The sequence below is a fragment of the Streptomyces sp. NPDC052682 genome, assembly GCF_040678435.1.
Classification (GTDB): Bacteria; Actinomycetota; Actinomycetes; order Streptomycetales; family Streptomycetaceae; genus Streptomyces.
This window is the reverse complement of record NZ_JBFATS010000012.1, coordinates 117,682-173,495: the sequence shown is the minus strand read 5'-3', so window position 1 is coordinate 173,495 and position 55,814 is coordinate 117,682. Positions and strand designations below refer to the sequence as shown.

At 72.9% G+C, this 55,814-nt stretch carries 53 protein-coding genes and 2 pseudogenes (1 of these 55 running past the window's edge); 32 read left to right on the top strand and 23 right to left on the bottom strand.

The window, feature by feature from the left end; translation table 11 throughout:
• The 5 genes from AB0K80_RS20795 to AB0K80_RS20775 form a co-directional block, all read left to right on the top strand.
• Positions 1–81 carry the end of an L-rhamnose mutarotase gene (locus tag AB0K80_RS20795; RefSeq protein ID WP_365671685.1) on the top strand. Its footprint begins 240 nt before the window's first position, so the window shows 81 of its 321 coding nt (coding positions 241–321); the start codon falls outside the window, past its left edge; the stop codon is at positions 79–81.
• Between the two features lie 59 nt (positions 82–140).
• On the top strand, positions 141–1,565 hold the full coding sequence (locus AB0K80_RS20790; RefSeq protein ID WP_365671683.1) for a BNR repeat-containing protein: 1,425 nt from the start codon (positions 141–143) through the stop codon (positions 1,563–1,565).
• Between the two features lie 92 nt (positions 1,566–1,657).
• Positions 1,658–2,683, top strand: a complete 1,026-nt coding sequence (locus AB0K80_RS20785) for a LacI family DNA-binding transcriptional regulator (protein WP_365671681.1) — start codon at positions 1,658–1,660, stop codon at positions 2,681–2,683.
• Positions 2,684–2,783: 100 nt separating this feature from the next.
• Positions 2,784–4,085 carry an alpha/beta fold hydrolase gene (locus AB0K80_RS20780; protein WP_365671680.1) on the top strand — a complete coding sequence of 434 codons (1,302 nt, stop codon included), beginning with the start codon at positions 2,784–2,786 and terminating at the stop codon, positions 4,083–4,085.
• Positions 4,086–4,210: 125 nt separating this feature from the next.
• The gene (locus tag AB0K80_RS20775; protein WP_365671678.1) at positions 4,211–4,939 is read left to right on the top strand and encodes a DUF2470 domain-containing protein; all 729 of its coding nucleotides are present in this window, start codon (positions 4,211–4,213) and stop codon (positions 4,937–4,939) included.
• Here AB0K80_RS20775 and AB0K80_RS20770 read toward each other — a convergent pair.
• The 3 genes from AB0K80_RS20770 to AB0K80_RS20760 form a co-directional block, all read right to left on the bottom strand.
• Positions 4,907–6,145, bottom strand: coding sequence for a lactonase family protein (locus AB0K80_RS20770; protein ID WP_365671677.1), 1,239 nt, complete (start codon positions 6,143–6,145; stop codon positions 4,907–4,909). The genes AB0K80_RS20775 and AB0K80_RS20770 overlap by 33 nt on opposite strands.
• A 157-nt stretch (positions 6,146–6,302) precedes the next feature.
• A complete protein-coding gene (locus tag AB0K80_RS20765; RefSeq protein WP_365671675.1) occupies positions 6,303–7,355 on the bottom strand; it encodes a hypothetical protein in 1,053 nt (350 codons plus the stop codon).
• 45 nt (positions 7,356–7,400) lie between these two features.
• On the bottom strand, positions 7,401–8,654 hold the full coding sequence (locus AB0K80_RS20760; protein WP_365671673.1) for an aromatic acid exporter family protein: 1,254 nt from the start codon (positions 8,652–8,654) through the stop codon (positions 7,401–7,403).
• 390 nt (positions 8,655–9,044) lie between these two features.
• On the opposite strand from AB0K80_RS20760, the gene AB0K80_RS20755 reads away from it, so the two are divergent.
• Positions 9,045–10,442: an erythromycin esterase family protein gene (locus AB0K80_RS20755; protein ID WP_365671671.1), complete on the top strand. Its 1,398-nt coding sequence runs from the start codon at positions 9,045–9,047 to the stop codon at positions 10,440–10,442.
• A 26-nt stretch (positions 10,443–10,468) separates the two neighbouring features.
• Here AB0K80_RS20755 and AB0K80_RS20750 read toward each other — a convergent pair whose 3' ends face one another.
• Positions 10,469–10,963, bottom strand: coding sequence for an FBP domain-containing protein (locus AB0K80_RS20750; RefSeq protein WP_365671669.1), 495 nt, complete (start codon positions 10,961–10,963; stop codon positions 10,469–10,471).
• Positions 10,964–11,043: 80 nt separating this feature from the next.
• On the opposite strand from AB0K80_RS20750, the gene AB0K80_RS20745 reads away from it, so the two are divergent.
• Positions 11,044–11,985: a DUF3626 domain-containing protein gene (locus AB0K80_RS20745; RefSeq protein WP_365671667.1), complete on the top strand. Its 942-nt coding sequence runs from the start codon at positions 11,044–11,046 to the stop codon at positions 11,983–11,985.
• Here AB0K80_RS20745 and AB0K80_RS20740 read toward each other — a convergent pair.
• Positions 11,919–12,563: a LuxR C-terminal-related transcriptional regulator gene (locus AB0K80_RS20740; protein WP_365671665.1), complete on the bottom strand. Its 645-nt coding sequence runs from the start codon at positions 12,561–12,563 to the stop codon at positions 11,919–11,921. The two genes, AB0K80_RS20745 and AB0K80_RS20740, sit on opposite strands and share 67 nt — an antisense overlap.
• A 164-nt stretch (positions 12,564–12,727) precedes the next feature.
• On the opposite strand from AB0K80_RS20740, the gene AB0K80_RS20735 reads away from it, so the two are divergent.
• From AB0K80_RS20735 to AB0K80_RS20720, 4 genes are all read left to right on the top strand, one after another.
• Positions 12,728–13,690 (top strand): serine hydrolase domain-containing protein, encoded by a 963-nt coding sequence (locus tag AB0K80_RS20735; RefSeq protein WP_365671663.1) that lies wholly within the window; start codon positions 12,728–12,730, stop codon positions 13,688–13,690.
• Positions 13,691–13,796: 106 nt separating this feature from the next.
• On the top strand, positions 13,797–16,964 hold the full coding sequence (locus AB0K80_RS20730; RefSeq protein ID WP_365671661.1) for a cytochrome P450: 3,168 nt from the start codon (positions 13,797–13,799) through the stop codon (positions 16,962–16,964).
• A 24-nt stretch (positions 16,965–16,988) separates the two neighbouring features.
• On the top strand, positions 16,989–17,954 hold the full coding sequence (locus AB0K80_RS20725) for an aminoglycoside phosphotransferase family protein (RefSeq protein ID WP_365671659.1): 966 nt from the start codon (positions 16,989–16,991) through the stop codon (positions 17,952–17,954).
• A gap of 74 nt (positions 17,955–18,028) precedes the next feature.
• The gene (locus tag AB0K80_RS20720; protein ID WP_365671657.1) at positions 18,029–18,301 is read left to right on the top strand and encodes a hypothetical protein; all 273 of its coding nucleotides are present in this window, start codon (positions 18,029–18,031) and stop codon (positions 18,299–18,301) included.
• Positions 18,302–18,364: 63 nt separating this feature from the next.
• Here the strand turns inward: AB0K80_RS20720 and AB0K80_RS20715 are convergent, their stop codons facing one another.
• From AB0K80_RS20715 to AB0K80_RS20700, 4 genes are all read right to left on the bottom strand, one after another.
• Positions 18,365–19,396 carry an SDR family oxidoreductase gene (locus tag AB0K80_RS20715; RefSeq protein WP_365671655.1) on the bottom strand — a complete coding sequence of 344 codons (1,032 nt, stop codon included), beginning with the start codon at positions 19,394–19,396 and terminating at the stop codon, positions 18,365–18,367.
• Between the two features lie 194 nt (positions 19,397–19,590).
• Entirely contained in the window at positions 19,591–20,781 is a 1,191-nt protein-coding gene (locus AB0K80_RS20710; RefSeq protein ID WP_365671653.1) for an aromatic acid exporter family protein, read from the bottom strand.
• A gap of 79 nt (positions 20,782–20,860) precedes the next feature.
• Positions 20,861–21,517, bottom strand: coding sequence for an HAD family hydrolase (locus tag AB0K80_RS20705; protein ID WP_365671651.1), 657 nt, complete (start codon positions 21,515–21,517; stop codon positions 20,861–20,863).
• A 43-nt stretch (positions 21,518–21,560) separates the two neighbouring features.
• On the bottom strand, positions 21,561–22,589 hold the full coding sequence (locus AB0K80_RS20700; protein WP_365671649.1) for a PHP domain-containing protein: 1,029 nt from the start codon (positions 22,587–22,589) through the stop codon (positions 21,561–21,563).
• 151 nt (positions 22,590–22,740) lie between these two features.
• Here AB0K80_RS20700 and AB0K80_RS20695 point away from each other — a divergent pair, with 151 nt between their 5' ends.
• The 3 genes from AB0K80_RS20695 to AB0K80_RS20685 are packed head-to-tail and all read left to right on the top strand — an operon-like array spanning position 22,741 to position 24,857.
• The gene (locus tag AB0K80_RS20695) at positions 22,741–23,550 is read left to right on the top strand and encodes an SDR family oxidoreductase (RefSeq protein WP_365671647.1); all 810 of its coding nucleotides are present in this window, start codon (positions 22,741–22,743) and stop codon (positions 23,548–23,550) included.
• 9 nt (positions 23,551–23,559) lie between these two features.
• Positions 23,560–24,576: a DNA topoisomerase IB gene (locus AB0K80_RS20690; RefSeq protein ID WP_365671645.1), complete on the top strand. Its 1,017-nt coding sequence runs from the start codon at positions 23,560–23,562 to the stop codon at positions 24,574–24,576.
• 44 nt (positions 24,577–24,620) lie between these two features.
• Entirely contained in the window at positions 24,621–24,857 is a 237-nt protein-coding gene (locus AB0K80_RS20685) for a hypothetical protein (RefSeq protein WP_365671643.1), read from the top strand.
• A gap of 210 nt (positions 24,858–25,067) precedes the next feature.
• On the opposite strand, the gene AB0K80_RS20680 is transcribed toward AB0K80_RS20685, so the two are convergent.
• The 4 genes and pseudogenes from AB0K80_RS20680 to AB0K80_RS20665 form a co-directional block, all read right to left on the bottom strand.
• Positions 25,068–26,435, bottom strand: a complete 1,368-nt coding sequence (locus AB0K80_RS20680) for a ricin-type beta-trefoil lectin domain protein (protein WP_365671860.1) — start codon at positions 26,433–26,435, stop codon at positions 25,068–25,070.
• A 117-nt stretch (positions 26,436–26,552) separates the two neighbouring features.
• Positions 26,553–27,253 (bottom strand): annotated as a pseudogene (locus AB0K80_RS20675) (cellulase family glycosylhydrolase); the annotation flags it as partial.
• 89 nt (positions 27,254–27,342) lie between these two features.
• Positions 27,343–28,213: pseudogene (locus tag AB0K80_RS20670) on the bottom strand (SGNH/GDSL hydrolase family protein); the annotation flags it as partial.
• A gap of 105 nt (positions 28,214–28,318) precedes the next feature.
• Positions 28,319–28,588, bottom strand: a complete 270-nt coding sequence (locus AB0K80_RS20665; RefSeq protein WP_365671640.1) for an HPr family phosphocarrier protein — start codon at positions 28,586–28,588, stop codon at positions 28,319–28,321.
• Between the two features lie 581 nt (positions 28,589–29,169).
• Here AB0K80_RS20665 and AB0K80_RS20660 point away from each other — a divergent pair.
• The 4 genes from AB0K80_RS20660 to AB0K80_RS20645 all read left to right on the top strand — a co-directional run bounded on the left by AB0K80_RS20660 (position 29,170) and on the right by AB0K80_RS20645 (position 33,717).
• Positions 29,170–31,065, top strand: a complete 1,896-nt coding sequence (locus AB0K80_RS20660) for a beta-glucoside-specific PTS transporter subunit IIABC (protein WP_365671639.1) — start codon at positions 29,170–29,172, stop codon at positions 31,063–31,065.
• Between the two features lie 10 nt (positions 31,066–31,075).
• Positions 31,076–32,518, top strand: coding sequence for a glycoside hydrolase family 1 protein (locus AB0K80_RS20655; RefSeq protein WP_365671637.1), 1,443 nt, complete (start codon positions 31,076–31,078; stop codon positions 32,516–32,518).
• 79 nt (positions 32,519–32,597) lie between these two features.
• Positions 32,598–33,461 carry a PRD domain-containing protein gene (locus tag AB0K80_RS20650; protein WP_365671635.1) on the top strand — a complete coding sequence of 288 codons (864 nt, stop codon included), beginning with the start codon at positions 32,598–32,600 and terminating at the stop codon, positions 33,459–33,461.
• On the top strand, positions 33,448–33,717 hold the full coding sequence (locus AB0K80_RS20645; protein WP_365671633.1) for a PTS transporter subunit EIIB: 270 nt from the start codon (positions 33,448–33,450) through the stop codon (positions 33,715–33,717). Before AB0K80_RS20650 ends, AB0K80_RS20645 begins: the two co-directional genes overlap by 14 nt.
• 114 nt (positions 33,718–33,831) lie before the next feature.
• Here the strand turns inward: AB0K80_RS20645 and AB0K80_RS20640 are convergent, their stop codons facing one another.
• From AB0K80_RS20640 to AB0K80_RS20625, 4 genes are all read right to left on the bottom strand, one after another.
• Positions 33,832–34,386 (bottom strand): VanZ family protein, encoded by a 555-nt coding sequence (locus tag AB0K80_RS20640; RefSeq protein ID WP_365671631.1) that lies wholly within the window; start codon positions 34,384–34,386, stop codon positions 33,832–33,834.
• 72 nt (positions 34,387–34,458) lie between these two features.
• Positions 34,459–35,145: a DUF4230 domain-containing protein gene (locus AB0K80_RS20635; RefSeq protein WP_365671629.1), complete on the bottom strand. Its 687-nt coding sequence runs from the start codon at positions 35,143–35,145 to the stop codon at positions 34,459–34,461.
• A 196-nt stretch (positions 35,146–35,341) separates the two neighbouring features.
• Positions 35,342–35,722, bottom strand: a complete 381-nt coding sequence (locus AB0K80_RS20630) for an anti-sigma factor antagonist (protein ID WP_365671627.1) — start codon at positions 35,720–35,722, stop codon at positions 35,342–35,344.
• A gap of 162 nt (positions 35,723–35,884) precedes the next feature.
• A complete protein-coding gene (locus AB0K80_RS20625; RefSeq protein WP_365671625.1) occupies positions 35,885–36,322 on the bottom strand; it encodes a MarR family transcriptional regulator in 438 nt (145 codons plus the stop codon).
• A 103-nt stretch (positions 36,323–36,425) separates the two neighbouring features.
• On the opposite strand from AB0K80_RS20625, the gene AB0K80_RS20620 reads away from it, so the two are divergent.
• Entirely contained in the window at positions 36,426–37,880 is a 1,455-nt protein-coding gene (locus tag AB0K80_RS20620; protein WP_365671623.1) for an aldehyde dehydrogenase family protein, read from the top strand.
• 21 nt (positions 37,881–37,901) lie between these two features.
• Complete coding sequence (locus AB0K80_RS20615) at positions 37,902–39,008, top strand: NAD(P)-dependent alcohol dehydrogenase (RefSeq protein ID WP_365671620.1); 1,107 nt, start codon at positions 37,902–37,904, stop codon at positions 39,006–39,008.
• Between the two features lie 256 nt (positions 39,009–39,264).
• Here the strand turns inward: AB0K80_RS20615 and AB0K80_RS20610 are convergent, their stop codons facing one another.
• Positions 39,265–40,215 carry an NADP-dependent oxidoreductase gene (locus tag AB0K80_RS20610; RefSeq protein WP_365671617.1) on the bottom strand — a complete coding sequence of 317 codons (951 nt, stop codon included), beginning with the start codon at positions 40,213–40,215 and terminating at the stop codon, positions 39,265–39,267.
• 288 nt (positions 40,216–40,503) lie between these two features.
• Here AB0K80_RS20610 and AB0K80_RS20605 point away from each other — a divergent pair, with 288 nt between their 5' ends.
• The 5 genes from AB0K80_RS20605 to AB0K80_RS20585 are packed head-to-tail and all read left to right on the top strand — an operon-like array spanning position 40,504 to position 44,929.
• Positions 40,504–42,303 carry an ATP-binding protein gene (locus tag AB0K80_RS20605; RefSeq protein ID WP_365671615.1) on the top strand — a complete coding sequence of 600 codons (1,800 nt, stop codon included), beginning with the start codon at positions 40,504–40,506 and terminating at the stop codon, positions 42,301–42,303.
• 5 nt (positions 42,304–42,308) lie between these two features.
• Entirely contained in the window at positions 42,309–42,719 is a 411-nt protein-coding gene (locus AB0K80_RS20600; protein WP_365671613.1) for a roadblock/LC7 domain-containing protein, read from the top strand.
• Positions 42,716–43,087: a DUF742 domain-containing protein gene (locus AB0K80_RS20595; RefSeq protein WP_365671611.1), complete on the top strand. Its 372-nt coding sequence runs from the start codon at positions 42,716–42,718 to the stop codon at positions 43,085–43,087. The genes AB0K80_RS20600 and AB0K80_RS20595 overlap by 4 nt, the downstream gene beginning before the upstream one ends.
• Positions 43,068–43,673, top strand: a complete 606-nt coding sequence (locus tag AB0K80_RS20590) for an ATP/GTP-binding protein (RefSeq protein ID WP_365671609.1) — start codon at positions 43,068–43,070, stop codon at positions 43,671–43,673. The genes AB0K80_RS20595 and AB0K80_RS20590 overlap by 20 nt, the downstream gene beginning before the upstream one ends.
• The gene (locus tag AB0K80_RS20585; RefSeq protein ID WP_365671607.1) at positions 43,670–44,929 is read left to right on the top strand and encodes a cytochrome P450; all 1,260 of its coding nucleotides are present in this window, start codon (positions 43,670–43,672) and stop codon (positions 44,927–44,929) included. The genes AB0K80_RS20590 and AB0K80_RS20585 overlap by 4 nt, the downstream gene beginning before the upstream one ends.
• A 46-nt stretch (positions 44,930–44,975) precedes the next feature.
• On the opposite strand, the gene AB0K80_RS20580 is transcribed toward AB0K80_RS20585, so the two are convergent.
• A complete protein-coding gene (locus tag AB0K80_RS20580; RefSeq protein WP_365671605.1) occupies positions 44,976–46,007 on the bottom strand; it encodes a 7-epi-alpha-eudesmol synthase in 1,032 nt (343 codons plus the stop codon).
• A 282-nt stretch (positions 46,008–46,289) separates the two neighbouring features.
• Between AB0K80_RS20580 and AB0K80_RS20575 the strand changes: the two genes are divergently transcribed.
• The gene (locus tag AB0K80_RS20575; protein WP_365671603.1) at positions 46,290–46,754 is read left to right on the top strand and encodes a pyridoxamine 5'-phosphate oxidase family protein; all 465 of its coding nucleotides are present in this window, start codon (positions 46,290–46,292) and stop codon (positions 46,752–46,754) included.
• Between the two features lie 79 nt (positions 46,755–46,833).
• Positions 46,834–47,229 carry a VOC family protein gene (locus AB0K80_RS20570; RefSeq protein ID WP_365671601.1) on the top strand — a complete coding sequence of 132 codons (396 nt, stop codon included), beginning with the start codon at positions 46,834–46,836 and terminating at the stop codon, positions 47,227–47,229.
• 590 nt (positions 47,230–47,819) lie between these two features.
• On the opposite strand, the gene AB0K80_RS20565 is transcribed toward AB0K80_RS20570, so the two are convergent.
• A complete protein-coding gene (locus AB0K80_RS20565; RefSeq protein ID WP_365671598.1) occupies positions 47,820–48,116 on the bottom strand; it encodes a DUF4235 domain-containing protein in 297 nt (98 codons plus the stop codon).
• A gap of 56 nt (positions 48,117–48,172) precedes the next feature.
• Positions 48,173–49,198 (bottom strand): glutathione S-transferase C-terminal domain-containing protein, encoded by a 1,026-nt coding sequence (locus AB0K80_RS20560; RefSeq protein WP_365671596.1) that lies wholly within the window; start codon positions 49,196–49,198, stop codon positions 48,173–48,175.
• Positions 49,199–49,372: 174 nt separating this feature from the next.
• Here AB0K80_RS20560 and AB0K80_RS20555 point away from each other — a divergent pair, with 174 nt between their 5' ends.
• Positions 49,373–50,332 (top strand): cation diffusion facilitator family transporter, encoded by a 960-nt coding sequence (locus AB0K80_RS20555; protein WP_365671594.1) that lies wholly within the window; start codon positions 49,373–49,375, stop codon positions 50,330–50,332.
• 60 nt (positions 50,333–50,392) lie between these two features.
• On the opposite strand, the gene AB0K80_RS20550 is transcribed toward AB0K80_RS20555, so the two are convergent.
• A complete protein-coding gene (locus AB0K80_RS20550; protein WP_365671592.1) occupies positions 50,393–50,836 on the bottom strand; it encodes a nitroreductase family deazaflavin-dependent oxidoreductase in 444 nt (147 codons plus the stop codon).
• A gap of 97 nt (positions 50,837–50,933) precedes the next feature.
• Positions 50,934–51,566 carry a LysE family transporter gene (locus tag AB0K80_RS20545; RefSeq protein ID WP_365671591.1) on the bottom strand — a complete coding sequence of 211 codons (633 nt, stop codon included), beginning with the start codon at positions 51,564–51,566 and terminating at the stop codon, positions 50,934–50,936.
• A gap of 341 nt (positions 51,567–51,907) precedes the next feature.
• On the opposite strand from AB0K80_RS20545, the gene AB0K80_RS20540 reads away from it, so the two are divergent.
• The 4 genes from AB0K80_RS20540 (at position 51,908) to AB0K80_RS20525 (ending at position 55,646) form a co-directional block, all read left to right on the top strand.
• Positions 51,908–53,113 (top strand): cytochrome P450, encoded by a 1,206-nt coding sequence (locus AB0K80_RS20540; protein WP_365671589.1) that lies wholly within the window; start codon positions 51,908–51,910, stop codon positions 53,111–53,113.
• A 15-nt stretch (positions 53,114–53,128) separates the two neighbouring features.
• The gene (locus AB0K80_RS20535) at positions 53,129–53,326 is read left to right on the top strand and encodes a ferredoxin (protein WP_365671587.1); all 198 of its coding nucleotides are present in this window, start codon (positions 53,129–53,131) and stop codon (positions 53,324–53,326) included.
• Positions 53,327–53,571: 245 nt separating this feature from the next.
• Positions 53,572–54,375 carry an alpha/beta hydrolase gene (locus AB0K80_RS20530; protein ID WP_365671585.1) on the top strand — a complete coding sequence of 268 codons (804 nt, stop codon included), beginning with the start codon at positions 53,572–53,574 and terminating at the stop codon, positions 54,373–54,375.
• Positions 54,375–55,646 (top strand): SpoIIE family protein phosphatase, encoded by a 1,272-nt coding sequence (locus AB0K80_RS20525; RefSeq protein ID WP_365671858.1) that lies wholly within the window; start codon positions 54,375–54,377, stop codon positions 55,644–55,646. The genes AB0K80_RS20530 and AB0K80_RS20525 overlap by 1 nt, the downstream gene beginning before the upstream one ends.
• The last annotated feature ends 168 nt before the right edge of the window (positions 55,647–55,814 follow it).

The following is a 55,814-nucleotide window of genomic DNA, read 5'->3' as shown; positions in this document are numbered from 1 at the left end:
GCGCCGTTCTTCGAGTCGCTGGACGGCGCCCGGCCCGACGAGGCCATGCAGCCCCTCACCGAGGTCTTCCACCTCGACTAGCTCGCCCGTGTTGTGTCTCACCCGTGTTCTGTCCCGCCCGACAAAGGAGTCCCCCCGAGATGAGACGACGTACGCTGCTGACCGGAGCCGTCCTCAGCGCCGTGGCCGGACCGGCCCTCGGCAGCGGCACGGCCCGGGCCGCCGACCCCGGCCCCTCCGTCACCCGCATCGGCACCACCACGCTCGACAGCCAGGCGCTCTTCTTCGTGTCGTACGACGGCCTGGTCAACAACAACGCGTTCCAGAAGAACGGCCTGCTGACCTACAAGGGCTACCAGTACGCGGTCTGGTACACCGCCGACCGCAACGCCGTCGTCGGCCGCCGCGTCCTCGGCGCCGGCACCTGGTCCACGGTCAAGGTCGGCCACACCCTGCGCTACGACGACTCCCACAACGTCATCTCCATGGGCGTCTCCAAGACCGACGGCCGGCTCCACCTGAACATGGACTCCCACAGCGACGGCTTCACCTACGTCAAGTCGGTTGCCGGGCTGATGGACAACCCGGGCGGTCTGAGCTGGGACGCGAGCCGCTTCGGCGCCCCCCAGTCGACGCTCGACGGGCTCACCCTCACCTCCCAGTTCACCTACCCGCAGTTCATCTCCACACCCGACGGCAAGCTCCAGCTCAGCTACCGCGCCGGGATCTCCGGCAACGGCCGCAACGCGCTCGCGGAGTACGACGGCACGAAGTGGACCGCGCTGGGGGAGTGGACCAGCTCCACCGGCACGTACACCAGCGAGCACGGCTCGTCCACGGCCCGCAACATGTACCTGCACGGCATCGACTACGACCGCAACGGCCGGCTGCACGCCTTCTTCACCTGGCGTGAGCAGAACGGCGCCGTGATGTGCTCGTCCGGCGGCATCACCAACCACGACACCGGTTACGTCTACTCCGACGACCGGGGCCGCACCTGGCGCAACAACGCCGGCACGGTCGTCGGCGTCACCGGCGGCTCCGACAAGGTCTCCGTCACCGACGGCGGCCTGGTGGTGGACCCCCTCAACCCGGACCACTCCCTGATGAACCAGGAGAGCCAGTTCACCGACTCCGCCGGCCGCCCGCACGCGATCATCTCCTACGTCCCCGGCCGCTTCGGCCAGTGCACCACGAACTACGTCGCCGACCGCACCGCGAACGGCCGCGCCTTCCACGTGCGCAGGACCGCCGCCGGCACCTGGCAGAAGACCGAGATCCCGGTCCCGCTCAACTCCAGCCAGCGCACCAAACTGGTCCTCGACAGGTACGACAACGCCTACGCGATCTTCCCGTTCGGCCGGATCGCCGGCGCCTCGGCGGCCTCGGCGTACACCGACTGGAAGCTGCTGTTCGACGGCAGCGGCCTCAACGCCTTCGGCGAGGTCGTCATCGACGAGACCCGGGTCGCGCAGGACGGGGTGCTGTCGTTCCTGTACCAGGAGAAGTCCAGCGGGACGACCCCCTCCGCGCTGCACGTCGTCGACTTCCGGCTGCCCTCCTGACCGACCGTCGCACCGAAGCCGTACAGGGGCGGCATGACGGTAATGTGAAGGCCTTCCGGCCGCCCCGCGTTCCCTCTGGAGGTCCCTGCCCGATGGCCCAGTCGGTCGGTATCAAGGACGTCGCGCGCGTCGCCGGAGTCTCCGTCGGCACGGTCTCGAACGTGATCAACCGTCCCGAGACGGTCGCCGCCGAGACCCGTGCCCGGGTGCTGTCCGCCATAGACCGGCTCGGCTACGTCCGCAGCGAGTCCGCGCGCCAGCTGCGCGCGGGCCGCAGCCGGATCATGGGCCTGCTCGTCCTCGACATGGGCAACCCCTTCTTCGTGGACGTTGCGCGCGGCGCCGAGCGCGCCGCCCGCGAGGCCGGACTCGGCGTCATGGTCTGCAACAGCGCCCAGGACCCCAGCGAGGAGGCCGAGTACCTGGCGCTCTTCGCCGAACAGCGGGTGCGGGGCGTGCTGCTGACCCCCTCGGACGCCTCAGGCCGCAACATCGCCTCCTTCCGCCGCCACGGCATCCCCTTCGTCCTGGTCGACCGGGTCGCCGAGGGCACCACCGAGTGCTCGGTCTCCGTCGACGACGTCGCGGGCGGCGCCCTGGCCGTACGCCACCTCGTCGACGCCGGGCACCGTTCGATCGCGTACGTCAGCGGACCGCCCGGCCTCAGCCAGGTCCGGGACCGCCGCACCGGCGCTCTCCAGGCGCTCGCCGAGGCGGGCCTCGGCCCGCAGTGCCTGCGCGAGCTGCCCACCGAGCGGCTCGACGTCGCCGCCGGCCGGGACGCCGGCGCCCGCCTGCTGGGCCTCGCCGAGCGCCCCACCGCCGTGTTCTGCGCCAACGACCTGCTCGCGCTCGGGCTGCTCCAGGCCATGTACGCGGCCGGTGTGGACGTCCCCGACGACCTCGCGATCGTCGGCTACGACGACATCGAGTTCGCCGCAGCCGCGGCCGTCCCGCTCACCTCGGTCCGGCAGCCCGCCGTCACCATCGGGGCCATGGCCGCCGAGCTGCTGCTGGAGGAGACGGAGGCCGAGGGCGCGGCACGCCCCCACGAGCACCGGCGGGTCGTGCTCCAGCCCGAGCTGGTGGTGCGCCGCTCCAGCATGTCCGCCCGCTGAGCCGCCGTTTTGCACCTCGTCATGATCCGGCGGGCGGCCGGCGGACGCTGCTGTGCTGAACTGGGACACGGTCCGAAAACCGTCCGTCCCGGGAGTCCCGTTGAGCATCAGCTGTCGCCAGCCCGGTGTCGTCCTCACCGACCGCGTCTTCACCGTCCCCCTCGACCACGACGCCCCGGACGGCGAGAGCATCGAGCTGTACGCCCGCGAGGTCGTCGCGAGCGACAAGGCCGACCGGGACCTGCCGTGGCTGCTCTACCTCCAGGGCGGCCCCGGCTTCGGCGCCAACCGGTTCATCGGCCGGCAGGCCTGGCTCGGGCGTGCCCTAGAGGAGTACCGCGTCCTCCTCCTGGACCAGCGTGGCACCGGCCGCTCCACCCCCGCCAACCGGCAGACGCTCCCGCTGCGCGGCGGCCCCGCCGAACAGGCCGCCTACCTCACGCACTTCCGGGCCGACGCCATCGTCCGCGACTGCGAGGCCATCCGCCCCGAGGTCACCGGCGGCGCCCCGTGGACCGTCCTCGGCCAGAGCTTCGGCGGTTTCTGCACGGTGACGTACCTGTCCACCGCGCCCGAGGGACTGGCCACCGCCCTGATCACCGGCGGACTGCCGTCCCCGGACGCCCACGCCGACGACGTCTACCGGGCCGCCTTCCCCCGCGTCGAGCGCAAGGTCGCCGCCCACTACGACCGCTACCCGCAGGACGTCCAGCGGGCCCGCCGCATCGCGGACCACCTGCTCACCCACGACGTGGTCCTGCCCAACGGGTACCGGCTCACCGTGGAGGCCTTCCAGTCCCTCGGCATCCTCCTCGGCAGCGGCGACGGCAGCCACCGCCTGCACTACCTCCTGGAGGACGCCTTCGTCCGCACGCCCGGCGGTACGGCGCTGTCGGACGCCTTCCAGGAGCAGGTCCAGTCGCACCTGTCCTACGCCGGCCACCCGCTGTACGCGCTCGTCCACGAGGCGTGCTACGCCCAGGACGCCCGGCCCACCGCCTGGTCCGCCGAGCGGGTCCGCGCCGAGTTCCCGCGGTTCGACGCCGCCCAGGCCCTCGCGGGCGACGAACCGCTGCTGTTCACCGGGGAGTCGATCCACCCCTGGATGTTCGACTGCGACCCGGCCCTGCGCCCCCTGCGCGAGACCGCCGCCCTGCTCGCCGCCCACACCGGCTGGACGCCCCTGTACGACCCCGCGCGCCTGGCCGCCAACGAGGTGCCGGTCGCGGCGGCCGTCTACCACGACGACATGTACGTCGACACGGCCCACGCCCTGCGCACGGCGCGGGCGATCCGCGGGCTGCGGACCTGGGTGACCGACGAGTTCGAGCACGACGGGGTACGGGCCGGCGGTCCGCGCGTACTGGACCGGCTGCTGGCCCTGGCCCGGCACGAGGTGTGAGGCCGCGCCCGGTGGTGCAGGAGGCCGTCTGGTCCGTGTGCGCCTGCCGTGAACGTCCCCGGGCCGGTTGGCGCGGCACCGGATCTCCGATAGGTTAGGTGAGGCTTACCTAAGGAGGCTTGAGGATGGGTGACGACAGCCACAGCTGGACGGCCGAACCCGGAGCGGCGGAACGGGCCCGCTCGGTGCTCGCCGTCGCGTGGTCCTGCGCGGTGACCGCACAGAGCGCGCGGGAGGAGCTCGTCGGCGCGCACACCGTGACCGACGACGGCCGGGTACTGCTGGACGTGCCGGAGGACAGCGCCCTGCTCGCGACCGCGATCTGCGCGCCGCGCGGCGAGCCGTCCGCCGTGCTGGAGTTCGCCGACGTCGCCCCCGTCCCGGTCCGCCAGCGGGTCCGCGCCCGGCTGTGGCTCGCCGGCTGGCTCGCCCCCGAGGGCGGCCGGCTCTCCTTCCGGGCCACGCGCGTGGTGCTGCGGCAGCCGTCCGCAGCGGTCGTCGTCGACCTCGACGACTTCGCCGCCGCCCGGCCCGATCCGCTGGCCGCGGCCGAGGCCCGGCTGCTCACCCACCTCGCCGACTGCCACGCCGACGCGGTCGAGCGGCTTACCCGGCTCGTCGGACCCGACAGCCTGCACGGCGCCGTCCGCATCCAGCCGCTCGCCGTCGACCGGCACGGGCTGACGCTGCGCATCGAACGCGCCCGCGCCCACGGCGACGTACGCCTGCCGTTCCACGCCCCCGCCGACACGGTCGCGCAGCTCACCGAACGCATGCACGTCCTGCTCGGGCAGGCGAGCGCCGCGTCCTGCCCCCGGGCCCTACAGCGGCAGCGCGCAGACCGCGACCGGTGAGGGGAACGCGGCCGCGGCGCGCCGCAGTCCACCGCTGTCCGGGTCGACGTGGAACACGGTCACGGTGCCGGACCTCTGGTTCGCCGCGAACAGCAGCGTCCCGTCCGGCGAGAAGGCGATCTGCCGGGGGAAGTCACCGCCCACCGGCACCGTGTCCAGCAGCCTGAGCCGGGCTCCGTCCGCCTCGACGGCGTAGCGGGTGAGGCTGTTGTCGCCCCGGTTGGCGAGGTAGGCGAACCGGCCGTTGGCGGTCACCAGGATCTGCGCCGGGTAGTTCGTCCCCGGCCCCGTCCCCGTGGACTGGGGGTCACCGACGCTGAGGCGGCCGGAGGCCGGGTCGTAGGCGCAGACGGCGACCGTGTTGCCGGCCTCGTCGGCGAGGTAGGCGTACCGGCCGCCGGGGTGGAAGGTGAGGTGGCGCGGACCGGCCCCGGGCCGGGTGTGCGCCTGGGCGACCTCGGTGAGGGTGCCGGTCCGTTCGTCGAGCCGGTAGGTGTAGACGGTGTCGGTGCCCAGGTCGACGGCGAGGACGTGTCCCCGGTCGGGGCTGGTGACGACCTGGTGGGCGTGCGGACCCTCCTGGCCGGGGCCGGGCGCCGGACGGGAGTGCCGCACCACGTCGGTGGGCTCGCCGAGCGCCCCCGAGGCGTCGATCGGGTGCACGGCCACGCTGCCGGAGGTGTAGTTGGCGCTGAGCAGCCAGCGCCCGCCCGGATGCACCGACAGATGGCACGGACCGCCGCCGCCGGTGCTGCGGCTGCCCAGGACCTTCCGGTCGGCGAGGCGGACGGCGGTCACGGCACCGTCGTCGCGTTCGTTCACCGCGTACAGCGTCCGGCCGTCCGGGTGCACCGCGAGGTACGACGGGTTCTCGACACCGGCGAGGGTGCCGGTTCCGGTGATCCGGCCCGTCGCGGCGTCGTAGGTGGCCAAACCGATGCCTTTGCCGCCGCCCGCCACGGAGGTGTACGTGCCGAGGTAGAGGGGACGGGGACCGGAGGGCCGGCGGGCTTCGCCGGTCGGGCTCGCGCCCGCCCTGGGAGTCCGGGAAGCCTCGGAGGCCGGGGGAGCCTTCGAGGCCGACGAGGCGGAGGGCGGCCTCGATGCCGGCGCCGGACCGTCGTCACACCCCGCAAGCGCCGCCCCGGCGGCCGCCCCGGTCAGGGCGCCGACGAACCGCCGCCTGCTCCAGCCACTCCTGCCCATGTCCGCACCCTGGGTCGTCGGTTGTCACGCTCGTGACAGCCACCCTGACCCGGAGGAGCCTCCGGGTGCAAGCAAGGGCCCGGCGGCGAGCCGGATCCTGGACGGGGGCGGCCGGGCTTTCCGTCAGGCCGCTCTGACGGCCATACCGGCTCGCCTGTTACCACTCCCCGTCCTCGACCGGTGCCCCCGGCGCGTCCTTGAGCTGCTGCACCTGGTGCGGCGCGGGTTCCTGCCAGGGCTCGTGGTCGTCCCCGAGCCAGTCGCCGACCGGCTTGACCGACTGGAGCGGGTCCGTCGGGGCGAGGTCCTGCGCGTCCTGGTCGTAGTACTCGAACCAGGGCAGGCCCGCCCTGGTGTACGCGGCCCGGTCCACCGGCGACGGCGGGGGCTCCTCACCGGTGATACGGCGCCACTCCGGCGGCGTCACCAGGTGCACGAAGACCCGGCCCGCGGGCTGCTCGGCCCAGTCGGAGGGCGGCCGGTCGTCCTGGTAGACCTCCTGCCGCATGGAGCCACCCACCCCGAGCCCCATCGCGACGGCCCGCTGCGGGCCGGCCGGGGCGGCAGCCGGTGCCGCCGGGACCGCACCCGTGGCGGGCGGCGCCCCCATCAGCGCGGGACCGGCGCCACCGGGCGGCGGGAGCAGCCGCGTCCGCTGCGCGCGCCGCCGCTCCTGCTCACGCCACTTCGCCAGCTCCCGGTCGTTCAGCGGGAAGGTCTGGAGCTGCACGCCGCCCCAGGTCTCCTCGCCGGTGATCTGGCCCTCGACGGTCGCGCCGAGGCCCAGCGGCACCGCCACGAACTGGCGGACCGTGCCCGTCCCGGAGTTGATGCCGTCCAGCCAGGGCTGACGGGGCAGCACCAGATAGTTCTGCGGGTCACGGGAGAGCCGGTCGCTCCACGGCAGTCCCGACACGGCGCACACCTTGCCCACCCCGACCTGGAGGGCGGCGGGCTCCGTGGTGCCCGCGAAGCTCAGCCACATCGCCTCGCGCAGATACACCGGCAGCATCACGCCGCCGCGGGCCCGCCACGCCTCGGGCACCGTGTCGGGGTGGTCGGCGACCCGCCGTACCGGGAACTCCCCGAGCCCGGGCGGCAGCGGATGGGTGCCGTGCTCGGGCAGCCGCAGCGTACGGATGAACCGCACCGCCACCCCACCCGGCAGCCGCAGTGTGCTGCCGTCGATCCGCACGGTGCTGTCCGTCATCGGCCCGCTCCCTCACCTCCGGCGCCGACCCCGTCGCGGCGCTCCCTACCGAGAACGCCCGCCGACGCCGGTACGGTTCCGCCACATCCGCTCCTGCACGCCCAGGCGCTCCCGCAGCCGGGTCAGCCGCGGCAGGCGTTCACGCTGCTCGCGGGTGTGACGGTCCAGCTCCTCCAGCAGCCGGTGCGAGCGGTGCTCGGTGTCGAGCTCGTCCAGGATGCGGTTGACCTCGGTCAGCACCGCCCCGTACAGCTGCCACTGGCGGACGTCGTGCTGTACCTCGTCCAGCAGTTGCTGGGCCAGCTTGTCCCGGGTGGCGGCGGCCTGCCGCAGTTCGGTGGCGAGCCGTTCCTCGGCCGACTCGGCGTTGGCGCTGACGCTCGTGGTCACCAGGACCGCGAAGCTGACGACGGCGTTGGCGATCTCGGACAGCAGCTGCTCCACGGTCGCGCCGGTCTCGGGCCCGAACAGCGGGTCGGGCTCGCGCTGCTTGGCGAGGTCCGTCAGGGTGCGCGCGAGCACCCGCAGCACGACCGTGCAGATCTCCAGGGTGTCCAGGCCGGTGCGCAGCACCACCCGGTGCAGCAGGCCCTCCCGGACGCGCGGGTTGAGCCGCAGACTGTCCTCGGCCTGCCGCAGGGCCGCGTCCACCTCGACGATGTCGTGGTCCAGGCGCCGCGCCTCGTGCAGCCGGGCGGCCGCGTGGTCCACGGGCGTACGGCCCGCGGCCTCCTCGCCCATCCGCAGCATCAACTGCCGCACGCGGCGCGCCAGCCCCTCGATCGACTCGCCCGCCTCCTCCACCCACACCGGCGGGGCCAGCAGCAGATTGCAGGCGAGTCCGACGACGGCGCCGATCAGCGTCTCCAGCACCCGGGCCCACGCGGTGTCCCCGTGGGTGGTCACGCCGAGGACCAGCATCGCGCTGATCGCCACCTCGGGGACGTACTCGTCGACGCGGACCAGGTGACCGACGGCCAGTGAGGCCAGGATCAGCAGCGCGAGACTCCACCAGGTCAGGCCGACCAGCAGGCTGAAGGCGATGGCGACGAGCACGCCGGCGACCACCGCGTTGACCCGCCGGATGCCGTTGGTGAGCGTGGCGTAGAGGGTGACCTGGACGACCAGCAGCGCGGTCAGGGGTGCGGTGAGCGGTGCCGCCTCGGGACTCAGACGCAGTGCGATGACATAGGCGATCGTCGCCGCCGTGGCCGAACGCAGTGCCTGGACGACCACAGGATCCCGGCGCCGCTTGACGAAACTGACGGCGGGCGCCGTCCACTCACGTACCTGTTGCATCCTCTGGGCTGTTCCCTTTCACCCGCGCATCGAACGTATCCCTGAAGGACGGTAGTCGGCCTGGGGCGCAAGGGCAGCATTCGGCCATCCTGTGGCCGGTCGCGCAGGACGGACGAGGCGGAGGTATCAGACGTTCCGGGTGGCCGGGCTGCGGCGCGTAGGGCACACGCTCCGGCACGCGCGGGCGGGACCGCTCCGCCCCCGTCTCCACTCGCCGCCGCCCGTGCGGCAGGGGGGCGGTGCGCCGCTGAGTCGTCATGCCGGCGAGGTCGCCGCCGGGAGCCGGCCCGCGCGCTGCGGAAAACCCCCGGCCCGTGTGGCGGTTCTCCGCACCTCGGGACGGCGGTCAACCTCATGGTTTCCGCCGTCGCGGGGCGCGAGCCTTGGATCATGACACGGCATCGGACCACGACCCGCTATCGGACCACCACACGGCATCGGGCCGGCATCGCCCTGACCCTGCTGGTGGCTGTGGGAACGCTGACGGCCACGGTCCCGGCCGTGGCCGCCCCCGCACCCCTCACCGCGGCGACCACCGCCGCACCCGCCTCACCCGTCGTCGAGGCCCTCGACCGCGCCGCCCACCCGCTGCGCACCGTCGAACCGGGCGGCGACACCCGGGACCTGCGTCCTGTCGACCGCATGATCGGTGACGCCCGGGTCGTCGGCCTGGGCGAGGCCACGCACAGTTCGCACGAGTTCCTGGCAATGAAGGCCCGCGTCTTCCGCCACCTCGTCGAGGAGAAGGGTTTCCGCACCTTCGCCCTGGAGGCTCCCTGGAGCACCGGCCTGCGCCTCAACGCCTACGTCCTGTACGGCGAGGGAGACCCGCGGCGCATCATGCGCGAGGAGTTCCAGCGCGACTACCTGTGGTGGAACAACGCCGAATACCTGGGACTCGTGGAGTGGATGCGCGCCTACAACCGGCAGCACCCGCACGACCCGGTCCAGTTCATGGGCGACGACTTCGCCTGGGCCGGCCCCGAGCTGTACGACGAGGTCACCCACTACGTGGCCCGCACCCGTCCCGGCCTCCTCGCCCGCTTCACCGCGCTGTACCGGGACCTGCGCCCCACGGTGGCGACGGGCGAGTACATCGAGCAGTACATGAACAAGCCGTACGCCGAGCGCAAGGAGATGGCGGCCCGGACCGGCGAGGCCCTGAAGCTGCTGCGGCAGCGGGGGCCGGGCACCGACCGGACGGGGTACGACTGGGCGCTCCAGCACGCCACGGCCATCGACCAGACGGCCCGCGGCTACGCCTTCGACTTCGCGGACGCGGAACAGATCAGGGCCGCGATGCGCTACCGCGACGCACTCATGGCGGACAACGTGGCCTGGTGGGCGCGGCACACGGGCGACAAGGTCCTGCTGTCGGCGCACAACGCACACGTCGCCTACCTGCCGGACGACCCCGCCCACTACCCGAAGATGCAGGGCGCGTTCCTGCGCGACCGGCTCGGCGAGGCGTATATGAGTGCCGGCTTCACCTTCGACCGGGGCTCGTTCAACGCCACCGCGCCCGCGGGGGACGTGCGGCGCTTCACGCTGGGACCGGCCGGGCCCGGCAGCAACGAGAGGATGCTCGACCGCGTACGCCACCGCGCCTACGTCCTCGACCTGCGGGCCGTGCCGCAACCGGCCCGTACCTGGCTGCGCAACGCCCGGCCGACCCGCAGCATAGGCACGGCCTACCCGGAGCCGGAGCACGCCGTAGCGCTCGCCCGCAGCCACGACGTGCTGATCCACCTGCACCGGGTGACGGCGGCCCACCTGCGGGACCGGTGACCGGCGTCACGGCTCAGCCGACCGCGTCAGTCGCGCACCTTGTCGAGGAAGGCGTACAGATTCCCCGTCGTGCGGGCGATCTGCTCCTCCAGGGTCAGGCTCTCCTCGAAGCGGGCCCCGGTCTCCGGCACCTTCCTGCCGCGGACGTAGAGGGAACAGGCGAGGTCGGTGCACATGTACGCGCCGACCGAGTTGCCCTCCCGGCCGGCCGGGCCCGCCTTGCGCGCGGTCATCAGCGAGACGCCGCCCCGCGGGTGGGTGGTCAGGCACAGCGAACACATGCTGCGGTGCAGGAACCCGCGCTGCGCGGGCTGGAAGCGCAGCGCCACCCCGACGAGCCGTCCCTCGCGTTCGGCGACGAGATAACTGCGGTCGGGGGCTCCGGGATCACGCCAGCCGAGGAAGTCCAGGTCGTCCCAGGGGCGTTCGCCGAGGTCGCGGGGGACGGCCAGCCGCTTGGCCTCTCCCTTCGAGCAGTTGATAAAGGAGTTGCGGATGTCCTGCTCGGTGAGGGATTTCATAGAGGTCTCCTGGGTGGTTCTGAAACCTAGGGGGTCTAGGTTTCGTGGGCAGGGTATGCGTCCTCGACGAGGGGGAGCCAGTGGATTTCCGTGACGTCGCGGCACCGCGGGCCCGGGCGGCGCTGCGCCATGTCGCGGCCCGTTCGACCGGACCGCCGCTGGGCGCCGAAGCGCGCATCACCCTCAACTTCCATCCGGACCGGCTGGTCCGGGGGCTGCCGATCCTCACGGCGCTGGCCCAGGACGGCACGTACCACTCGCAGTTCGTCACCGGCACCGGCAACGGCGGCCTCACCGCGCACCCGGGCGGTGACCGCTGGCGCTGGGAGAGCCGGATCTTCGGCGGGGTGTACGACGACGGGCCGCCGCACGAGCGGCCCGTGTACGGTGCGCTGAACTTCCGCCGCCAAGTGGTCGGTGCCGCCCCGCGGTTCGGCTCCTCCCACTTCCGGCTGGCCGGTCGGACGCTGAGCCGGGCCACGTTCTGCTACCCCGACAGCGCGGCGGAGCCCGCCGACTTCGGCGTCGCGGCCGGCATGTCCCTCATCGCGCTGGCCGAGGCGGACCACCAGGACCCGCTGAACGACTACATCGAGGCGCACGTGCACGGCGGTGTCGACCTGGCCCGGGACGTGGAGGCGCTGGTGCTGGACGCCTGCTACCGCGGCACACCGGTCGAGGCCGCCGCTCGGCGCCTGCCGTGCCCCGTGGAGTGGCACCCCGGCTACTGGCTCACGGTGACCGAGGCGCGCCGCCACGCCGGCTACCGGGGGCAGGAGTACGCCGAACTGGGCGCCCGCATCGCCCGCGACGGTGTCCTGGACCCCCGGGCCATCGGCGACGCAGCGCGGACGGGCCGGTACGCGCTGCAGGACCTGAAGATGGTCTGGCACACCCTGGCCCGGTTCGGAGCCCCGGAGGGAGCCGGCACCGCCCGCTGCGCCGCGCGCACGGCCTACCCGGACTCCGGGAGCGCGGCCGACGGCGGCCAGACCCCGGAGGTGAGCACGCCCAGCGCGTAGGCGCGGGCAACGAGTTCGGTGCGGTTGGCCGCGCCCCACCGGGCGGACAGCCGCCGCAGGTGGTACGTCACGCCGTCCGCGGTCAGACCGGTCTCACGTGCGGCCCGGGCGGTCGTGGCGCCCTGGGCCAGCAGGGCCAGGATGCGGGCCTCCCTCGGGGTGACAGGCACCGCCGGTGCCTGCTCGCACCGCTCGCGTTCGCCGTCCACCCGCAGCATCACCAGCAGTGCGGGTGTGGCGTCCACGCTGTCGCTCACCGGGTCCGCGGTCAGTTCCCCGTACCGCTCCCCGCCGCCGGGCGCCCGCCAGCGCACCGACACCTGGTACCGGGACCGGTGCCGCAGCCGCAGCGCCTCGGCGATCCGCTCGACCTGCGCCTCCTCCCGCGGCCGGAACAACTGCAGCACCTCCCGCCCGCGCAGCCGCCCCGGTGTCGTACCGCACTCCGCGGCCATCGCCGGGTTGGCGAGCAGGACCGAGCCGTACACGTCGCAGACCGCGACCGGCACGGTGACCCGGTCGAAGAGCGTCAGGGCGCGGTTGCGCCACAGCACGGCCTCCCGCCGATCCGCGTCCACCGGCACCTCCCACCAGGTCGACCACCGCACACCACCATGTGACCCACCCTAAACAGCGAGGTCACGGGCGGACGAACAGCGGGTGCGTGCCCGGGAGGGAAACAAATCGCTTGTGTCGGGCGGAGGTTGCGCCGAGCATGCCTGCGACAAGGAAGGGAGAGCCCTTGACTGTCGAGGAGGCCGTCGCCGAGGCGGACGCACGGATCCGGCGCGAGACGCGGTTCGCGCACACCGAACACCTGGTGGTGGTGCACGGCGACCGCACGGTGGCCGCCCACGCGTACGGCGAGCGGGCGCTGCACGAACCGGGAGACGTCTACTCGGTCACCAAGAGCGTGCTGTCCACGCTCATCGGCTGCGCGGTCCACGACGACCGGCTGCACCTGGACGCGACCGTCGCCGCACTGCTGGGCGGAGCGGTCCCGGAGGCGTTCCGGGAGGTGTCCGTACGCCACCTGCTGACCATGACCGGCGGCACCGACCCCTCGGGCCCCTACGACATCGACGCGGTGATGGCTCTCCCGGCCGGCTGGACGAACACGCTGCTGACCGCGCCCCGCCTGGCCCGCCCGGGCACCCGTTTCCGCTACGACAACGGAGCCGCCCACCTCCTCGCGGCCTGCCTGCAGCGGGCGCTGGGGGAGGAGGACCTGGAGGCGTACGCCGTCCGGCGTCTGTTCGCCCCGCTCGGCATCACCAGGCGGCACTGGCCACGCGACCCGGAGGGAGTGCCGTACGGCTTCGGCCACCTCCGGCTCGCCCCGCCCGACCTGGTCGCGCTGGCCCGGCTGTGGCTGGCCGCGGGGGTGGCACCGGAGGGGCACCGGCTGTTCTCCGCCGCGTACGCGGCCGAGGCCACCCGCGCCCACACCGCCGGCGGCCCGCCGGAGGGCGTCGGCTACGGGTACCTGTGGTGGGTGACCGAACTGGCGGGCCGCCCGGCGTACTTCGCCGGCGGCTACGCCGGACAGCACGTCGTGGTCGTGCCCTCACTCGACCTGATCACCGTCACCACGGGCGCCGAGGCCGCCCTGCGGCCCGGCTGGCGGCCCGCCCTGGACCTGGTCCCCGGCATCGTGGCAGCGGCGGCCGGTGCGGCGGGCAGCGAGGTCGGCAAGCCCCTTTGAGCAGTTTTGACTGCACGATCATGTAGTCCCGCGGCCCGCCGGCCCGGTGGCGGTCGACCAGGCTGGATCGCGCTACGTCCGTATCGCGAAAGGCAGTTGCCGCGTCATGCCCCCCACCGCGCAGCACCCCCGCTCCGCACACCCCGTCCCGGTCGTCGACATCTCCGCCACCGGGCCCGGCCGCACCCCGGTCCAGCAGGTCATGGACCTGATGCGGGAGCACGGACCGGTGCTCGTGCGGCGGCTGCACGGGCGGGACACGCTGTTCGTCGCCGACCTGGACCTGGTCACCGAACTCGCCGACGAGCAGCGGTTCACCAAGCACGTCGGCCCCGCGCTGCAGCACGTCCGGGAGTTCACCGCCGACGGCCTGTTCACCGCGTACAACGACGAGCCCAACTGGGCCAAGGCACACGACATCCTCATGCCCGCCTTCGCCCTCGGCTCGATGCGCGCCTACCACCCGGTGATGCTGAAGGTGGCCCGCCGGCTCCTCGGCACCTGGGACCGCGCCGCCCGCGCCGGGCAGCCGGTGAACGTCCCCGACGACATGACCCGGATGACCCTCGACACCATCGGGCTCGCCGGATTCGGCTACGACTTCGGGTCGTTCACGCGCGACGAGCCCCACCCGTTCGTCGAGGCCATGGTCCGCTGCCTGGAGTGGAGCATGACCCGCCTCGCCCGGCGCCCGGACGAGGACCACTCCGCCGCCGACGCGGCCTTCCGCGCGGACGCCGCCTACCTCGCCGGGGTCGTCGACGACGTCATCGCCGCCCGCGGCGGCGACGAGGGGCAGGCCGCCGAGGACCTGCTCGGCCTGATGCTCACCGCCCGCCACCCCGCCGACGGCACTGCGCTCGACACCGCCAACATCCGCAACCAGGTCATCACCTTCCTCATCGCCGGGCACGAGACCACCTCCGGCGCGATGTCCTTCGCCCTGTACTACCTCGCCCGGCACCCGGCCGTGCTGCAGCTCGTCCAGCGGGAGGTGGACGCCCTGTGGGGCGACCAGGCCGACCCGGAGCCGGCGTACGACGACATCGGCAGGCTCACCTACACCCGGCAGGTCCTCAACGAGGCGCTGCGGCTGTGGCCGACGGCCGCCGCCTTCGCCCGGGAGGCCGTCGAGGACACCCTGCTCGGCGGGCGCGTCCCGCTGCGCGCCGGACAGGGCGTCGTCGTCATGGCCCCGATGCTGCACCGGCAGCCCGTGTGGGGCGACAACCCGGAGCTGTTCGACCCCTCCCGCTTCACGCCCGAGGCGGAGGCGACGCGCCCGGTGCACGCCTTCAAGCCGTTCGGCACCGGTGAACGCGCCTGCATCGGACGGCAGTTCGCCCTGCACGAGGCGACCATGCTGCTGGCCATGCTGGTCCACCGCTACCGGTTGCACGACCACGCCGGCTACCGGCTCACGGTCAAGGAGACCCTCACCCTCAAGCCCGACGGCTTCACCCTGACCCTGACCCCGCGCACCTCCGCCGACCGGGTGCACACCGCCCTGCCCGGAGCGGCGGCCGGTGCACAGCCCGCGCAGGACACGGCCGTTCTGCCCGCCCGCGTCCGCCCCGGCACAGGCGTCCTGTTCCTGCACGGCAGCAACTACGGCACCTGCCGCGACCTCGCCGCCCGGCTGGCCGACGAGGCCGCCGCCCTCGGCTGCGCGACCGAGGTGGCGCCCCTGGACGCCTACGCCGACGGGCTGCCCACCGACCGTGCCGTCGTCATCAGCGCCGCCTCCTACAACGGCCGCCCCACCGACGACGCCACCGCCTTCGCCGCCCGGCTGGAGGGCACCCCCGACCTGACGGGCGTCACGTACGCCGTGCTGGGCGTCGGCGACCGCACCTGGGCCGCCACCTACCAGCAGGTCCCCACCCGCATCGACGCGCGCCTGGCGGAACTCGGCGCCACCCGGCTGCTGCAGCGCGCCGCGGCCGACGCCTCCGGCGACCTGACCGGCACGGTCCGCGCCTTCACACAACGGCTCCGCACGGCGCTCCTGGAGCGCCACGGCGACCCGGACGCCACCGCGCCGAGCGACGCGCCGGAGGCGGCGTACGAGGTGCGCACCCTGACCGGCGGCCCGCTGGACGCCCTCGCCGAACGGCACGGGCTGCTCCCCATGACGGTGACCGAGGCCTACGACCTCACCGCGCCCGGGTACCCGCGCCGCAAGCGGTTCGTGCGCGTCGCGCTGCCGGAGGGCGTCACCTACCGCACCGCCGACCACCTCACCGTGCTGCCCGCCAACGCCCCGGACCTCGTCACCCGGGCCGCCGCCGCGCTCGGCGCCGACCTCGACACCGTCCTGGACATCCGGCCCACCCGGCCGCGCCGCGACGGCCTCGCCGTGGACCGGCCCCTGACCGTACGGCAGCTCCTCACCCACCACGTCGAGCTGCAGGAACGCCCGGACAGCGCCCAGCGGGCCGCGCTCGCCGCCGCCAACCCCTGCCCGCCCGAACGCGCGGCCCTCGCCGCCCTCACCGGCGACGACCCCCGCACCCTCGTGGAGATCCTCGAGGACCACCCCGCCCTGCGGGGCGCCCTGGACTGGCCGGCCCTCCTCGGCCTCCTCACCCCGATGCGGCCCCGCCACTACTCCGTGTCCTCCTCACCCGCCGCCGACCCCCGCCACGCCGACCTGATGGTCTCCCTGCTGGAGGCCCCCGCCCGCTCCGGCAGGGGCCGCTACCGCGGCACCGGGTCCGGCTACCTCGCCACCGTCGAGCCCGGCGACACCGTGTACGCCCGTGTCCAGCCGTGCCGGGAGGCGTTCCGCGTCGACGGCTCCGCCGTGCCGGTCGTCATGGTCGCGGCCGGCACCGGTCTCGCCCCGTTCCGCGGCGCCATCGCCGACCGCGTGGCAGCCCTCGCCGCGGGCGCCGAACTGGCTCCCGCCCTGTGCTACTTCGGCTGCGACGCCCCCGACGCCGACTTCCTGCACGCCGGGGAACTGCGCGCCGCCGAGGCGGCCGGGGCGGTCTCGCTGCGCCCCGCCTTCAGCGCCGCCCCCGAGGGGGACGTGCGGTTCGTGCAGCACCGCATCACCGCCGAGGCCGCCGAGGTCTGGGACCTGCTGCGGGCCGGGGCCCGGGTGTACGTGTGCGGCGACGGTTCCCGGATGGCCCCCGGGGTGCGGGAGGCGTTGCGTACCCTGTACCGCAAGCACGGGCCGGACGCCGGTGAGACGGCCGCCGAGCGGTGGCTCGACGACCTGATCGCACAAGGGCGTTACGTCGAGGACGTGTACACGGCCGGCTGACCGAGGGGGAGGGGCGGGCGCACGATGGCGGACTCCTGGGAGCGGGCGCGGCGGGCACTGACGGCGGCGGGCCTGCCGCCCGACCGTCTCGGTGACGTGCGCCCCCTGACCGGCGGCACGTACAACACCGTCGAGGAGCTGCTGCTCACCGACGGCGGCCGCCACGTGCTGAAGACCCCGCCCGCACCGGACGCGCCCGGCCTGCGTCACGAACGGCACCTCCTCGTCTCGGAGGCGGAGTTCTACGGGGTGGCCGCCCGGGCGGGTGTCCCCGCGCCGCGCGTCCTGGCGGCCGGTCCCGGGTTCCTGCTGATGACGGCGTGCCCGGGCGACCCCTGGGACGGCTCGCTCACCGAGGCGGACACGGCCGCGCTGCGCGCCGAGGTGGGCCGGCAGGTCGCCCGCCTCCACCACCTGACCGGCCCCGGCTTCGGCTACCCCTCCGGGGCCCTCGGGCCGCTCGCCGCCGACTGGCGGACCGCGTTCACGGCGATGTTCGAGGCCGTCCTCGACGACGCCCGGCGCTACCGGCCGCAGCTGCCCCGCCCCGCCGACGCCATCGCCCGCACCGCCCGTGGCGCGTACGACGCCCTGGAGGAGGTCGTCATCCCGCGCCCCGTCCACTTCGACCTGTGGCCGGGCAACATCCTGGTCGACCGGGCGCGCGGGCAGGCCCGGATCGGCGGCCTCATCGACGGGGAGCGCATGTTCTGGGGCGATCCCCTCGCCGACTTCGTCTCCCTGGCGCTGCTCGGGGACATCAGGAAGGACGAGGCGTTCCTGGCGGGCTACCGGGAGGCGGGCGGCCGGCCCCGGTTCGACGCGCCGGCCCGCCTGCGTCTCGCCCTCTACCGCGCCTATCTCTACCTGATCATGCACACCGAGACCGTTCCCCGGGCGGTCGGCGCGGAGCACCGGCGCTGGGTGCGGGACGCGGTCTCGCCCGAGCTGGTCGCCGCGCTCGACGAGATCGACGCTCTCGCCCGCTGAGGTTTCGCAGGTCGTCGCGGAGGTACTCGCGTGCCGCCCGGATCACCTGACGGGCGACGCGAAGGGAGTACGCCGTGACCGACCACCGCAGCGAGGCGCCGGGCGAGAACGGCGCGCCCGTCCCGCGGGACCTGCCGGACCAGCAGGCCACCGAGGGGGAGGACCCCTGGGAGGTCGCTCCCGGCCGTACCAGCCATCAGGACGAGTCCGCACAGCGGGAGCAGCAGTCCGCCGGGACCGGCGGCGACGTGCCCGACACGGACGAGGCGGGGACGGGCCCCGAGGGGGCACCGCGTTCGGGAAGCGTCCACCCCGAACAGCCCGTGCCCGACGAACCCTCCGCCTGACCCACCGACTCCGGCTCCCCGAGGCCCCGCCCACCGGGCGGGGCCTCGACGTGCCCCGGTGTTTCACCCCACCTTGCGCCCGCGCAGCGGCTCTGTCCGCGCCCCGGCCCCCTGCTGCAGCCCCTCGAAGAACTCCTCCAGTACCTGCGTCGCCGTACGCACCGGCCGCCAGCCGAGCTCCGCACGCGCGCGCGTGCAGTCCATCAGGGGCAGCCTCAGCACCGCGTCGAACAGGTGCGGCGAGGCCGGCAGCAGATGCAGACCCCATGCGGCGGCGATCGCCGAACGGGCCGCCGTACGCGGCAGCCGCACCGGGCGCGCCCCCAGCATCTCGGCGAGCAGCGCCGCGTCGACCGGCGGCTCGGCGGCCAGGTTGAAGGCGCCCCGGACGTCGGTGCGCACCGCGAGCCGGTACGCGGTCGCCGCGTCGTCGGTGTGCAGGGCCTGCACCCGCAGCCCCGGGACGTCCGGCAGGAAGGGCAGCATCTCGGGCCGCATCAGCGGCCCCGGCAGGAACTTGCCGCCGAAGATGCGGCGCTGTTCGCTCGCCGACTCCCGCTTGAACAGGAACGCGGGCCGCATCCGCACCACCCGGATCCCGGCGTGGTCACGCTCGAAGGTGTCCAGAGCCCTCTCCAGATAGGCCTTCTCCCGGCAGTACGCGGCATCCGGCCAGCCGTGCGTCGGCCATGACTCGTCGACGGCCTGGTGGTCCTCGGGGCCGGGCGAGTACGCCCCGACCGAGGAGGCGTGGACGAGCGTCGGCACTCCGGCCGCCGCCACCGCCTCGAACACCCGCAGACTGCCGAGCACGTTGGTGTTCCAGGTCAGCACCGGGTCGTGCGTGGGCTGGAACGCCCAGGCCAGATGGATCACCGCGTCCGCCCCCGAGAACAGCTTGGCCAGGTCGGACTCCTGCGAGGCCAGGTCGACCGCGGACCAGTCCGTCCTCGGGGGCGACCAGTCGGGGATCCGCCGCGCCAGACCCAGCACGGAGCCGATCTCCGGGTCCTCCGAGAGCAGCCGCACGACACTGGTGCCCACATTCCCGGTGGCACCCGTGACGACGACCCTCATGCCCGTTGCACTGCTCACCATCCGCTCCTCTCGGCCGCATTCCAGCCCGGAGCGGACCGAGTACCCGGCCCGGGCGGATCGCACCCGGGGCGGCCCGGCACAAGCGAAAGCCCCGACCGGACGGGGGAATCGCGGTCGGGGCGGTCGAAGGGGCGGGTGCGGACGGCGGTCGCCTCGCGGCCGCGCCCCGGGCAGGTCCGCGGTGATCCGCGTCACTGTCCCCGGGCGTCCGGGACGGCCTCGGCCCACAGGTTCTCCGCTTGGAGCAGCAGCGTGCCCAGCACCGCGGTCCGGGACGCGCCCTGGCCGGCGTGCTCGCGCAGTTCCTCCTGGAGGCGCCCGTGCAGTTCCCGCCGCTGCCTTTCCGTCCGGCCGTCCGCGGAGCAGGGCGTGCCGCCGTTCAGCAGGCGGTCGCCCTCCGCGTGGCAGGCGTCGCCGATCAGCTCCAGCAGCCGCGCGTACGCGGTCAGGGCCCGGCTGTCGGGCGGGGCGGGGGTCCGGTTGTCGTCGGCGGCCACCGCCAGCGTCCGGATCAGCGCCGTCACGTGCCCGGTGAGACGACCGCAGCGTTCGTCCTCGTCCGCCGGCGGCAGCGCCTCCCGCGGGACGCGGTGCAGCGCGCGCAGCGGACCCCAGGTCAGCCGCAGGCTCTCCCGGCTCCACCGGCGGGCCGCGCGCAGCGTCTCCAGGCGGCGCTCCAGCCGGGACGAGGCACTGAGCCACGCGCGCGTGTCCCAGGTGTTCTCCCGCAGGTCGGCGGCGACGGCGTGCAGGACGTCACCCGCCTGACGGGGCAGCGCGGCCAGGTTCTCACGGACGTCCCGCAGATGGATCGGCGGCAGGACCAGCGCGTTGACCGCGACCCCGATGACCGCGCCGAGCGCCGCCTGACCCACCCGGTGCCCCACCGCGGACGCGCTGACGGTGCCCGAGGCCAGCGTGAACAGGGCGGTGGTGGCCGCGTAGACGCCCTGGTCGCCGAACCGGGGCCAGTTCGCGAGGAGCATCAGCACCGGGATCGACAGGGCGAGCGCCCCCGTCGTGTCGTCCGTGAGCGCCTGCGCCGCCGACGCCAGCAGCGTCCCGGCGCAGATCGCCGTGAACTGCCGCGCCCCCTGCACCAGCGAGCTGTACACGGTGGACTGCACCAGGACCAGCGCCACCCACGGGGCCATCAGCGCCAGCGGGTCGCCGAGCCACACCCCCGCCACCAGCCAGGCCAGCAGCGCCGCCGCCGCGGCCTTCAGCGACTGCACGACCAGGTCGCGCTCCCGCCCCGGGCCCCGTACGGCGGCCCGTGCGGCCCGCCCCACGGCTCCGGCGTCCCGTCGTACCCCGTCCACCGCCCGGACCGCCCAGCCCGCGCGGCCGGCGGCGCCCGCCTGCCGTCGTACACCCTCCATCACACCGATCATCCGCTGCGGGTATCCGGCCGAACGGAGGATCCACGCGAAGGTGACGAGGAACGCGTCCCCGGACCCGTCACGCGAAGGGACTGTCCCGCAGCGACTCCAGCAGGTGGGCGGGATCGTCGTACACCGCGTCCGCGCCGGCCCCCTCCAGGTCGGCGCGCGGGATGCCGCCGCACAGCACGCCCACGCAGCGCACCCCGGCCCTCCTGCCCGCCCGCATGTCCCACACGGTGTCGCCGACGAACACCGCCCGCTCGGCGGGCACGCCCACCAGCTCCAGCGCGTGCTCCACGGGCTCGGGAGCGGGCTTGCCCTCCTCCACGTCGTCCGCGCCGGCGACGGCGGCGATGGCGTCGTCCGCGTCGAGCGCCCGGCGCAGCGCGCCGAGCTCCGCACCGCCCGCCGAGGTCGCCAGGACCACCTTCCAGCCGTCCCGGTGCAGCCGCCGCAGCAGGTCCCCGGCGGCGGGCAGCGCCGGCAGCCGGTCGAAGTACTGCCCGTACAGCGCCTTGTGCGCGGCGCTCAGCTCGGCGTCCTGGTCCGGGTCCCGGTCGTCGCCGAGCAGATGGGCGACCAGGTCCGTGGAGGTCAGACCCACGGCCCGGTGGACGGCGTGCATCGGCACCCGGTGCCCGGCCTGCCGGAACGCCTCCCACCAGGTCGCCACGTGCAGGTGGTTGGTGTCGACCAGTGTGCCGTCGACGTCGAACACGGCAGCCCGTTCCATAGCTGAAGGTCCCTTCCTCTCGCTCACCGCCCACGGGTAACCGCTAGCGCGGGGGCAAGACCCGTTCCCGCGTCCAGGCCAGCAACTCCTGCGCCGACCAGGTCGTGACGACCCGCTCGGGCGGCACCCCGCACTCCTGCGCCCGTACGCACCCGTGGACCTGCCAGTCCAGCTGGCCCGGCGCGTGCGCGTCGGTGTCGATGGAGAACAGCACGCCCGCCGCCACGGCCCGGCGCAGCAGCCGCCGCGGCGGGTCCAGCCGCTCGGGCCGGCTGTTGATCTCCAGGGCCGTGCCGGTCTCGGCGCACGCCGCGAACACCTCGTCCGCGTCGAACTCCGACTCCGGCCGGCCCCGCCCCGTCACCAGCCGTCCCGTACAGTGCCCGAGCACGTCGGAGTGCGGGTTGCGGACCGCGGCCACCATGCGGCGGGTCATGGACCGGGCGTCCATGCGCAACTTCGAGTGCACCGACACCACGACGACATCCAGCTGCGCCAGCAGGCCGGGCTCCTGGTCGAGGGAGCCGTCCTCCAGGATGTCGCACTCGATGCCGGTCAGCAGCCGGAAGGGCGCCCACGTCTCGTTGAGCTCGGCCACCACCCGCAGCTGTTCGCGCAGGCGGTCGGCGGACAGCCCCCGTGCCACCGTCAGCCGGGGCGAGTGGTCGGTCAGCACGGCCCACTCGTGCCCCAGCCCGATCGCCGCCCGGCCCATCTCCTCGATGGGGCTGCCGCCGTCCGACCAGTCCGAGTGCATGTGGCAGTCGCCGCGCAGCAGCGCCCGCAGCCGCTCCCCGCCGCGCACCACCGGCTGCTCCCCGGCCTCGTCCTGCAGCTTGCGCAGGTAGCCGGGCACCTCGCCGGCCAGGGCCTCCCGCACCACCTGCGCGGTCTTCGGGCCGACCCCCTTCAACGTCTCCAGCGACCCGGCCGCCGCCCGCCGGCGCACCTCCTCCTCGCCCAGCTCCGTCAGCACCCGGGCCGCCGTACGGAACGCGCGTACCCGGTAGGCCGGCGCCAGGGACCGCTCCAGCAGGAAGGCGATCCGGTCCAGGGCCTCGACAGGATCCATCACCACCTCCTGCCCCCAGGGTTCCCCACGCCCCTGCGCGCCGCACGGCGGGATCGTCCCAGGCCCCGGCAGGGCAGCGAGCGGTTTGGCCGGTGCCCACCCGGGTACCTCGACGCATCGCCCCGCGCAGCCGCCGAGGAGGAGGCCCGTGATGTCCGCACCCACCGCCGCCCGCACCAAGGTCGCCGTGGTCACCGGCGCCGACTCCGGCATCGGCAAGGCCACCGCCGTACGGCTCGCCCGGGCCGGCATGGACGTCGGCATCACCTGGCACAGCGACCTGGAGGGCGCGCAGGCGACGGCGGAGGAGGTCCGGGCGCACGGACAGCGTGCCGAGGTGGTCCACATGGACCTCACCCGGCTGCCCGAGGCGGCCGACGCCGTCGACGAGCTGTGCGACCGCCTCGGCCGCGTGGACGTCCTGGTCAACAACGCCGGTACGGGCACCATGACGCCGTTCCTCGACCTGAAGCTCGACACGGTCCGCGAGGTCCTCGACGTCGACCTGGTCGGGCCGTTCCTGTGCGGGCAGAAGGCGGCCCGGCACATGATCCGGCAGGGCGACGGCGGGCGGATCGTCAACATCACCTCGGTCCACGAACACCAGCCCAGGGTCGGCGCCGCCCCGTACTGCGCGGCCAAGGGCGGCCTCGGCCTGCTCACCCAGGTCATGGCGCTGGAACTCGCCGAGCACGGCATCACCGTCAACGCGGTCGCCCCCGGCGAGATCTCCACCCCGATGACCGGCCAGGAGGACACCGACCCGCACACCGAGCGCCGCCCCGGCGTGCCCCTCGGCCGGCCCGGTGACGCCCGGGAGGTCGCCGCCGTCGTCGCCTTCCTCGCCGGGCCCGACGCCTCCTACGTCACCGGCGCCTCCTGGAGCGTGGACGGCGGCATGCTGCGCATGGGACCGCAGGCCGGATCACATCTGACCAGCGACGACTGGCGGCGGCCCTGAACAGGCACCATGCGCCTGCGTACCAGCTCCTGCGAACAGCCCGGGTTCCGCCGCGTCCGCTGCGGCCGGGGCTTCCGCTACCTGGACACCGACGGCACGCCGCTGACCGACTCCGGGCACATCGCCCGCATCAAGGCCCTGGTCATCCCGCCCGCCTGGCGTGACGTGTGGATCTGCCGCTGGCCCCACGGCCACCTCCAGGCCGTCGGCACCGACGACGCCGGACGCCGCCAGTACCTGTACCACGAGGAGTTCCGCGCCCAGCAGGAGCAGGCCAAACACGCACACGTCCGGCAGGTCGCCCGGACCCTGCCCGAGCTGCGCGCGAAGGCCGCCCTCGACCTGGCCGGGCGGGGCCTGAGCCGGGCCCGGGTCACCGCCTGCGCCGTCCGCCTGCTCGACCTCGGCTTCTTCCGCATCGGCAGCGACCGGCACACCCGGCTCAGCGAGACGTACGGCCTGACGACGATGCTGCGCGAGCACGTCACCTGCGGCCGGGGCGAGATCGGCTTCAGCTATCCCGCCAAGGGCGGCACCGCGCTGGTCCGGGCCCTGGTGGACGAGCAGGCGCACGCCGTGGTCCGGGCCCTGCTGCGCCGCCGGCGCGGCGGGGAACGGCTGTTCGTGTTCTGGGAGCGCGGCGCCTGGCACGACCTGCACGGCGACGACCTCAACGAGGCCCTGCGCCGCCTGTCCGGCACGGACATCACCGCCAAGGACTTCCGCACCTGGCACGCGACGGTGCTGGCCGCCGTCGCCCTGGCCGTCACGGCCCGGGCCGGCCGCGCCACCCAGGCGGCCCGGCGCCGGCAGATCAGCCGGGCCGTCCGCGAGGTCAGCCACTACCTCGGCAACACACCCGCCGTGTGCCGCGCCTCCTACATCGACCCGCAGGTCTTCGAGCTGTTCGAGCAGGGGCGGACCATCGCCCCCGCGCTGACCCGGCTCGGCGAGCACGGCGACTTCGGCCGCCCGGCCACCCAGGGCGCGGTCGAGGCGGCGGTGCTCGAGATGCTCGACGGCTGACCGCGCACGCCGCGCCGCCGCCGGTTCGGTTCTACGCTCGATGCATGACCGAAATCGCCAGCCCGTACATCTCCCACCCGAGGATCACGGTGCTCGGGGTGCAGCGGGGCACACCGCCGTTCCGGATCGTGGAGATCGACGGCCAGGTGGTCGGCGAGGCGAAGGCCGTCACCGACGTCCTCCAGGCCGCCGCCGCGTACGGCATCAGAGTCCACGACCTCGACGACCCGGACGTGGTCCGCTGGGTGGGCGGGGACAAGTTCACCTGGACCGTGCGCTGACCGGGCCGGCCCGGACGCGACGGAGTGCGGGGAATCATGCCGGGGAGGACATGCGCGCGTGGCGCGAGGCGTGTCATCGGCGGGGTGTGCTGTCCCGCAGGACGACGCTCGTGGCGACTGGAACCCGTATGAACCCCGCAAGACGGTGACCGGAGTGCCGGCCGGGTGCCCGGCACTCCGGCATCATCCCTCACGGCCGGGTTCGGTGCCTTACCTGAGGGTCCACCGCTGGTTGGACCCGTTGTTGCAGTTCCACAGGACCACCTGCGTGCCGTTGCCGGTGCCGGCGTTGTACGCGTCCAGGCACAGGCCCGAGCGGGCGCTGGTGATCGTGCCGCCCGCGTTGACGTTCCACCGTTGGTTCTGTCCGCCGTGGCAGTCCCAGATGACGACCCGCGTGCCGGGGGACGTTCCCGAGGCCTCGGCGTCCAGGCACTTGGTGCCGTACACGCGCAGTTCCCCGGCTTCGGTGCGTGTCCACTTCTGACCGGCCCGGTCCGCGCAGTCCCACAGCTGGACCTGGGTGCCGTTGGTCTGGGACGAGTTCGCCACGTCCAGGCAGCGGCCGGAGGCGGCGCCGACGACCTGCCCGCCGCCGGCCGGCGGCGGGGTCGTGCCGCCCGGCGGCACGTACGGGCACTTGGTCTTCGCCCGGGAGACGCTGCTGGAGTCCGCCAGCGACGGGCACAGGAACTGCGTGTAGCGGGTGTCGTTGTCGAGGAAGATCTTGAGCCACGGGATCATGCGGCGCGTCACGTGGGAGTTCCCCCACGTGGGGAAGCCGTGGCCGCCGCTGCTGAGCTCGATGAAGGCGCTCTGCGTGCCGGCCGGTATGCCGCCGTAGAGACCGTCGAGGTAGGACGGGGTGACCGTGCCGTCGTCCCGTGCGCCCATGATCATCGTGGGGACCCGCAGCGTGGACAGGTTCTGCGAGGGGGAGAAGGGCGCGAGGGGAACGGCGGCCTTCAACGACGGCCGGCGTACGGCCGCGTTGATGGCGCCGCCCCCGCCCATGGAGTGCCCGATCACGCCCAGCCGGTCGGGATCGACGCGGTCGCGCACCGGGCTCTTCTGGGTGAGGTAGTCCAGCGCGGCGAGCAGCTGGGTCCCGCGGGCGGTGTCGTAGTCGTTGGGGCTGTTGGTGTCGATACCGATGACGACGAACCCGAAGGAGGCGAGCCAGGGTCCCATCCAGGCGCCCTCGGCGGACCATCGGGCGGTGTAGCCGGGCACGGCCGCGACGGCGGCCCAGGTGCCCTGGCTGGTGTCGGTCGGGTAGTAGATCTTCCCGCCGTTGAAGCCGTTGCCGGGCGGCACGGTCAGCTCCGCGGTGGCGAACGTGCCGCGCTGGGCGGCGACGCTGCCGACCGTGGGGGCGGGGCCTCGCTCGTACGGGTTGTCCTGGGCCGGCGCCGGCCGAGCCGACGCCGGCTGCAGGGAGAGCAGAGCGGCCAGCAGGCCGGTCACGGCCGCGACCACGGCCGTCCTCAGCCTGAGGAGCCTGCCTCCCGGACGAGGCCTCGCCCGGTCGGTCCAGGTGCCCCCGGGCACCTGGACGTCGGTGACGTGTGTTCGCATGGTCCAGCTTCCTTCCGTGACGAGGTGCGACTGTGGTGCGCAGGCGCGGGTGGAGCCGGTGTGTGGGAACGTTCCCAGGGGCTGTCGGCGGGGGAGGCCCTGGTCAGCCCGCGAGGGTGGGGGAGTGCCGTCACCGCCTGGAGTAGATCGCGGCCTCCTTGGCTGTGGCGGCGATGCCGTTCGCGCCGTTGAAGATGCGCTGTCCCCAGGAGGTGAGGCCAGTTGGGCGCGTCCACCATGAGCGTGTGGTGGAACCCGGCGCCCCGGAGCTTCTGGATGGCCGCCTTGGTGTCGGCCGTCCACCTCGCGTGGTTGCTGTTGCCGTACGGCTCGTTGCCGATGTTGACGATGACGTGGTTCTCCTGGCCGGTCAGGGCACTCTTCACGCTGATCCAGTAGTCGGCGGCACGGGAGAGGGTGATGGCGCCGCCCTGGTCGCCGTAGCCCGTGGTGTCGTGGGCCTCCAGGACGCAGATGAGCCGGTTCTGCTTGCACTGGGCCACGACGTTCGCCACGTCGGCGGTGTCGTTGCGGGTCCAGCGGTCACCGGTGGCGAGGACCACGCGGACGGTGTTGGCGCTCTTGGCCTTGATGTGGGCCAGGGAGCTGATCCGGTTGCGGTACCAGGTGTGGGCGTGGTTGACGCCCCGCATGACGAAGTCGTTCCCGGACGCCTCCAGCAGCCGGCCGTTGTGGACGCGGAAGCCGGTGGGCGCGGCCTGGGCCGAGGTGCCGAAGGCCAGCAGGGGCGCGAGGAGAGCCAGGAGGGCGGCCACGACGGCGGCCACTCGTGGGGCGGTGCGGGCGGGGAATGTCACGGCGGCTCCAAAGAGGGGGAGTGGTGGTGGGGCAGGGAGTCGCGGGTCGTGGTGCGGCTGACGGCGGTCGAGGGGTGCCGGCCGTGGGGGCTGCCGGTTCCGACCTGGGTGGCGCGTGTGCCGTCGGCCGGTACGGCGGTCCGGCCCGAGACGGGCTGGCGGAGGCGTGGGTCACCGGCACCTCGCCTGGTGAGCGCCCTGCCAGGAGGAGGCGGCCCGGAACGCCGCCGTTCAGGCGGGCTTGTCGAGCAGGGAGGTCAGGGCCGGGTACCAGCGGGCGGCGATCTTCCGGTTGCCGGAGTCGGAAGGGTGCACCCCGTCGTAGGTGTCGGTCGCGGTGGCGAAGCCCGTCCACTGGTCGACGACCGTCACGGGCGAACGGCTGGTGCTCGCCGCCCGGGCCCAGGCGGGGATGCGCGAGTTGAGGTCGACGACACGCTGGGCGCAACCGGCGCAGCCGCTGGGATTCATGGGGATGAGCTGCGCCACCAGCACCTTCGTGTCCGGGTTCGACGCCCGCATCTGGCCGACCAGCTTGGTGTAGGCGGCGAGAATGCGGGCGGGCGCGATGCCGCTCCACACGTCGTTGGTGCCGAAGTGCATGACAACGATGTCGGGGCGCGTCGCCGAGAGGCGGGCGGGAAGCAGGTTCCGGTCCGCCACGGTGGTCACCAGCTCACCGCCGTGGCCTTCGTTGTCACCGTCGAACGCCTGGCCGCAGCCCTGCTGCCTGAGGGTGCCGACGAAGTCGATGTCCGTGTGTCCGCTGCTCCGCAGACGGTTCCACAGCAGTTCCCGCCAGCATCCGGGCGATCCGGTGATCGAATCGCCCAGCGGCATGATGCGTACGGGGGCCGCGGCAGACGTGGCAGTGGCCGGCGCCGCGAGCGCCATGCTGAGGGAGAGCAGCAGTGCGGTCAGCAGGATCCGTAAGGGGGGTAAGTGTCTGGTGCTGCGCATGGTGGTTCCTTCCCTGGGTGAGGTGGGAACGCTCCCAGAGCATCAAGCCACTGTTGTCATTGACGCGTCAAGAGTCGCGTCGATGACCGTTGTCCTGCGGCCCCTTCACCGTATGTCGAGGTCCGTGGCGAGCAGGGCCGCCAACTGGTCGAGCGCGGGTCCGGCCGCCTCGTCGTCGGAGGTGAGAACGACCTCCTCGCCTTCCTTGAGGCCCAGACTCAGCAGCATGAGCGTGCTGCTCACCGGGACCGGGTCGCCGCCTGTCCTGCGCAGGGTGATGCGGTGGCTCATCTGCGCTGCCGCGCGGGCGAAGGCGGCAGCAGGTCGGGCGTGCAGCCCCTGTGGGCAGCGGACGGTCGCGTAGCGCTCCGGCATTTTTCCACTCCTTGGATTCTGTCTGCGGGTGCCGTTCCCTTCACGGCACGCGGAAAGTGAGATGCGGCAACACCGGGCCGCCGGACGGATATCGGAGATACGACACCCGACGACGATCTCGGCGCCGGACCGGATGCTCCCGAAATCCGACAGGCTGTCAGGGCCGAGGAAAGTCAGGGACATCGGGATATCAGGCGTACGCGCACAAAAAAAGACCCGGGAACAGCCGCCTCACGACAGCTCGTCCCAGGTCTTGCCCGGCTGACGCCGGTCACAATCCGTGCCGCGTACCGTAGCCGCGCCTTGGTCGCGGCGTCAATGAGACCACCGCCACACCGCAGGGATCACCCTGAGGGAAAATGTGGCGCCCGGCCTCTGGACACCGAATGGGAACCGTGTCTACTGTCTCGCCGCAAGGCATCCACGGGTGTCTTACCAAGGCTGGGATTGTTACTGGACCGCAGGCAAAACCCAAGCCGGGACCCTTCACTTTCCAAGTGGCGTGCAGGGTCACGGCTTGGGTTTTTTTGTTGCCGCCCATCGGCACGCGGTTCCGGGGCAGCGGGGCTCGAGGAGGAGCCGTGACAACCACAAGCAAGTACGCATCGATCGCCGAAGAGGTCCTGCGGGGCGTCGGCGGCAAGGACAACGTCAGATCCCTGACCCACTGCGCGACCCGACTGCGTTTCGTGCTCGTCGACCCGTCCAGGGCCGACAAGGCCACCGTGGAGTCCACGAGCGGTGTCATCACGGTCGTGGAGGCGGGCGGCCAGTTCCAGGTCGTCATCGGCAACACCGTCGGCCACGTCTACGAGGCGGTCGTCGCCCAGGGCGTGGACGGGGCCGGCGGTGGCTCTTCCGGTGGTCCGCTCTCCCGCGTGATCGACCTCGTCACCAGCATCTTCACCCCGTTCCTGTGGACCCTGGCGGCCGCGGGGCTGCTCAAGGCACTCCTCGCGGTCGCGGTGAAGATCAGCCCGGGCTTCGGCACCACGTCGACGTACGCCATCTGGTTCGCCGCGGCCGACGCGGTGTTCCAGTTCCTGCCGATCCTGCTGGCCGTCACTGCCGCCAAGCGCTTCAAGGCGAACCAGTTCACGGCGATCGTCGTCGCCTGTGCCCTCGTCTACTCCGCCACGATCGCCGTCATGCCCGGTGCGCACGGCGCGAACCTGACGCTGCAGGCGTTCGCCCAGCAAGGGGGCAAGCTGACCTTCCTCGGCATCCCGGTCGTCATGGCCACCTACCTGTCCGCCGTCATCCCGGTCGTCCTGGCCGTGTACGTCCAGTCACACGTGGAGCGACAGGTGGAGCGCGTGCTGCCCGCGACGGTGCGCAACGTCGGAACGCCGCTGTTCACGCTCGCGCTCGTCGTGCCCGTCTGCTTCCTCGCCATCGGGCCCGTCTCGACCTGGGCCGGTGACACGCTCGCGTCCGGTGTCGGCGACCTGTGGGGGCTGTCCCCCTGGGCGGCCGGCACGGTGCTCGGCGGCCTGTGGCAGGTCCTCGTCGTATTCGGCCTCCACTGGGCCTTCATCCCGATCGCTTTCCAGCAACTGGCGACCACGGGCCACACGGACCTGGCGGGGGCGCTGTTCGCCCCGGTGCTCGCCCAGGCCGCGGCCACGTTCGCGGTGTTCCTCCGGACGCGCGACCGTGACCTGAAGGCGGTGGCCGGACCGGCCGCCGTGTCCGGCTTCCTCGCCGGGGTCACCGAGCCGGCGATCTACGGTGTCACGCTCCGGCTCAAGCGCCCGTTCGTCTTCGCCTGCGTGGGCGGCGCGGTCGGCGGTGGCATCGCGGCGGCGGGGGGTTCGGCGGCGACGAGCTTCGTCCTGCCCGGCGCGATCACCCTGACCTCCACCCTGAACGCGGGCAGCTTCGCCCTCCAGCTGACCGGCTGTGCCGCCGGCATGGTCATCGCCTTCGCGCTGACCCTCCTCATCGGATTCAAGGACCTGCCCGCGGCGGGTGGGACAGCCGCCGGCACCGCGGACGAGACCTCCGACCGCAAGGGGTCCGACGCCGGGACGGTGACCCTCGCGGCACCGGTCGCGGGGAAGGTCGTCGCGCTCGCCGAGGTCCCCGACCAGGTGTTCGCCTCCGGCGCCATGGGCTCCGGCCTGGCGGTCGTCCCCAGCGAGGGCAAGGTGTACGCGCCGCTGACCGGCACCCTGGTGAGCGTCATGCCGCACGCCTTCGGCATCCGCAGCGACTCGGGCGTCGAGGTGCTCGTGCACATCGGCCTGAACACCGTCGAGCTGAAGGGCCGGGGCTTCGCCCCCGCCGTCACCCAGGGACAGCGGGTGCACGCCGGCGATCTGCTGACCGAGGTCGACCTCCAGGTGCTCACGGACGCGGGCTACGACCCGATCACCGTACTGATCGTGACCGACCAGGGCGGACACACCACCGTCGTGCCCGCGATCACCGGTGACGTGCAGGCCCGCAACGCCGCACTCGACCTCGTCGGCTGAGGAGACCCGCGTGACCGACCCCACCGCGCCCCGCCCCTTCCCGGACGGTTTCCTCTGGGGCGGCGCGACGGCCGCCAACCAGATCGAGGGCGCCCACGACCAGGGCGGCAAGGGCGTCTCCATCCAGGACGTCCTGCCCCGCGGCCTCGCGGGCCCGCGCACCGCACACCCCACGCCCGGCAACCTCAAACTGGAGGGCATCGACTTCTACCACCGCTACGCCGAGGACATCGCCCTCTTCGCCGAGATGGGCTTCACCGTCTTCCGTTTCTCCATCGCGTGGAGCCGGATCTTCCCGCACGGCGACGACGAGCTGCCCAACGAGGAAGGCCTGGCCTTCTACGACCGTGTCCTCGACGAACTGGAGAAGCACGGGATCGAACCGCTGGTCACCATCTCCCACTACGAGACGCCGCTGGCGCTCGCGGAGAAGTACAACGGCTGGGCGAGCCGCGAGATGATCGGCTGCTACGAGCGCTACGTCCGCGTCCTGTTCGACCGCTACGGCCGGCGCGTCAAGTACTGGCTGACCTTCAACGAGATCAACTCCGTGCTCCACGCGCCCTTCATGAGCGGCGCCATCACCACGCCCAAGGAGGACCTCCCCCTCCAGACCCTCTTCCAGGCCGTCCACCACGAACTGGTGGCCAGCGCCCTGGCCACCAAGATCGCCCACGAGACCGTGCCGGACGCGCGGGTGGGCTGCATGGTGCTCGCCCTGCCCGTCTACCCGCTCACCCCCGACCCTGCCGACGTCCTCGCCGCGCTCCACGCCGACCACGCCAACCTCATGTTCGGCGACGTGCACGTACGCGGCGCGTACCCCGGCTACGCGCTGCGGTACATGCGGGAGAACGGCGTCGAGCTCGACATCACCGACGAGGACCGCGAGCTGCTCACGCACACCGTGGACTTCGTGTCGTTCAGCTACTACATGAGCGTCTGCGAGACCGCCGATCCCGAGCGGCGCCAGGCGGGTGAGGGCAACATCATGGGCGGTGTCCCGAACCCGACGCTCCGGGCCAGCGCGTGGGGATGGCAGATCGACCCGACCGGTCTGCGCATCGTCCTGAACCAGTTCTGGGACCGGTGGCAGAAGCCGCTGTTCATCGTCGAGAACGGTCTCGGCGCACGGGACGAACTGATCCATGTGGACGGCCGGCCCACGGTGAACGACTACTACCGCATCGCCTACCTGAACGACCACCTGGTCCAGGTCGCGGAGGCGATCGCCGACGGTGTCTACGTCCTCGGCTACACCGCCTGGGGTTGCATCGACCTCGTCAGCGCGAGCACCGCGCAGATGAGCAAGCGCTACGGGTTCGTCTACGTCGACCGCGACGACGACGGCAACGGCAGCCTCGCCCGTCACCGCAAGCAGTCCTTCGGCTGGTACGCCGACGTCATTCGCAGCCAGGGCGCCGTCCTGCTGCGCCGCGGCGGGAGACCGTAGCACCCGCGACCCGACCCGGCCGCGCCCCGGGGGCCAGGTACCCTGCCCCGGGGGCCAGGTCAGTGAGGACTCCGTAACCATGCTCGTCAAGAAGATCTTCAACAACAACGTCGTGCTCGGGACCGACGAGCACGGCGGTGAAACCGTGTTCCTGGGGCGGGGGCTCGGTTTCCAGGTCAAGCCCGGGGACGTCGTGGACGCCGGCCGCATCGAGCGCCGGTTCGTGGCGCAGGCGATGCCCGCCGAGCGCCTCGCCGCCCTGGCCGCCGAGATCCCGCTCGATGTGATCGAGGTCATGGAAGAGGTCGTCGCCGCCGCCCGGGTGCGGCTCGGCGAGAAGATCAGCGAGCACATCCTGCTTCCCCTGGCCGACCACGTCCACATGGCGCTCGCCCGCGCCCGCACCGGAGCCGTGATCGAGTACCCGCTCAAGTGGGAGATCGAGAACCTGTATCCGGGGGAGACGGAGATGGGCACAGCGGCCCTGGAGATCATCGAGAGGCGGCTGGGAGTACGGCTGGACGAGACCGAGGCGCTGCCGCTGGCCCTCCACTTCGTCAACGCGCAGATCGGCTCCGGCGACATCGCGGCGACCGTGCAGATGACGCAGTGGCTGCGGACCGCGCTCGAGACGATCGGCGAGGACCTGGGAGTGGGGATCGACCAGCGCTCGCTGGATGCGGCGCGGTTCCTGACGCATCTGCGCTACCTCTTCCTGCGCGCCCGGGACGGCAAGCAGGCTCCCGACGTGGGCGACCAGATCGGCGAGGCCGTCAGGAACACCAGGCCGCTGGAGTACGCCTGCGCGGAACGGCTGGCCCGCCGGATGGAGGAACTGTTCGACTGGCAGGTCGGCCGGGAGGAGATCCTCTACCTTGCGCTGCACGTCTGCCGCCTCACGGCACAGGGCGACCCGACGGAGGGCGACCGTGTCGGTGCCTAGCGGCGCCCATGCCGCGGACGTGATCCTGCGAGGCGTGGGCGGCCGGGAGAACGTCACCCGGCTGACGCACTGCTTCGTCCGTCTGCGGTTCCGGCTGCGCGACCCGGCAGCCGCGGACCTCGACGCGCTGCGCGCTCATCCCCTCGTGGCGTTCATCACCTGGCAGGCGGACGAGCTGCACGTCGCGCCCCGGCGTGACCTCTTCCGGCTGTTCGCGGCTCTGCGGGACGCACTCGGCGACACCGCCCTTTCCTGACAGCCCCCCCTTCCTCGTGACCCCGCGACGACGCTTGCGGCCTCGGGAGCCGTGATGACTGGTTCGTGTCGGTTCGCGTGGCCGGCCGAGCCCGTCGGCCCAGGGCATTGCTGGTCAGCCTGTGGTGCCTTCGGGGGAAGTGACGCCCTTCCTGCGTGCGGTGCGCGGCGCCCGCCTGTGGACCGCCTTGCTCAGCCGCCGTCCCAGCAGCAGGTAACCCACCAGCGCCCCGGCGGTGTTGAGGATGACGTCGTCGATGTCGAAGGCGCGTCCGGTGATGAGGGAACCCTGCGCGAACTCCACCATCAGCATCACCACCGCGGTCAGCAGCAGCACCCGCAGGAACCCGCGCATGCGCGGCGCGAGCACCGGCACCAGCACGCCGAACGGGACGCCGAGGAGCAGGTTGCCGCCGACCTGCCGGACGGCGTCCCGCATCTGTGGCTGGTCCAGATACGCCCGCAAGGAGCGGCCCGGATGCAGGTTGGTGTGGGTCAGGGCCTCCGAGGCGGGGGAGGGCTGCAGGGTCAGCCGCGCGAGCACCACCGCGAACACGACCATGAACGCGAACGCGCACAGCATCGCCAGCAGCCGGACCGGGAGGGGCAGTGGGCGCCGCTCGCGCCCTGAGGTGGTGGTGTCACCGGAACGTGCGGCCGTCCGGGCCATTTAGTCCTCCCGTCTTCAACTTCCCTGGGTGGTAAGCCGGTTACCCCTCAGCCGCCCGGTGATGCCGCCGTGTCAGTTCCCGTATGTCACTTTCACCTCCTCGAAGCCGAGGGAGCGCAGCAGGCCTTCGAGCATCTCGGTGGTGTTCTTCTCGGCACGCGCGGTCAGCCCGCTCTGCTCGGCTGCCTCACCGATGTGCCGCACGGCGAGCTTCTGCACGGCCTGTTCGCTGTTGGGGTTGCCCGAGAACAGGTCGCCGATACGGTCCAGCAGGCCGCGCTGCTTGGAGACGGCGTAGGAACGCTCGGGGTCCAGGGCCGGCTTGCCGAGCTGCGCGTGCGGCAGGCGGAGAGTGGCCGAGGTGCGGTCGTCGTCGACCCGGACGTCGTCCTCGCCCACCTTGCCGAGGTCGACGTAGGCGTCCACGGTGCCCGCGCCGACGTACAGGGTCCGGGTGCCGCGGATCGCGTCGGGCAGGAACTTGGTGTCCTTCTCCAGGTCCACGACGATCTGGAAGTTGCCGGAGGCGGCGTCGTAACGGCTCATGTCCTGAATGGACTCCAGCAGTGCGGGTCCCGAGCGATCCTGCGTCTCGGTGCCGAACAGATCCTTCAGCCCGGGGAGCACGCTCAGCCTGATCCCCGCGAAGAACACGACGAGCACCAGCACGACCGCGCCCACCGCCTTCGCCCAGCCGGGCACCCGCCGCCTGGGAGTGACCTTGTCGGAACCGGGGGTGCGCTTGACGGAAGTCGTCATGGCGTCGGTCCTCCTTCCTCCTGTCCGGATGCCCCCGACAGCCCCGGGCAGACCGCCCTGCCGGCGACGGGACGACGCGGCGGAAGCACGGGGGCGCACGGCACCGCCCTGCGGGGGCCCGGCCGGCGGCGGCCGGTCACCCGGAAGGACCGGCCAGGAGGTGGTTTCCCGCCGGCGCCGAGCGAAACGGCCGGAGTCAGACCGGCCCCGAGGCGGCCTCCGGCAGGGCCAGGGCCGCCTCCAGCGTCGGCTGCGGGGGCAGCACCCGGGCCAGGCCGGTTATCCGCAGGACCCGCAGGGTCAACGGGTGGGTGCACACGAGCACCACCCGGCCGTGCCGGTCGAGCACCCGGCTGCGGACCCGGGAGAGCAGGCGCAGGCCGGAGCAGTCGAAGAACTCGACCTGCCGGAGGTCGATCACGACCCGGGCCTCGGGGCGTTCCGTCGCCCGGTCCAGGTGCGGGGTGATCTCGTCGGCGGCGGCGATGTCGATCTCGCCGTGGAACTCCAGCACCGTGTGCCCCCGGTCCTGGCGGATGCGCAGATGCCGGGAGAGCGGTGCAGGTTCCTGCCGCACGACGACATCGCCTCCAGCCTCGTGTGTGCGTGGGGAAGGGGCATCCCGAAGCCGGTCCCCGTTCCGCAAGTTACCCCCGGCAGACTGCATTTGAGCATGTTCGATTGACATATGTCTGCGCAGCGCGGCCGAGTTCCGGCCAGGTTCGCGCGGGGGCGCCGGTCACGACAGGGCGTGCCAGGCCTTGGTGAGGGCCTGGCGGAACTGCTCGGTCTGGTGGGCCGTCAGATCCCCCACCATCCGCTCCTCCAGCTCCCGGACCGGCCCGGCATACCGGGCGAGCAGCTCGCGGCCGGCGTCCGTCAGCAGGATCAGCAGTTCACGGCGGTTGCGCGGATTGCGTTCGCGGCGCACCAGCCCCCGGCCCTCCAGGGAACGGACCAGGTCGGCGATGGACTGGGCGGTGACGAAGGAGTCCCTGGCCAGCTGGGCCGCCGACAGTCCGTCGTGTCGCTCCAGGACGGTGAGCGCGGTGTACTGGAGAGCGGTGATTCCGGACGGTCTGACCAGCTCGTCCAGGTGTGAGCGCACGACGAGCTCCACCTGCTTGACCATGTACAGCAGGGACGGGTGTGCCTTGGCCGCCTGGGAGTCCAGCATGAGTTCACCCTAGAGCATTGACAGGAAACCTGTCTGTAAAGAGACTGCGGACAAACAGGAAACCTGTTGGTTGAAATCTTGGCGACGACGCTGAGGAGTGGCGATGACCACCTTCGAGAGGGAACCCGGACAGCTGTTCATCGGGGGGCAGTGGCGCGAGGCCGCCGACGGCGCGCGCGCCGAGGTGGTCGACCCCTCCCGGGGCGCGGTCGTCACCACCGTCGCCGAGGCCGGCCCCGCCGACGTCGACGCGGCCGTACGGGCCGCCCGCGAGGCCTTCGACGACGGCGGCTGGTCCGGGCTGAGCGGCCGCGAGCGCGGCCGGGTGCTGCACCGGGTCGCCCAGCTGATCCGCGAGAACGCCGACGAGATCGCCGAACTGGAGAGCCTCGACGTCGGCAAACCGATCACCCTGTGCGGCGCCGTCGACGTCACCAACGCGGCCAACGACTACGAGTACTACGCCGCCCTCGCCTTCTCCCTGGACGGCGCCACCCGCGACACCCCCATGAACGCCCTCGCCTACACCAGGCGCGAGCCGCTCGGCGTGGTCGCCGCGATCACTCCGTTCAACTTCCCGCTGATCCTGGCCGGATCGAAGATCGGTCCCGCGCTCGCGGCGGGGAACACCGTCGTCCACAAGCCCGCCGACGAGACCCCGCTCAGCGCCCTGTACATGGCCCGGCTGCTGACGCAGGCGGGCGTACCGGACGGCGTGGTCAACGTCGTCACCGGCACGGGACCGGTCGCCGGTGACGCGCTGCTGCGGCACCGGGGCGTGGACAAGGTCGCCTTCACCGGCTCCAGCGCGATCGGCCGGCACGTGGCGAGCGTGGCGGGGGAGGGGCTCAAGCCCGTCACCATGGAGCTCGGCGGCAACGCGGCCCACATCGTCTTCGAGGACGCCGACCTGGAGAAGGCGGTGGGCGCCGTCATCAAGGGCTTCGTCTTCAACACCGGCCAGTTCTGCATGGGCGGACCGCGCCTGCTGGTCGCCCGCTCGGTGTACCCGACCCTGCTCGGCATCCTCGCCGAGGCCGTGCCCGGCGTACCGGTCGGCGACCCGCGTGACCCGAACACCGTGGTCGGGCCGATGGCGGCGGAGAAGCACCTGAAGAAGGTCGAGGAGTACGTCGCCCTCGCCCGCGCGGAGGGCGCCCGCATCGTCTGCGGCGGTGAGCGGCTCGACCTGAACGGCGGCTACTACTACCAGCCCACCGTCATCGCCGACCTGCCCAACGACTCCCGCGTCGTCCAGGACGAGATCTTCGGGCCGGTCCTGACCGTGCAGCCCTTCGACACCGAGGACGAGGCCGTCGCACTCGCCAACTCCACGCCCTACGGCCTGGCTTCGGGCGTCCAGACGTCCAACCTGACCCGTGCGCACCGGATCGCCGCCCGGCTCCAGGCCGGCATCGTCTGGGTCAACGACTGGGCGATGCTCGACCCCGCCGTGCCCTTCGGCGGCGTCAAGGACTCCGGCTACGGCCGCGAGTACGGGCCCGAGGCCCTCGCCGCGTACACCAAGGTCAAGTCCGTCGTCGTCTCGCTCGACTGAGACCCCCGAGGAGCTCTCCCGATGCCCACCACCACCCGTGCCGCCGTCGTCGAGTCCGGCGGCGCGCCCTTCACGCTCTCCGACGTCGTCCTCGACGAGCCCGGCCCGCACGAGGCGCTGGTCCGGATGGTCGCCACCGGGCTGTGCCACACCGACCTGGGGGTGGCGAGCGGCGGACTGCCGTTTCCGCTGCCCGGGGTCCTCGGCCATGAGGGCGCGGGCGTCGTCGAGGCCGTCGGCTCCGCCGTCACCGGTGTGGCGCCCGGCGACCACGTCCTGCTGTCCTTCACCTCCTGCGGCGGCTGCCGCAACTGCCGCGGCGGGCATCCGGCGTACTGCGCGACCTGGCTGCCGCTGAACCTCATCGGGGGGCGCCGCGCCGACGGCACGAGCCCCATCAGCCGGGACGGCGAGCCGCTGGGCGGCCACTTCTTCGGCCAGTCGTCCTTCGCCGAACGGGCCATCGCCGACGAGCGCAGCCTGGTCAAGGTGGACCCGGACGTGCCGCTGGAGTCCATCGCCCCGCTGGGGTGCGGCGTCCAGACCGGGGTCGGCGCCGTGTGGAACGTGCTGAAGCCGGTCACCGGCAGCACGGTCGTCGTGCTCGGTGCGGGCGCGGTGGGCCTGTCGGCCGTGATGGCGGCGGCCCTCACCCCCGCCACGACGATCGTGGCCGTCGACCGAGTCGCCGAACGCCTCGCTCTGGCACGTGACGTGGGTGCCACCCACACCGTCGACACCAGCGCGACCGACCTGGCGCAGGCACTGGCCGCCATCACCGGCGGTCAGGGAGCCGACGGCGTGGTGGAGACCACGGGCAACGTCGGCGTCCTGCGCCAGGGCGTCGACGCGCTCGCCGCCCGCGGCACCCTGGTCGTCGTCGGCGCCCCGCCCTTCGGTACCGAAGTCTCCCTGGACGTCAACGGGTTGCTCGGCGGCAAGCGGATCGTCGGCCTCACCCTGGGCGACAGCGAGACCCAGACCATGATTCCCTCCCTGGTCCGCCTGGTGAAGGAGGGCCGCCTCCCGCTGCACCGCCTGATCAGCACGTATCCCTTCGGGGACATCGACCGGGCGGTACGCGACATGAGCACGGGCAAGACGATCAAGCCGGTGCTGACGTTCTGACTCCGTCGGTCCCTCGGCGCCGGGCGCGCCGACCAGCCCTGGCCCGGCCACCCGACCGGACGGACGGCGCCCGACCGTGGCGCCGCAGGGACCGAGCAGACCAGCTGAGCAGGCGTCCTCGGGGTGTTCATCCCGCCGGGCGGGGGCGGGCCGCCCCCCGCACCGACCCGCCTCACCGCCCGGACCGGCCCCCTCACCGCCCGGCGCGGCCGGGCTCCGCCCACGTGGGGCAGCCCGCCCTGTTGCATCGACCGGCTCAGTCGGTGATCAGGACCAGCTTTCCCGTCGTCCTGCCCGTCTCGCCCTGCGCGTGCGCCTCCGCGGCCGCGGTCAGGGGGAAAGTGCGCGCGATCTCGGGGCGCAGGCTGCCCTCCTCCACGAGGCGGGCGACGGCCTGCATGCCGGTGTGGTCGGCGTCCACGAGCATCCGTACGGCCCGGACGCCGAGCCGCTCGGCCTGGATGTAGAAGTCGTCCGGCCCGGTCGGCAGGATCGACACGACCACCCCGCCCGGGCGCAGCACGCGCAGCGAGCGCAGGGTGTGGTCGCCGCCGATCGTGTCGAGGACGACGTCGACGTCCTGCACGGCCTCGGCGAAATCCCTCTCCCGGTAGTCGAGCGGCTCGTCCACGCCGATGCCCCGCAGGAACCCGTGCTTGCCCGCGCTCGCCGTGCCGATGACGTACGCCCCGCGCGCCTTGGCGATCTGCACGGCCACATGGCCGACGCCGCCGGCCGCCGCGTGGATCAGCACCCGCTGCCCGGGCCGTACGTCCGCCCGCTCGGTCAGCGCCTGCCACGCGGTGAGGGAGACCAGCGGCAGGGCGCCCGCCTGCGGGTGGTCTATCGCCGACGGCTTGCGTACGAAGGCTCGGGCGGGGCCGGTGACGTACTCGGCGTGCGACCCGTGCCCGAACGGGTACGGCAGCATGCCGAACACCTCGTCCCCGGGCCGGAACAGCGCCACGCCGACACCCACCTCCTCCACCACCCCGGAGACGTCCCAGCCGAGCACGAACGGAGGCGTGCCGAGGAAGCCGCCGGTGGCGCGGTGCTTCCAGTCGGTCGGATTGACCCCGGCGGCGCGGACCCGCACCAGCACCTCGTTCGGCCGCGGCGCGGGCCGCGCCACCCGCACCACCTTCAGGACCTCGGGCCCGCCGAGGACGTCCTGGCTGATGGCTCGCATGGTGTGCCGCGTGCTCACCGTTCCATGCTGCCTCAGCCGGCGCCGGCCCGCCGCTCGGCAACCGGGGCGATCCGCAAAGGGACTTGTCGATCTACCGCCCCCGTCGCCGTCTCCGCCGTCGAACGTGAAAGAGCACTCATCTCCGGGAGACCGTGCAGTTGATCCTCTCGGCTTCAAACCCGATAAGGTTCCGATGAGCGCTGCGAGTTGACCCGATCCGGAGCGGTCGGCTCGTCTCGCGGTGCGTACCGAGTGCGGTCCCTTGCACACCCCCCTGTTCGATCGTGTTGCTTTCGAAGGATGCAGATGGAACTCGCCACTCCGCCACCGGCGGCGCGGGCCCCTGTCGCCTGGTACAGCTGGTGGCTGATGCCGCTCGGCTTGGGAGGCGGGACGGTTGCCGCCACATTCATGAGCTCGGACCGGATAACCACGGCCCTCACCGGTGTGGCGGCCACGGCGGCCAGCGCCGTGTGCGTACGGTTCCTGATCCGCACGCAGGCCCAACTGCGCCGGGCGGAGGGCGCCTTCCGCACCTCGCAGACCGAGCACACCCAGCAGTGGCAGCAGCATGTGGCGGGCCTGGAACGGAAGTTCGCCGCCGAGCGCTCCGCCCTGGAGAACCGGCTGGCCGAGCAGAGCGCCGCCTACGAACGGCAACTGGCCGACCAGAGCGCCACCTACGAGTCCCGGCTCGGCGAGCAGAGCGCCGCCTACGAGACCCAGCTGGCCGACCGGTCCCGGGCGTACGAGGAACGGCTCACCGAGCAGGCCACGTCCTACGAGACGCAGCTCGCCGAACAGACCGAGGCCTGGCAGGAGCAGCTGGCGCACCAGCTCGAGGCGGTCACCCGGCTCGCCGACGAACAGTTGCCCGAGGCGATCGCGCAGCTGCGCGCCGGTGACGCCATCGACGACGTGCTGCCGAGCGTCACCCAGTGCGCCCAGGTCAGCGCCGACCTCCAGGCCGCCCTGCGCAAGGTCATGCGCACCGCCCTGATCGGCATCGAGGCGGAGTTCGACCGCTCCACCTCCGCCGAACAGGCCGTGATCAGCATCGGCAACCGCATCCACGTGCTGACCAGCAAGCTGCGCGGCCGGCTCCACGAGATGCAGGGCGAGCACGGCCGGCTGCCGGCCGTCGCCCGGGGCCTGATGGAGCTCGACCAGGAGATCGGCCCCGCCGACTGCCTCGCCGCCAGCATCGGCGTGCTCGGCGGCTCGGACCGGCCCGGCCGGCAGTGGCAGGAGCCGCAGCGGCTGCTGAGCGTGGTGCGCGGCGGCATCGGCCGGATCAAGGACTTCCACCGGGTACAGATCCGCCACCTGCCCGAACTGGGCGTCGACGGCGGCCTGGTGGACCACCTCACGCTGATCTTCGCCCACCTGCTGGACAACGCGGCCCGCTACTCGCCGCCCACCGAGCCGGTCCTCGTCTCCGGCAAGGAGGTCCCCAACGGCGTCGGCATCGAGATCCAGGACTCCGGCAAGGGCCTGAGCGAGGAGAAGAAGCGCGAGGCGGAGCACGCCCTCGCGGGCACCGCGCCCGGCGCCGGCCTGGGCGGCATCACGGAGGACGCCAACATCGGCCTCAGGGTCGTCGGCATCCTGGCCCGCCGCTACGGCATCCGCGTCACCTTCGCGGACTCGCCCTGGCTCGGCACCTCCGTGGTCGTCGTCGTACCGCACAAGTACTTCAGCCCGCTGCCCACGGCGGCCGGCACCCCGGCGTCCGGGACCCCGGCGGCCGGCACCCCGGTCGCCGCCGTACCGGCGGCCCGCACCGCCACGGCCGCGCCCACCGGCGCCACGGCCGTCCAGGCGGCCCCGGCCGACACCGACGACGACACGCTGGAGACCACCCCGGGCGGGCTGCCCAAGCGCCGCAGCAAGCGCCGGGAGGCGGAGGCGCCCAAGCCGGCCGAGTCCGCCGGGCGAGCCGAGCGCAGCGCCGTCTCCGCCGTACCGCCGGACGCGTCCTTCGCCGGTCTGGCGGCCTTCGCCACCGCCGGACGCGACGCCCGCGAGGCGTCCCGGGCGGCCGACGACCGCGAGGCGCCGGCCGGTCCCGAGTCCCCCGAGCACAGCACCGAAGAGAGCGACTAGTCCACATGACGCAACAGGGAACCGACGTGAGCTGGGCGCTCCGGGATCTCGTCGAGAGCATCCAGGAGATCCGTTTCGCCCTCGTGGCCTCCAGCGACGGCAAGGCCATCACGTCCTACGGCGCAGAAGACCCCGACGACGTGGACCGTTTCGCGGCCGTGGTGGCCGGGCTCCAGGCCCTGGCCCAGCCGGTCGCCGAGCAGTTCCCCAAGTTCGGGGGACAGCTGCGCCTGGCGATGATCGAGGTCGACGGCGGCCACCTCTTCGTCGTCCGCGCGGGCGTCGAGACGTACCTGGGCGTCCTCGCGCAGGAGGGCATCGACCAGGGCCTGCTCGGGCACCAGATGCGCGACCTGGCCCGCCGGATGGGTGAGCTGCTCGGCACCACTCCGCGCCTGGAGGAGCACTCTGGATGAGTGCTCCCCGCAGGCCGTCGGACCCGTCCGGTCTCGAGCGCTACTACGTCCTCACCGGGGGGCGCAGCGGACCGGGCGGTTCGGCGTCGAGCCTCGACGTGGCGACCCTGATCGTCGCCCGAGCCGCCCCGTTACCGGGCATGCAGCACGAGCACGAGGAGATCCTCCGGCGCTGCCGCGAACCGCTGTCGGTCGCCGAGCTCGGCGCCCACCTCGGACTGCCCTTCAACATTCTCGCGGTGCTGCTGTCGGACCTGCTGGACGCAGGCCGCGTCGAAGCCCGTGACCCCATTCCGGCACACGACGCCGGCCGCGGGCCCGACCTCGCGCTCCTTGAGGAGGTACTCAGTGGACTTGAAAGGCTTTGACCAACCCGGACGGGGGGCGTCCGGCGGCACCCGCTCGGTGAAGATCATGATCGCCGGCGGTTTCGGCACCGGGAAGACCACCATGGTCAGGTCGGTCAGCGACATCAAGCCGCTCACCACCGAGGAGACCCTCACCCAGGCCAGCGCCGACGTCGACCACCTCATCGGCGTCGCCGACAAGACGCAGACCACCGTCAGCCTCGACTTCGGCAAGATCAGCCTCAACGACAGCCTGATGCTGTACCTGTTCGGCACGCCGGGCCAGGAGCGCTTCTGGTTCCTGTGGAACGGCCTGTTCAAGGGAGCGCTCGGCGCGGTCGTGCTGGTGGACACCCGGCGGCTGGCCTCCAGCTTCCGGGCCATCGAGGAGATGGAACGGCAGGACGTGCCGTTCGTCGTCGCCCTCAACGTCTTCCCGGACTCCAGGAACTACCCCGTGGAGGAGATCCGGGACGCGCTGGACATCCCCGCGCACATCCCGGTCGTGGCCTTCGACGCCCGGGACCGGGCCTCCAGCCGTGACGTGCTGGTCGCCCTGATCCACCACCTGAAGGAACGCTCGGCCGTCGCCCTGGAGCCGCGATGAACGACCAGCCCGACACCGACATGGCCGCCCCCGGGACACCTCGCGGCTGCCCCGTCGCCCACCACGGGGCCGACGTGACCCGGCTGTACGGCCCGGACGCCGCGACCGACCCGGTCGGCATCTACGAGCGGCTGCGCAAGGAGCACGGCTCCGTCGCGCCGGTCCTCCTCGAAGGCGACGTCCCCGCCTGGCTGGTCCTGGGCTACCGCGACAACCGCCGGGTGCTGGACAACCCCCGCCAGTTCAGCCGCGACGCGCGCATCTGGCGGGACTGGGCGCAGGGCCGGATAGAGGAGACCTCGCCGCTGGTCCCGATGCTCGCCTGGCGCCCCGACTGTGTGTCACAGGACGGCGAGCCGCACCGCAGGCTGCGCGGCGCCGTCACCGACGGGCTCCAGGCCGCGACCGCCCGGGGCATCCGGCGGCACGCCACGCACTTCGCGAACAAGCAGATCGACGCCTTCGCCGGCGCGGGCCGCGCCGACCTCGTCGCGGACTACGCCGAGTACCTGCCGATGCTCGTCCTGACCCGCGTCCTGGGCCTGCCCCAGGCGGAGGGGCGCACCCTGGTCGAATCCTGCGCCCAGGTCATCAAGGGCGGCGAGGACGCCATAGCGCACAACGAGCGCATCGTGCAGATCCTCGGCGAACTCGCCGAACGCAAGCGGGCCGAACCCGGCCCCGACTTCACCACGGCGCTGCTGGAGCACGCCGCGGGGCTCGACGAGGAGGAGGTCGTCAGCCACCTGCGGCTCGTGCTGATCGCCGCGCACACCACGACCAGCAACCTGCTGGCCCGCGTGCTCCAGCTGATCCTCACCGAGCCCTCCCGGATGTCGGGGCTGATCAGCGGGCAGCTGACCATCTCGGCGGTGGTCGAGGAGGTCATGTGGAACAGCCCGCCGCTGGCCGTCCTGCCGGGCCGTTTCGCCGCCTCGGACCTGGAACTGGGCGGGCACCAGATCCAGGAGGGCGACCTGCTCCTCCTCGGCCTCGCGCCGGGCAACCTCGACCCGGAGATCCGGCCCGACAGCGGGGTCTCGGTGCAGGGCAACCAGTCGCACCTGGCGTTCAGTTCCGGCCCGCACGAGTGCCCGGGGCAGAACATCGGCCAGGCCATCATCGAGGTCGCCGTGGACGTCCTGCTGCACCGTCTGCCGGGCCTGCGCCTGGCCGTCCCGCCGGAGGAGCTCACCTCCACCGCCTCGACGTGGGAGTCCCGGCTGGACAGCCTGCCGGTCGAGTTCACCGTCTAGGCCCACCGCCCGGCCGCTCGGCAAGCGGCCGGGCGGCGGCCGGAGGTCACACCGTCAGCAGGTCGTCCACCGAGCCCCGCCCGGCCAGCTCGGCGGAGGCCACCGGTCCTTCCTTGGCCGCCGCGTAGCGGCCGGTGGTCAGCGCCCACTCGTAATTGCCGTTGATCCAGTGCTGGATGGCCTCCACACCCATCCGCACCCGGCCCCGCTCCGCCTCGTCCAGGCCCAGCTCGTCGCACATCTGCGGTACGCGCGCCTCGAGTTCGAGGTACTCCCGCAGGCAGTCGGTCGTCATCCGGTAGGCCTCGTCGGCCGCCTCCTGCCAGGTGCAGCCCCGCTCCCGGTGCAGCACGGCGATGAGGTTGTGCCCGTCGCCGCGGCGCTTCTCGCGCTCGAAGGAGTGGATGTCGTTCATGAACCCGATGGTGTCGGCGGCCAGATCGCGCATCCGCTCCATCAGCGGATGCGCCATGACCTGCGCCGGCACCTCGAAGCCGCGGCTGCGCTCGCCCGCGTCGATGCTGTGGTGGATGCCGACCGTACGGCGCCGGAAGATGGCGTACTCCTCCAGGGTGAGCGTGCCGGCCAGCCCCCGGGCCGCCAGGTCGACCTCCTCGCAGTGCGCCACCAGGAACCGCCCCCAGGAGGCGGCGAATCTGGTCTGCCAGGTCAGGGACATGCCCTCGGACAGGTGTTTCCAGACCTCCGCCCAGGCCACGGTGATCGGGCAGACCACCCGCGGGGTGCTGCCCGCCGGCCGCAGCGGGGTGACGATGAGCTCGCGCGCGACCTCCGCTATCCGGTCCGCGCGGTCGGGCTGACTGGCGTCGAACTGGTCGTCGAAGAGGAAGGCCAGGGAGAACCAGTTCATCAGCACGACCATGTCGTCCGCCGAGGCGTACGGGTAGGTCCGGGCGGCGGCCTGCGGAAGGTCCCAGGACTTGTACTCCTCGAACCCCTCCCGGCTGCGCACCAGGCCCATGTCCCACACCCAGCGCAGATGACGCGCCCGGGCGTACTCCAGGTGCCCGCTGACGGGCGTGTCGAAGGGCAGGTCGAACCGGACGTCCTGAGGCATGTGCTTCCTTTCGGGAGACGGACCGCAGAGTCCCCCCACCCCTGCGAGCGGACGGCCGCTGCGGCCGCCCGCACACTCGAACTCGGCTTCGCAGTCCGAAAGTTGAACCGAGAAGCGGTACGAGGCTGCCCAGGACGTGATTGAGCCATTCCGTGACCGGGCCGTGATCTCCGTTACTGCTCGAACCTCCTGAGCTGCGTACACTCCCTCGCTCCCCACCCACGGCGGAGCCGCCAGACTGGATACGCCCGTTGACGACATCGCCCCAGGAGGCCGCCGCCGATGACCGCATCCCCCGCACGCACCGCACGGCAGCGCAGGCAGGACACCCTGCGCCGCCTCGAACAGGACGTCGACGCCTGGGTGGCCACGGCCGGCGGCGAGCCGGGCACGCCGTACCTCGTCCCGCTGTCCTTCCTCTGGAACGGCTCGTACCTGCTGTGTGCCACCCCCGCCGCGAGCCCCACCGGCCGGAACCTGGCGTCCACGGGCCGGGCCCGGGTCGGTGTCGGCCCGACCCGTGACGTCGTGATGATCGACGGCACCGTCGAGACCGTCCCGCCCGCCGAGCTGCCCGAGCAGGACGCCGAACGCTTCGCCGCGAAGACCGGGTTCGACCCGCGGAAGCTGGACACGCCCTACCTCTACTTCCGCATCCGCCCGCAGCGCGTGCAGGCCTGGCGCGAGGAGAACGAACTGCAGGGCCGCGAGCTGATGCGCGACGGACGGTGGCTGGTGGCCGACTGAATCGGCCCGGCCGGGATATCCGCAAGGTACAGGGCGGCGGGGCACGACCGCCCCGCCCCCGACACCCTGCGGAGGAGAGATGGCACTGGTGAACGCGGGCGTCGTGGTGCTCGACTGTGCCGAGCCCGAGAAGCTCGCCGTGTTCTACAAGGAGTTACTGGACGCCGAGGAGACCGACGCGACCGCCAACCGGGTGGAGATCCGGGGCGCCGACGGGTTCCGGCTGGCGCTGCGCCGCGACGTCAACGCGACCCCGCCGAGCTGGCCGCGCCCCGAGAACTCCCTCCAGGCGCATCTGGAGTTCGTGGTGGACGACCTGGACGCGGCGGAGCGCCGGGTCGTCGGCCTGGGCGGCCGCCCGATGGAGACCAACCACGCCCCCGGCCCGCTGGAGGAGCGCGGCTACGCCGACCCGGCCGGCCACTCCTTCGTCCTGCGCCGCCGCGTCCCACCGACAGCACCCAAACAGGGCTGAAACGCCGCCGTGCCCGGTGGCCGGCTGCCGAAGAGCGCGGCCGCCCTGCCCGGCCCGGCTCCGGTGACCCGCCGAGCGGTGACCGGTACCCGGGGACTCGGGTCGCTCCCGGCGGTACCGGAGCCGGACTGCCGACCGGTGACCGCCCGCTGGGTGGCGGGCCGCCCGTCCACGAGGGCCGGAAGCCGCCGGTGATGAACGCAGGCAGGGTCAGCCGACGGCAAACAGCCCCCGTCGTCCGCGGTGACCGCACGTGGAGGCCGGCTCACGCCCCGGGGAGCCGGCGGGCTGGGATCGGACCCCGATCAGGGCCCGTGGTGACCGGGCGTCGGCCGCGGGGCCTGTGCGACCGTCGGTGACTCACCCGGCTCTCGGACTCGCCAGCGCCGTCGGCGACCGGAAAGGCAGGAGTCCCTGCCGTGCTCCGAGCCGCAGACGGCGAGCCCGGTGGGCTGAGGTGCTGTCAGGGGTCTGCCCTGCCCTCCGCCACGGGCGCGACCGCCACCCGACCGAAGCCGACGGCGGCCCGGAGGGCGCAGTTGCTGTCCCTCCGGGCCGCCGTCGGGCGGGTCGGGCCGGGCCGGGGCCTGTCAGGCCCGGCCCTTCTTCTCGCTGGCCGGCCATGTTCCGGTCGAGCGTTCGATGGCCTTGGCGCCCGCGCGGTCGACGGCGCTGCGCACCACCGCGAAGATGGCGCCCTGAATGGCCGCGGCCAGCAGGATCTCGCCCCAGCCGCGGTCCCGGTCCAGGGCGTCCGGCGCGTCGTCCTCGTGCCGGATCGCCTGCCACGTCTTGCGGAAGGCGAGGCCCGACAGCCAGCCGCTCGACCAGCCCAGCACGAATCCGACGGGCTGGTAGGCGAGGGGCAGCTTCTTCTTCTTGGCCACGTGGATCTCCTTGCTCTCCAGGGTCTACAGGGTCAACAGGGTTTTCCGGTTCCCGGTCAGGGCCGGCCCCGCTCCGGGACCCGCTCCTGCGGCCGGACCGGCCCCGGCGGCGTCCCGTCGCCGAACGGCCGGCCGCCCAGCTCCTCACGGTGGTGAGGCGTCAGCCACCCGGACAGATCGGGCCCGAGGGGCACGATCCTGGTCGGATTGATGCCGGTGTGCACCTGGTAGTAGTGCCGCTTGATGTGGTCGAAGTCGACGGTGTCCCCGAAACCGGGCGTCTGGAACAGGTCGCGGACGTACGCCCACAGCACCTGGTCCTCCGTCAGCTTCCACCGGTTGCACTTGAAGTGGCCGTGGTAGACCGCGTCAAACCGCACGAGCGTCGTGAACAGCCGGATGTCCGCCTCGGTGATCGTGTCACCGACGAGGTACCGCTGCCCGCGCAGCCGGTCCGACAGCGACTCCAGCCGCCGGAACACCGCCGCGCACGCGGTCTCGTACTCCTCCTGGCCGGTGGCGAAACCCGCGCGGTACACACCGTTGTTGACGTCCTCGTAGACGTCGGCCATCACCGCGTCGATCTCGTCGCGCCGCTCCCGCGGGTACAGGTCGGGCGCCCCCTCGCGGTGCAGGGCCGACCACTCGGTGGCGAAGTCGAGGGTGATCTGCTGGTAGTCGTTGGTGACCAGCTTCCCGCTCGGCACGTCCACGATCGCCGGTACGCTCACCCCGCCCGGATACCCGGTCTCCCGACGGTCGTACGCCTCACTGAGATAGCGGATGCCCAGCACGGGGTCGCGGCCGTCCGGGTCCAGGGTGAACCGCCAGCTGCGGTCGTCCTGGACCGGGTCGGTGATGGCGAGGGACACGGCGTCCTCCAGGCCGAGCAGCCGACGGGAGATCACCGCCCTGCTCGCCCACGGGCAGGCCCGGCTGACCACCAGCCGGTAACGCCCGGCCTCGACGGACCAGCCGTCGCGGCCGTCCGCGGTGATCCGGTCCGTGAAGTGCGCCTTGGACCGCTGGAACGCCTTCCTGCCGTAGGCGGTGTTGCCGGCCTCCCCCTCGTCGCGGCTCATGGTGGTCTCCTCCTTGCGTACGAATCGGGCGCGGGGACGGTGCGTACGAGTCCTGCGCACGCGTGCCGCGTACGCGTCGTGCGTACGGATCGCCCTGGTGACGGTGTTCCCCGGGTTCCCCGATTTCCGTCCCCGGCACGGTGTGGGCTAGGCCGACCGGGGCATCAGGCTCAGATGAGCGGAACACGGTCGGATCGGAGGACACGCGTCACCGTCCTGGTGGCGCTCGCAGCGAACCTGGTGATCGCGGTCGCCAAGGCCGTCGGAGGCCTCGCCGCGGGATCACCCGCCCTGCTGTCGGAGGCGGCGCACTCCGTCGCCGACAGCCTCAACGAGATCTTCCTGCTCGCCGCGTTGCGGCGCAGCCGCCGTCCCGCCGACCGGCGTCATCCCTTCGGCTACGGCAAGGAGCGGTTCTTCTGGTCGCTCCTCGCGGCCGTCGGCATCTTCGTGATGGGCGGCTGCTTTTCCTTCTGGCAGGGCTTCGAGGCCCTCACCAAGAACACGGAGGAGACGTTCGGCGGATACGTCGCCGGTCTGGTCGTGCTGGGTATCGCCCTGCTCGCCGAGGGCGCCTCGCTGCTGCGGGCCCTGTACCAGGTGCGCCGGCAGGGCGGCCTGGGGGAGGGGATGCGCGACCCGGCGCTGCGCACGGTCGTCGCCGAGGACGGCACCGCGGTGCTCGGCGTGACCCTGGCCCTCGTGGGCATGGCGCTGCACATGGTCACCGGTCAGGTGGTGTGGGAGGCGGGCGCCTCGCTCGCCATCGGCGCGCTGCTGGTGTACGTCGCCTACCGGTTGGGCCGGGACGCGCGCGACCAGCTGATCGGCGAGGCCGCCGACCCGGAGGCGAGCGGGCGGATCCGCGCCCTGCTGGAGGCGCAGCCGGAGATCGACACCGTGGAGGCGCTGTTCACGATGAAGACGGGCCTGGACTCGGCGCTGGTGGCCGCCCGCGTCGACCTGATGCCCGGGCTGGACAGCGAGCGCGTCGAAGAGGTCGCCGTGCGCATCAAGCGGTCCATCGCCCGCACGGTCCCCGAGGCCGGCGAGATCTTCCTCGACGTCACCGACCGCGTCGCGCAGGAGGCAGCCGAAAGCCCCGCCGCGACGGGGGAACGCGGCGGGGCCTGACGCTCTGGTGCCCGGCGGACGGCGGTTCATGCCCCCCGGACGGAAAAACGTCCGAACGTCTCAGTCGCCGTCCGCCGGCTCCAGCACGAACACCGGGATGTCCCGGTCGGTCTTCCTCTGGTAGTCGGCGTACTGCGGGAAGGCGGCCACAGCCCGCTCCCACCACTCGGCCTTCTCCGCGCCCGTCACCTCACGGGCCGTCATGTCCCGCTTCCTCGGCCCGTCCTGCAGCTCGACCTGCGGGTCGGCCTTGAGGTTGTGGTACCAGACCGGGTGCTTCGGCGCCCCGCCCAGTGAGGCCACCGCGGCGTAGCGCCCGCCGTGCTCGACCCGCATCAGCGGGGTCTTGCGCAGCTTGCCGCTCTTCGCGCCGCGGCTGGTCAGCAGGACGACCGGCCTGCCCTGCAGGGTGGTCCCCTCGGTGCCGCCGGAGCTCTCGTACAACTCCACCTGCCGGCGCACCCACGCGGTCGGGCTGGGTTCGTACTCGCCCTCGAGAGGCATGGCGTCCGTCCCTTCGTCGCTGCGGTCCTGCGGCTGACTGCACCCGGGTCAACGCCCCTGCGCCGGCGATTCATCCGCGCCGCGGACGCCCGGGCCCTCACGAGGGCGTGAGCGCCATCCGTACGGCCAGCACCGTCATCACCCCGCTCGCCACCACAGCCGTCACCAGCCGCCCCCGGCGGCCGGTCAGGGCCCGGCCCAGCAGGGCGCCGCCACCGGCGAGCAGCAGCTGCCAGCTCGCGGACGCGGCGAACGCGGCCGCCACGAACACCCCCTGTTCGCCGGCGCCCGCCGGCTCCGTGCCCCGGGAGCCCAGGACGAGCGCCGCGAAGTAGATCACCGTCGCGGGATTGAGCAGGGTGATCCCGAGCAGCGCCAGGTACGCCCGCAGCGGGCCCGGGGGAGGCGGGGCGGCCCGGGTGGCGAGCCGGTGGCCGCGGTAGTGCCGTACGGCGGTCGCGACGCCCCGGGCGGCCAGGGCGAGCAAAACCAGGACGCACACCCAGCGCAGCGGCTCGAGGACCGGCCGCAGCGTTCCGGCCAGGGCGGTACCGCCGAGCACGGCCACCAGCGCGTACAGCCCGTCGGCGGTGGCGATGCCGAGGGCGGCGCACACCCCGGTGCGCAGGGTCGTCCGCGCGGTGAGGGAGACCAGGTAGGTCCCGACGGCGCCGACCGGCACGGCGATGCCGTAGCCCGCGAGCAGCCCCGCGACGAGTGCGGCGGTCATGACGGCGGGAGGGCCGGTCCTTCCCGGTGACCGGACTGCCGCTGTCGCCGCCCGGCGGGGGCGGCGGAGGTTGGCGGCAGGAGCAGGGCGAGGGTCGGCATGGCTGGATCCTGCGGCCGGTGGCACCCCGGGGGCAACCGCATTTCGCCCGGCGGCACGGGGCCGCCGCTTCCGCGGGCGCACCGGCGCACGGAACCGGCCGCGGCTCGCACGGGAAGCCGATGCTCCTCGGCCAGATCGGCCCCCGCCGCCGAACTGGCCGGACTTCGCGTACGCCTTATAGGTGCCCAGGGCATCTAATGAAGACCGGCACGACGCACCCTTCGTCTGCGAGGACCCCCATGCCGGACATGACGGACACCACCCCACCCGTCGCCTTCCCTCAGGACCGCACCTGCCCGTACCGGCCGCCCGCCGCCTACGACCCGCTGCGCGCCACCCGCCCCCTGGCCCGGGTCACCCTCTTCGACGGCCGTGAGGCCTGGCTCGTCACCGGGCACGCCGTGGCCCGCGACCTGCTGGCCGACCCGCGCCTGTCGTCCGACCGCGACCACCCCGGCTTTCCCACGCCCACCGCGCGCTTCGCCCAGGTCCGCAACCGCAGGACCGCGCTGCTCGGCGTCGACGACCCCGAGCACCGCGACCAACGGCGCCTGGTGGCCGCCGACTTCACCTACAAACGGGCCGTCGCGCTCCGTCCCCGCATCCAGCAGATCGTGGACGAGCACCTCGACGCGATGATCGCCCAGGGCCCGCCCGCGGACCTGGTCGGCGCCTACGCGCTGCCCGTCCCGTCCCGGGTCATCTGCGCCCTGCTCGGCGTCCCCTACACCGACCATGACTTCTTCGAGGCACAGTCCCGCCGCCTGCTGCGGGGCCCGGCGGCCGCCGACGTCAGCGACGCCCGTGACCGGTTGGAGCGGTACTTCGGCGAGCTGATCGACCGCAAGGAGAAGGAGCCCGGCACCGGCCTGCTCGACGACCTCGTCCAGCGGCAGCTGCGCGACGGCACGATCGACCGCCCGTACCTGATCGCCCTGGCGACGATCCTGCTGGTCGCGGGCCACGAGACCACCGCCAACATGATCTCGCTGGGCACCTTCACCCTGCTGCGGCACCCCGACCGGCTGGCCGAGCTGCGCGCCGACCCGGCGCTGATGCCCGCCGCGGTGGAGGAGCTGATGCGGGTGCTGTCCATCGCCGACGGCATGCTGCGGGTGGCCGTGGAGGACATCGAGGTGGCCGGGGCGACCATCCGCGCGGGCGACGGCGTGATCTTCTCGACCTCCGTCATCAACCGCGACGAGACCGTCTACCCCGAGCCGGACACCCTCGACTGGCACCGCCCGGCCCGCCACCACGTCGGCTTCGGCTTCGGCATCCACCAGTGCCTCGGCCAGAACCTGGCCCGCGCCGAGCTGGAGATCGCCCTGCGCACCCTCATCGACCGGTTTCCCACGCTGCGCCTGGCCGCGCCGGCCGAGGAGATCCCCTTCAAGCCCGGCGACACGATCCAGGGGATGCTGGAACTCCCCGTGACCTGGTAAGAGGCTGACCGACCCATGCGCATCGACATCGACAGGGACGTCTGCATCGGCGCCGGCCAGTGCGCCATGACGGAGCCGGACGTCTTCACCCAGGACGACGACGGCTACAGCACCCTCCGTCCCGGCCGGGAGGACGGCGGCGGCAGCCCCCTGCTCCGGGAAGCCGCCCGCGCCTGCCCGGTGCGCGCGATCACCGTCTCGGAGACGGTCTGACACCCGGGGCCGGGCGGCGGGCCGCTGCTCCACGTCGCGTCGGTGCCGCCGGCCAGACCCTGACCGGCGCCCGCCGCCCCGCTCACAGCGTCCGGCCCACCGACCTGCCCCCTGCGCCCTCTCACAAGCCCGGCACAAGCCTCCGCCTGCCCATCCCACTGCAGCACCCGCCCCGGCCCCGCCCACCGCCGGCCCCGCTCCCGCGCGGTGCCCGGCTTACCGGCGCAGCGTGCGAGGATGGACCGATGACCGCTCTTGTCAGGAACAACGTCCGCGTGACGGGCCAGGCCGACGGCCGGACCGTGGTGCTCGCCCACGGCTTCGGCTGCGACCAGAACATGTGGCGCCTGGTCGTTCCGGCACTGGCGGAGCACTTCCGCGTCGTGCTGTTCGACTACGTCGGCTCAGGCCGTTCGGACCTGTCGGCCTGGCGGGAGGAGCGCTACGCCACGCTCGACGGCTACGCCCGCGACGTCGTGGAGGTCTGCGAGGAGCTGGACCTGCGGGAAGCCGTGCTCGTGGGGCACTCCGTCAGCTCCATGGTCGGGGTGCTGGCCGCCCGCCAGGCCCCCGACCGCCTCGGCTCCCTGGTGATGGTCTGCCCCTCGCCCTGCTACATCGACCAGGACGACTACCGCGGCGGCTTCAGCGCGGCCGACATCGACGAACTGCTGGAGTCGCTGGAGGCGAACTACCTCGGCTGGTCGGCGGCCATGGCCCCGGTCATCATGGGCAACCCGGACCGGCCGGAGCTGGGCGAGGAACTCACCAACAGCTTCTGCGCCACCGACCCGCAGATCGCCCGCGTCTTCGCGCGGACCACGTTCCTGTCCGACAGCCGCCGGGACCTGGAATCGGTGGCCGTGCCCACGCTGATCCTGGAGTGCGAGCACGACGCGATCGCCCCCCGGGAGGTCGGGGCCTACGTGCACGCGGCCGTCCCCGGCAGCCGTCTGGTCACCCTCGCCGCCACCGGCCACTGTCCCCAGCTGAGCGCCCCGGAAGCCACCGCCGACGCCATAGCAGCCTTCGTGAAAGAACTGGCGTGATGTGTCCCTCGGGCACCGGCCCGTCCGGCGGACGCGACCCCTTCGTCAACGCGGAGTTCACCGCCCTGCTGGAGGACAGCGCGGAGGAGCTCTACGAGTCCGCCCCCTGCGGCTATCTGTCCACGCTGATGGACGGCACGATAGCCAAGATCAACACCACTTTGCTGGACTGGCTCGGGCTCTCCCGCGAGGAGATCGTGGGCCGCAGACACTTCAGCGACCTGCTGACCGTGGGGGGCCGGCTCTACCACGAGACGCACTTCGCCCCGCTGCTGCGTATGCAGGGCCAGGTCGGCGGCATCGCCCTGGAGATGAAGGCGGCGGACGGCTCACGGCTGCCCGTGCTGGTGACCTCCAGCGTGAAGACCGGGCACGACGGCCAGCCGCTGCTGATCCGTACGACCGTCTTCGACGCCACCGACCGGCGCGCCTACGAGACCGAGCTGCTGCGGGCCCGCCGCGCGGCCGAGGAAGCCCGCCGGCAGGCGGAGGCCGACCGCGAGCAGCTGCGCGAGGCCCTGGCCGTGCTCCAGCAGAGCCTGCTCCCGGCGAGCCTGCCCGACGTGCCGGACATGGAGGCCGCCTGTTACTACCACACGGCTTCCCCGATGGAGCTCGGCGGCGACTTCTACGACCTGTTCGAGCTGGGCGACGGGCGTTTCGCCTTCTTCCTCGGTGACGTCTGCGGCAAGGGCCCCCAGGCCGCGGCCGTGACCTCCCTGGTCCGTTACACCCTGCGGGCCGCCGCCCTGCACGACGCGGAGCCCGAGGCCGCTCTCGCGACCCTCAACGCCGTACTCCTGGACCGCTACACCCGGGAGGACCCCCGGTACTGCACCGCGATCTTCGGCGTCCTGCAGCCCGAGGGCGACAGCGTCGGCGTACGGATGGCCGCCGGCGGGCACCCCCCGGCCCTGGTCCTGCGGGACGACGGGCGGGCCGACTATCTGCCGACCCCCGGAGGACTGCTGGTGGGAGCGCTGCCCGACGCGTCGTTCAGCAGTGTCCGCACCACGCTCGGCCCCGGCGAGACCCTGCTGCTCTACACCGACGGCCTCACCGAGGCGCGCACGGGGGAGAGGACGGGGCGCAGGCACGCCCTGTACGGCTACGAGGCGCTGCGTTCGTTCGCCGCCGAGCTGGCTCCCGCCGCCCCGCGCACGGTGATCGACGCGCTGGGCGCCCTGCTCGAAGGCCTCGGTGACGGAGTCGACGACGACACCGCCCTGCTCGCCCTCGGCCGCACGCGGCCCGCCCCGTCCGCCTCCTGACCGACAGCCGACGCCCATGACGATGACCATCACCACGACGACACGACCGACCGGCCCCGTGGGGGGGGGGGGGGGGGGGCCCCCCCCCCCCCCCCCCCGCGCGGCGGGGCCCGGCGCGCCGGGCGGGGGGGCCCCCCCCCGCCCCGCGCGGCCGGGGGGAAGGTTACG

Bases quoted from the DNA above. Each gene is read 5' to 3' on its own strand.
- AB0K80_RS20790 (WP_365671683.1), top strand. From the start codon at position 141: ATGAGACGACGTACGCTGCTGACCGGAGCCGTCCTCAGCGCCGTGGCC.
- AB0K80_RS20785 (WP_365671681.1), top strand. From the start codon at position 1,658: ATGGCCCAGTCGGTCGGTATCAAGGACGTCGCGCGCGTCGCCGGAGTC.
- AB0K80_RS20775 (WP_365671678.1), top strand. From the start codon at position 4,211: ATGGGTGACGACAGCCACAGCTGGACGGCCGAACCCGGAGCGGCGGAA.
- AB0K80_RS20770 (WP_365671677.1), bottom strand. From the start codon at position 6,145: ATGGGCAGGAGTGGCTGGAGCAGGCGGCGGTTCGTCGGCGCCCTGACC.
- AB0K80_RS20765 (WP_365671675.1), bottom strand. From the start codon at position 7,355: ATGACGGACAGCACCGTGCGGATCGACGGCAGCACACTGCGGCTGCCG.
- AB0K80_RS20760 (WP_365671673.1), bottom strand. From the start codon at position 8,654: ATGCAACAGGTACGTGAGTGGACGGCGCCCGCCGTCAGTTTCGTCAAG.
- AB0K80_RS20755 (WP_365671671.1), top strand. From the start codon at position 9,045: ATGACACGGCATCGGACCACGACCCGCTATCGGACCACCACACGGCAT.
- AB0K80_RS20750 (WP_365671669.1), bottom strand. From the start codon at position 10,963: ATGAAATCCCTCACCGAGCAGGACATCCGCAACTCCTTTATCAACTGC.
- AB0K80_RS20730 (WP_365671661.1), top strand. From the start codon at position 13,797: ATGCCCCCCACCGCGCAGCACCCCCGCTCCGCACACCCCGTCCCGGTC.
- AB0K80_RS20725 (WP_365671659.1), top strand. From the start codon at position 16,989: ATGGCGGACTCCTGGGAGCGGGCGCGGCGGGCACTGACGGCGGCGGGC.
- AB0K80_RS20710 (WP_365671653.1), bottom strand. From the start codon at position 20,781: ATGGAGGGTGTACGACGGCAGGCGGGCGCCGCCGGCCGCGCGGGCTGG.
- AB0K80_RS20705 (WP_365671651.1), bottom strand. From the start codon at position 21,517: ATGGAACGGGCTGCCGTGTTCGACGTCGACGGCACACTGGTCGACACC.
- AB0K80_RS20700 (WP_365671649.1), bottom strand. From the start codon at position 22,589: ATGGATCCTGTCGAGGCCCTGGACCGGATCGCCTTCCTGCTGGAGCGG.
- AB0K80_RS20695 (WP_365671647.1), top strand. From the start codon at position 22,741: ATGTCCGCACCCACCGCCGCCCGCACCAAGGTCGCCGTGGTCACCGGC.
- AB0K80_RS20690 (WP_365671645.1), top strand. From the start codon at position 23,560: ATGCGCCTGCGTACCAGCTCCTGCGAACAGCCCGGGTTCCGCCGCGTC.
- AB0K80_RS20685 (WP_365671643.1), top strand. From the start codon at position 24,621: ATGACCGAAATCGCCAGCCCGTACATCTCCCACCCGAGGATCACGGTG.
- AB0K80_RS20680 (WP_365671860.1), bottom strand. From the start codon at position 26,435: ATGCGAACACACGTCACCGACGTCCAGGTGCCCGGGGGCACCTGGACC.
- AB0K80_RS20665 (WP_365671640.1), bottom strand. From the start codon at position 28,588: ATGCCGGAGCGCTACGCGACCGTCCGCTGCCCACAGGGGCTGCACGCC.
- AB0K80_RS20650 (WP_365671635.1), top strand. From the start codon at position 32,598: ATGCTCGTCAAGAAGATCTTCAACAACAACGTCGTGCTCGGGACCGAC.
- AB0K80_RS20640 (WP_365671631.1), bottom strand. From the start codon at position 34,386: ATGGCCCGGACGGCCGCACGTTCCGGTGACACCACCACCTCAGGGCGC.
- AB0K80_RS20635 (WP_365671629.1), bottom strand. From the start codon at position 35,145: ATGACGACTTCCGTCAAGCGCACCCCCGGTTCCGACAAGGTCACTCCC.
- AB0K80_RS20625 (WP_365671625.1), bottom strand. From the start codon at position 36,322: ATGCTGGACTCCCAGGCGGCCAAGGCACACCCGTCCCTGCTGTACATG.
- AB0K80_RS20620 (WP_365671623.1), top strand. From the start codon at position 36,426: ATGACCACCTTCGAGAGGGAACCCGGACAGCTGTTCATCGGGGGGCAG.
- AB0K80_RS20615 (WP_365671620.1), top strand. From the start codon at position 37,902: ATGCCCACCACCACCCGTGCCGCCGTCGTCGAGTCCGGCGGCGCGCCC.
- AB0K80_RS20605 (WP_365671615.1), top strand. From the start codon at position 40,504: ATGGAACTCGCCACTCCGCCACCGGCGGCGCGGGCCCCTGTCGCCTGG.
- AB0K80_RS20600 (WP_365671613.1), top strand. From the start codon at position 42,309: ATGACGCAACAGGGAACCGACGTGAGCTGGGCGCTCCGGGATCTCGTC.
- AB0K80_RS20595 (WP_365671611.1), top strand. From the start codon at position 42,716: ATGAGTGCTCCCCGCAGGCCGTCGGACCCGTCCGGTCTCGAGCGCTAC.
- AB0K80_RS20585 (WP_365671607.1), top strand. From the start codon at position 43,670: ATGAACGACCAGCCCGACACCGACATGGCCGCCCCCGGGACACCTCGC.
- AB0K80_RS20580 (WP_365671605.1), bottom strand. From the start codon at position 46,007: ATGCCTCAGGACGTCCGGTTCGACCTGCCCTTCGACACGCCCGTCAGC.
- AB0K80_RS20575 (WP_365671603.1), top strand. From the start codon at position 46,290: ATGACCGCATCCCCCGCACGCACCGCACGGCAGCGCAGGCAGGACACC.
- AB0K80_RS20570 (WP_365671601.1), top strand. From the start codon at position 46,834: ATGGCACTGGTGAACGCGGGCGTCGTGGTGCTCGACTGTGCCGAGCCC.
- AB0K80_RS20560 (WP_365671596.1), bottom strand. From the start codon at position 49,198: ATGAGCCGCGACGAGGGGGAGGCCGGCAACACCGCCTACGGCAGGAAG.
- AB0K80_RS20555 (WP_365671594.1), top strand. From the start codon at position 49,373: ATGAGCGGAACACGGTCGGATCGGAGGACACGCGTCACCGTCCTGGTG.
- AB0K80_RS20550 (WP_365671592.1), bottom strand. From the start codon at position 50,836: ATGCCTCTCGAGGGCGAGTACGAACCCAGCCCGACCGCGTGGGTGCGC.
- AB0K80_RS20545 (WP_365671591.1), bottom strand. From the start codon at position 51,566: ATGACCGCCGCACTCGTCGCGGGGCTGCTCGCGGGCTACGGCATCGCC.
- AB0K80_RS20540 (WP_365671589.1), top strand. From the start codon at position 51,908: ATGCCGGACATGACGGACACCACCCCACCCGTCGCCTTCCCTCAGGAC.
- AB0K80_RS20535 (WP_365671587.1), top strand. From the start codon at position 53,129: ATGCGCATCGACATCGACAGGGACGTCTGCATCGGCGCCGGCCAGTGC.
- AB0K80_RS20530 (WP_365671585.1), top strand. From the start codon at position 53,572: ATGACCGCTCTTGTCAGGAACAACGTCCGCGTGACGGGCCAGGCCGAC.
- AB0K80_RS20525 (WP_365671858.1), top strand. From the start codon at position 54,375: ATGTGTCCCTCGGGCACCGGCCCGTCCGGCGGACGCGACCCCTTCGTC.